The sequence below is a fragment of the Rhizobium sp. 1399 genome (assembly GCF_031455475.1).
Lineage (GTDB): Bacteria > Pseudomonadota > Alphaproteobacteria > Rhizobiales > Rhizobiaceae > Rhizobium.
Map to the genome: position 1 here is coordinate 57,672 of NZ_JAVDSU010000002.1, position 56,740 is coordinate 114,411.

The 56,740-nt window shown below is 60.8% G+C and carries 53 protein-coding genes and 1 pseudogene (2 of these 54 only partly in view); 29 read left to right on the forward strand and 25 right to left on the reverse strand.

Annotated elements, in window-relative coordinates:
* The 9 genes from nadA to J2X71_RS06300 form a co-directional block, all read left to right on the forward strand.
* Positions 1–6, forward strand: partial view of a quinolinate synthase NadA gene (gene nadA / locus J2X71_RS06260; protein ID WP_310380193.1) — the end only. The gene continues 966 nt to the left of window position 1, outside the view; the window shows 6 of its 972 coding nt (coding positions 967–972); the start codon falls outside the window, past its left edge; it ends in the stop codon at positions 4–6.
* The gene (locus tag J2X71_RS06265) at positions 3–1,547 is read left to right on the forward strand and encodes an L-aspartate oxidase (RefSeq protein WP_310380195.1); all 1,545 of its coding nucleotides are present in this window, start codon (positions 3–5) and stop codon (positions 1,545–1,547) included. Before nadA ends, J2X71_RS06265 begins: the two co-directional genes overlap by 4 nt.
* Before the next feature lies 1 nt (position 1,548).
* Entirely contained in the window at positions 1,549–2,448 is a 900-nt protein-coding gene (gene nadC / locus J2X71_RS06270; RefSeq protein WP_310380197.1) for a carboxylating nicotinate-nucleotide diphosphorylase, read from the forward strand.
* A gap of 194 nt (positions 2,449–2,642) precedes the next feature.
* Complete coding sequence (locus tag J2X71_RS06275) at positions 2,643–3,455, forward strand: aldo/keto reductase (protein WP_310380198.1); 813 nt, start codon at positions 2,643–2,645, stop codon at positions 3,453–3,455.
* Between the two features lie 684 nt (positions 3,456–4,139).
* Positions 4,140–6,095: a BTAD domain-containing putative transcriptional regulator gene (locus J2X71_RS06280; protein WP_310380199.1), complete on the forward strand. Its 1,956-nt coding sequence runs from the start codon at positions 4,140–4,142 to the stop codon at positions 6,093–6,095.
* A 102-nt stretch (positions 6,096–6,197) separates the two neighbouring features.
* A complete protein-coding gene (locus J2X71_RS06285; protein ID WP_310380204.1) occupies positions 6,198–6,341 on the forward strand; it encodes a hypothetical protein in 144 nt (47 codons plus the stop codon).
* A gap of 13 nt (positions 6,342–6,354) precedes the next feature.
* Complete coding sequence (locus tag J2X71_RS06290; RefSeq protein WP_310380205.1) at positions 6,355–7,617, forward strand: YcaO-like family protein; 1,263 nt, start codon at positions 6,355–6,357, stop codon at positions 7,615–7,617.
* Positions 7,614–8,360: a TfuA-like protein gene (locus tag J2X71_RS06295; protein WP_310380207.1), complete on the forward strand. Its 747-nt coding sequence runs from the start codon at positions 7,614–7,616 to the stop codon at positions 8,358–8,360. The genes J2X71_RS06290 and J2X71_RS06295 overlap by 4 nt, the downstream gene beginning before the upstream one ends.
* A 59-nt stretch (positions 8,361–8,419) precedes the next feature.
* Positions 8,420–8,686, forward strand: a complete 267-nt coding sequence (locus J2X71_RS06300; RefSeq protein WP_007812121.1) for a hypothetical protein — start codon at positions 8,420–8,422, stop codon at positions 8,684–8,686.
* Between the two features lie 46 nt (positions 8,687–8,732).
* On the opposite strand, the gene J2X71_RS06305 is transcribed toward J2X71_RS06300, so the two are convergent.
* The 3 genes from J2X71_RS06305 to J2X71_RS06315 form a co-directional block, all read right to left on the reverse strand.
* A complete protein-coding gene (locus J2X71_RS06305) occupies positions 8,733–9,140 on the reverse strand; it encodes a helix-turn-helix transcriptional regulator (protein WP_310380212.1) in 408 nt (135 codons plus the stop codon).
* Positions 9,141–9,358: 218 nt separating this feature from the next.
* The gene (locus tag J2X71_RS06310) at positions 9,359–10,183 is read right to left on the reverse strand and encodes an amidohydrolase (RefSeq protein WP_310380214.1); all 825 of its coding nucleotides are present in this window, start codon (positions 10,181–10,183) and stop codon (positions 9,359–9,361) included.
* Between the two features lie 76 nt (positions 10,184–10,259).
* On the reverse strand, positions 10,260–11,045 hold the full coding sequence (locus tag J2X71_RS06315) for an IclR family transcriptional regulator (RefSeq protein ID WP_310380215.1): 786 nt from the start codon (positions 11,043–11,045) through the stop codon (positions 10,260–10,262).
* A gap of 365 nt (positions 11,046–11,410) precedes the next feature.
* Between J2X71_RS06315 and J2X71_RS06320 the strand changes: the two genes are divergently transcribed.
* The 9 genes from J2X71_RS06320 to J2X71_RS06360 all read left to right on the forward strand — a co-directional run bounded on the left by J2X71_RS06320 (position 11,411) and on the right by J2X71_RS06360 (position 21,096).
* Positions 11,411–12,145, forward strand: coding sequence for an SDR family oxidoreductase (locus tag J2X71_RS06320; RefSeq protein WP_310380217.1), 735 nt, complete (start codon positions 11,411–11,413; stop codon positions 12,143–12,145).
* A 60-nt stretch (positions 12,146–12,205) separates the two neighbouring features.
* Positions 12,206–13,483, forward strand: a complete 1,278-nt coding sequence (locus J2X71_RS06325) for an L-fuconate dehydratase (protein ID WP_310380219.1) — start codon at positions 12,206–12,208, stop codon at positions 13,481–13,483.
* Positions 13,484–14,231: 748 nt separating this feature from the next.
* Entirely contained in the window at positions 14,232–15,452 is a 1,221-nt protein-coding gene (gene repA / locus J2X71_RS06330; protein WP_310380222.1) for a plasmid partitioning protein RepA, read from the forward strand.
* The gene (locus J2X71_RS06335; protein ID WP_310380224.1) at positions 15,449–15,646 is read left to right on the forward strand and encodes a hypothetical protein; all 198 of its coding nucleotides are present in this window, start codon (positions 15,449–15,451) and stop codon (positions 15,644–15,646) included. Before repA ends, J2X71_RS06335 begins: the two co-directional genes overlap by 4 nt.
* Positions 15,646–16,638: a plasmid partitioning protein RepB gene (gene repB, locus J2X71_RS06340; protein WP_310380226.1), complete on the forward strand. Its 993-nt coding sequence runs from the start codon at positions 15,646–15,648 to the stop codon at positions 16,636–16,638. Before J2X71_RS06335 ends, repB begins: the two co-directional genes overlap by 1 nt.
* A 206-nt stretch (positions 16,639–16,844) precedes the next feature.
* The gene (gene repC, locus J2X71_RS06345; RefSeq protein ID WP_310380229.1) at positions 16,845–18,056 is read left to right on the forward strand and encodes a plasmid replication protein RepC; all 1,212 of its coding nucleotides are present in this window, start codon (positions 16,845–16,847) and stop codon (positions 18,054–18,056) included.
* A gap of 148 nt (positions 18,057–18,204) precedes the next feature.
* Positions 18,205–18,354 carry a hypothetical protein gene (locus tag J2X71_RS06350; protein WP_310380231.1) on the forward strand — a complete coding sequence of 50 codons (150 nt, stop codon included), beginning with the start codon at positions 18,205–18,207 and terminating at the stop codon, positions 18,352–18,354.
* Between the two features lie 54 nt (positions 18,355–18,408).
* Complete coding sequence (locus J2X71_RS06355; RefSeq protein ID WP_310380234.1) at positions 18,409–18,990, forward strand: sugar transferase; 582 nt, start codon at positions 18,409–18,411, stop codon at positions 18,988–18,990.
* A 165-nt stretch (positions 18,991–19,155) separates the two neighbouring features.
* Entirely contained in the window at positions 19,156–21,096 is a 1,941-nt protein-coding gene (locus J2X71_RS06360) for a nucleoside-diphosphate sugar epimerase/dehydratase (RefSeq protein ID WP_310382152.1), read from the forward strand.
* Positions 21,097–21,421: 325 nt separating this feature from the next.
* Here the strand turns inward: J2X71_RS06360 and J2X71_RS06365 are convergent, their stop codons facing one another.
* The 9 genes from J2X71_RS06365 to J2X71_RS06405 form a co-directional block, all read right to left on the reverse strand.
* Positions 21,422–22,399: a L,D-transpeptidase gene (locus J2X71_RS06365; RefSeq protein ID WP_310380236.1), complete on the reverse strand. Its 978-nt coding sequence runs from the start codon at positions 22,397–22,399 to the stop codon at positions 21,422–21,424.
* A gap of 151 nt (positions 22,400–22,550) precedes the next feature.
* Positions 22,551–23,042, reverse strand: coding sequence for a nuclear transport factor 2 family protein (locus J2X71_RS06370; RefSeq protein ID WP_310380238.1), 492 nt, complete (start codon positions 23,040–23,042; stop codon positions 22,551–22,553).
* 29 nt (positions 23,043–23,071) lie between these two features.
* Positions 23,072–23,599, reverse strand: a complete 528-nt coding sequence (locus tag J2X71_RS06375; RefSeq protein ID WP_310380239.1) for a nuclear transport factor 2 family protein — start codon at positions 23,597–23,599, stop codon at positions 23,072–23,074.
* Between the two features lie 38 nt (positions 23,600–23,637).
* Positions 23,638–24,432 (reverse strand): alpha/beta fold hydrolase, encoded by a 795-nt coding sequence (locus tag J2X71_RS06380; protein ID WP_310380241.1) that lies wholly within the window; start codon positions 24,430–24,432, stop codon positions 23,638–23,640.
* Between the two features lie 261 nt (positions 24,433–24,693).
* Positions 24,694–25,443: an AraC family transcriptional regulator gene (locus J2X71_RS06385; RefSeq protein ID WP_310380243.1), complete on the reverse strand. Its 750-nt coding sequence runs from the start codon at positions 25,441–25,443 to the stop codon at positions 24,694–24,696.
* A 263-nt stretch (positions 25,444–25,706) separates the two neighbouring features.
* Positions 25,707–26,063: a hypothetical protein gene (locus J2X71_RS06390; protein ID WP_405049685.1), complete on the reverse strand. Its 357-nt coding sequence runs from the start codon at positions 26,061–26,063 to the stop codon at positions 25,707–25,709.
* Positions 26,064–26,322: 259 nt separating this feature from the next.
* A complete protein-coding gene (locus J2X71_RS06395) occupies positions 26,323–27,060 on the reverse strand; it encodes a dienelactone hydrolase family protein (RefSeq protein WP_310380247.1) in 738 nt (245 codons plus the stop codon).
* Between the two features lie 308 nt (positions 27,061–27,368).
* On the reverse strand, positions 27,369–27,626 hold the full coding sequence (locus J2X71_RS06400; protein ID WP_310380249.1) for a CrpP-related protein: 258 nt from the start codon (positions 27,624–27,626) through the stop codon (positions 27,369–27,371).
* A 174-nt stretch (positions 27,627–27,800) separates the two neighbouring features.
* Positions 27,801–28,073: a hypothetical protein gene (locus J2X71_RS06405; RefSeq protein ID WP_310380251.1), complete on the reverse strand. Its 273-nt coding sequence runs from the start codon at positions 28,071–28,073 to the stop codon at positions 27,801–27,803.
* Between the two features lie 413 nt (positions 28,074–28,486).
* Between J2X71_RS06405 and J2X71_RS06410 the strand changes: the two genes are divergently transcribed.
* Complete coding sequence (locus tag J2X71_RS06410) at positions 28,487–29,413, forward strand: sterol desaturase family protein (protein ID WP_310380253.1); 927 nt, start codon at positions 28,487–28,489, stop codon at positions 29,411–29,413.
* 89 nt (positions 29,414–29,502) lie between these two features.
* Positions 29,503–30,543, forward strand: coding sequence for a substrate-binding domain-containing protein (locus tag J2X71_RS06415; protein ID WP_310380255.1), 1,041 nt, complete (start codon positions 29,503–29,505; stop codon positions 30,541–30,543).
* A 20-nt stretch (positions 30,544–30,563) separates the two neighbouring features.
* Here J2X71_RS06415 and J2X71_RS06420 read toward each other — a convergent pair whose 3' ends face one another.
* From J2X71_RS06420 to J2X71_RS06440, 5 genes are read right to left on the reverse strand one after another with little or no spacing between them, the layout of a single operon-like run.
* Positions 30,564–31,829: an ABC transporter substrate-binding protein gene (locus J2X71_RS06420; RefSeq protein WP_310380257.1), complete on the reverse strand. Its 1,266-nt coding sequence runs from the start codon at positions 31,827–31,829 to the stop codon at positions 30,564–30,566.
* Positions 31,830–31,854: 25 nt separating this feature from the next.
* Positions 31,855–32,694: a carbohydrate ABC transporter permease gene (locus J2X71_RS06425; RefSeq protein ID WP_310380259.1), complete on the reverse strand. Its 840-nt coding sequence runs from the start codon at positions 32,692–32,694 to the stop codon at positions 31,855–31,857.
* Complete coding sequence (locus J2X71_RS06430; RefSeq protein WP_310380261.1) at positions 32,691–33,617, reverse strand: sugar ABC transporter permease; 927 nt, start codon at positions 33,615–33,617, stop codon at positions 32,691–32,693. Before J2X71_RS06430 ends, J2X71_RS06425 begins: the two co-directional genes overlap by 4 nt.
* Entirely contained in the window at positions 33,610–34,773 is a 1,164-nt protein-coding gene (locus J2X71_RS06435) for an ABC transporter ATP-binding protein (protein ID WP_310380263.1), read from the reverse strand. Before J2X71_RS06435 ends, J2X71_RS06430 begins: the two co-directional genes overlap by 8 nt.
* Positions 34,773–35,606 carry a metallophosphoesterase gene (locus tag J2X71_RS06440; RefSeq protein WP_310380265.1) on the reverse strand — a complete coding sequence of 278 codons (834 nt, stop codon included), beginning with the start codon at positions 35,604–35,606 and terminating at the stop codon, positions 34,773–34,775. The genes J2X71_RS06435 and J2X71_RS06440 overlap by 1 nt, the downstream gene beginning before the upstream one ends.
* Before the next feature lie 246 nt (positions 35,607–35,852).
* Here J2X71_RS06440 and J2X71_RS06445 point away from each other — a divergent pair.
* Positions 35,853–36,041: pseudogene (locus J2X71_RS06445) on the forward strand (hypothetical protein); the annotation flags it as partial.
* Positions 36,042–36,373: 332 nt separating this feature from the next.
* Here J2X71_RS06445 and J2X71_RS06450 read toward each other — a convergent pair.
* The 4 genes from J2X71_RS06450 to J2X71_RS06465 all read right to left on the reverse strand — a co-directional run bounded on the left by J2X71_RS06450 (position 36,374) and on the right by J2X71_RS06465 (position 40,177).
* Entirely contained in the window at positions 36,374–36,892 is a 519-nt protein-coding gene (locus tag J2X71_RS06450) for an N-acetyltransferase family protein (protein ID WP_310380267.1), read from the reverse strand.
* 77 nt (positions 36,893–36,969) lie between these two features.
* Positions 36,970–37,518 (reverse strand): XRE family transcriptional regulator, encoded by a 549-nt coding sequence (locus J2X71_RS06455; RefSeq protein ID WP_310380269.1) that lies wholly within the window; start codon positions 37,516–37,518, stop codon positions 36,970–36,972.
* 86 nt (positions 37,519–37,604) lie between these two features.
* Positions 37,605–38,393 (reverse strand): cysteine hydrolase, encoded by a 789-nt coding sequence (locus J2X71_RS06460; protein ID WP_310380271.1) that lies wholly within the window; start codon positions 38,391–38,393, stop codon positions 37,605–37,607.
* Positions 38,394–39,193: 800 nt separating this feature from the next.
* Positions 39,194–40,177: a LysR substrate-binding domain-containing protein gene (locus J2X71_RS06465; protein ID WP_310380273.1), complete on the reverse strand. Its 984-nt coding sequence runs from the start codon at positions 40,175–40,177 to the stop codon at positions 39,194–39,196.
* Between the two features lie 146 nt (positions 40,178–40,323).
* Here J2X71_RS06465 and J2X71_RS06470 point away from each other — a divergent pair, with 146 nt between their 5' ends.
* The 3 genes from J2X71_RS06470 to fhuB are packed head-to-tail and all read left to right on the forward strand — an operon-like array spanning position 40,324 to position 45,343.
* A complete protein-coding gene (locus J2X71_RS06470) occupies positions 40,324–42,468 on the forward strand; it encodes a TonB-dependent siderophore receptor (RefSeq protein WP_310380274.1) in 2,145 nt (714 codons plus the stop codon).
* Positions 42,462–43,379, forward strand: a complete 918-nt coding sequence (locus tag J2X71_RS06475) for an iron-siderophore ABC transporter substrate-binding protein (RefSeq protein WP_310380275.1) — start codon at positions 42,462–42,464, stop codon at positions 43,377–43,379. The genes J2X71_RS06470 and J2X71_RS06475 overlap by 7 nt, the downstream gene beginning before the upstream one ends.
* On the forward strand, positions 43,379–45,343 hold the full coding sequence (gene fhuB, locus J2X71_RS06480) for a Fe(3+)-hydroxamate ABC transporter permease FhuB (RefSeq protein ID WP_310380277.1): 1,965 nt from the start codon (positions 43,379–43,381) through the stop codon (positions 45,341–45,343). The genes J2X71_RS06475 and fhuB overlap by 1 nt, the downstream gene beginning before the upstream one ends.
* Positions 45,344–45,366: 23 nt before the next feature.
* Here the strand turns inward: fhuB and J2X71_RS06485 are convergent, their stop codons facing one another.
* Complete coding sequence (locus J2X71_RS06485) at positions 45,367–47,625, reverse strand: EAL domain-containing protein (protein ID WP_310380279.1); 2,259 nt, start codon at positions 47,623–47,625, stop codon at positions 45,367–45,369.
* Positions 47,626–47,873: 248 nt separating this feature from the next.
* Here J2X71_RS06485 and J2X71_RS06490 point away from each other — a divergent pair, with 248 nt between their 5' ends.
* Positions 47,874–48,680: a transporter substrate-binding domain-containing protein gene (locus J2X71_RS06490; RefSeq protein WP_310380282.1), complete on the forward strand. Its 807-nt coding sequence runs from the start codon at positions 47,874–47,876 to the stop codon at positions 48,678–48,680.
* Between the two features lie 39 nt (positions 48,681–48,719).
* On the opposite strand, the gene J2X71_RS06495 is transcribed toward J2X71_RS06490, so the two are convergent.
* Complete coding sequence (locus J2X71_RS06495) at positions 48,720–49,763, reverse strand: AraC family transcriptional regulator (protein WP_310380284.1); 1,044 nt, start codon at positions 49,761–49,763, stop codon at positions 48,720–48,722.
* Between the two features lie 118 nt (positions 49,764–49,881).
* Between J2X71_RS06495 and J2X71_RS06500 the strand changes: the two genes are divergently transcribed.
* From J2X71_RS06500 to J2X71_RS06510, 3 genes are all read left to right on the forward strand, one after another.
* Positions 49,882–51,321, forward strand: coding sequence for an APC family permease (locus tag J2X71_RS06500; RefSeq protein ID WP_310380285.1), 1,440 nt, complete (start codon positions 49,882–49,884; stop codon positions 51,319–51,321).
* Entirely contained in the window at positions 51,318–51,485 is a 168-nt protein-coding gene (locus J2X71_RS06505; RefSeq protein WP_310380287.1) for a hypothetical protein, read from the forward strand. Before J2X71_RS06500 ends, J2X71_RS06505 begins: the two co-directional genes overlap by 4 nt.
* 67 nt (positions 51,486–51,552) lie before the next feature.
* On the forward strand, positions 51,553–53,550 hold the full coding sequence (locus J2X71_RS06510) for a primary-amine oxidase (RefSeq protein WP_310380289.1): 1,998 nt from the start codon (positions 51,553–51,555) through the stop codon (positions 53,548–53,550).
* Positions 53,551–53,610: 60 nt separating this feature from the next.
* Here J2X71_RS06510 and J2X71_RS06515 read toward each other — a convergent pair whose 3' ends face one another.
* Positions 53,611–55,152 (reverse strand): cation:proton antiporter, encoded by a 1,542-nt coding sequence (locus tag J2X71_RS06515; protein WP_310382153.1) that lies wholly within the window; start codon positions 55,150–55,152, stop codon positions 53,611–53,613.
* Between the two features lie 104 nt (positions 55,153–55,256).
* Between J2X71_RS06515 and J2X71_RS06520 the strand changes: the two genes are divergently transcribed.
* Entirely contained in the window at positions 55,257–56,480 is a 1,224-nt protein-coding gene (locus J2X71_RS06520; protein WP_310382154.1) for an NAD(P)/FAD-dependent oxidoreductase, read from the forward strand.
* A gap of 92 nt (positions 56,481–56,572) precedes the next feature.
* Here the strand turns inward: J2X71_RS06520 and ftsZ are convergent, their stop codons facing one another.
* Positions 56,573–56,740, reverse strand: the 3' portion of a protein-coding gene (ftsZ, locus tag J2X71_RS06525) for a cell division protein FtsZ (protein ID WP_310380292.1). The gene runs 855 nt beyond the window's last position; the window shows 168 of its 1,023 coding nt (coding positions 856–1,023); its start codon lies off the right edge, out of view; it ends in the stop codon at positions 56,573–56,575.

A 56,740-nucleotide genomic window follows, 5' to 3' on the forward strand; every position in this document is an offset into this window, starting at 1 on the left:
ATATGAGCGAGATTGCTGACCAAGTCACCGGCCGCACCGTCATCGTCGGCAGCGGCCTTGCAGGCCTGATGACGGCGCTGACGCTTGCGCCTGAGCCAGTTGTCATCGTTACTCGGGCTGGCCTCGGCGCTGAAACGTCAAGCGCCTGGGCGCAGGGCGGCATTGCCGCCAGTCTCGGCGCCGATGACAGCGCCGACCTGCATCTGGCCGATACACTCGCCGCTGGCGACGGGCTTTGCGATCCCGTCATCGCTGCCGGCATCGTCGCCGAGGCGCCGGCCGCGATCGCCGCGCTGGAGCGAGCAGGGGTCGGCTTCGACAAGACGCCGGATGGCAGCTTTTCGCTGGGGCTTGAGGCCGCCCATAGCCGCCGCCGCATCGTGCATGCGGACGGCGACGGCTCGGGTGCGGCGATCGTCCGTGCACTGGTCGCAGCCGTTACCGCGACACCCTCCATCACGGTGCTCGAAGGGCTGGAGGCCCGCCGCATCCTGACGGACGAGAGCGGTGTCAGCGGCCTCGTCTGCGCGAGCGAGAATGGCGCCGTCATCCTTCCGACACGGCGGATCGTGCTGGCGACCGGCGGCATCGGCGGCCTCTATGAGGCGACGACCAATCCGACCGGCAATTTCGGGCAGGGTATCATGCTTGCCGCGCGCGCCGGCGCCGAACTTGCCGACATGGAATTCGTGCAGTTCCACCCGACTGCGCTTGATTCCCGTCGCCGGCCACTGGCGCTGGTGAGCGAAGCCGTGCGCGGGGAGGGTGCCGTGCTCGTCAATGAGAGCTGCGACCGTTTCATGGCCGGCGTGCCGGGCGCTGAATTGGCGCCGCGCGATGTGGTGGCCCGCGCCATCAGCGCCGAACTGGCGCGTGGCGGCAGGGTGTTCCTCGACGCGCGCGCAGCACTTGGCGATCGTTTCGCCACGCGTTTTCCGGTCATCGACGCTCTGTGCCGGGAAGCCGGTCTCGATGCGTCGCGTCAGCTGATCCCGGTGCGCCCTGCCGTCCATTATCACATGGGCGGGGTAGCGACCGATGCTGCCGGCCGCAGCTCCATTGCAGGCCTGTGGGTTGCCGGCGAGGCGGCCTCAACCGGCCTGCACGGCGCAAATCGGCTCGCCAGCAATTCACTGCTGGAGGCCGCCGTCATGAGCATACGTGCGGCACGTGACATTCTTGCGACCCCAGCCGCAAAACCCTCGACAGCTGAATCCATAGTAACGCTGCCCGCGGCGGCCGATCCTTCCCCCGTCCGACCGATCGTCTCGCGCCATCTCGGCGTATTGCGCAATGCAGGCGCCATCCATGGCGCCGTCGCAAGCCTGCTGCCGCTTGTCGAAGCCGGGGGGCCGGCTTCCGATCCGGCGATTGTTGCGCTGTTGATTGCCGTCTTCGCCAGCCTTCGGGCGGAATCACGCAGAGCCCATGCCCGCACCGATTTTCCGCTGAGGCGGGCCGAAGCCGCACGGCGGAAAATGACGCTGACTGACGCCCTGGAGATTGCCCGGGCGACCGCTTCCCATCCCCTTGCAAGGAGTGCCTGAGATGAACCTCGCTTCCCTTCCGCGCGTCATTGTCGAGCCGCTGGTGCGTGCCGCCCTTACCGAGGATCTCGGCCTTGCCGGTGACATCACCTCGGCAGCTGTCATCCCGGAAGAACATCGCTCGACGGTCGTCATGGCCGCCCGCCAGCCGGGTGTGGTTGCTGGTCTCGACGCCGCAGACCTTTCCTTCCAGCTCGTCGATCCCGCCATCACGATGAAGCGGCATCTGCCTGATGGTGCCGCCGTAGAGCCAGGCAGCCTGATCGCCACCATCGAAGGCCCGTCGCGCGGGCTGCTGACGTCCGAGCGCACAGCGCTGAATTTCCTCGGTCATCTCTCGGGCATTGCCACAGTGACATCAGGCATAGTCGAGGCGATCCGCAACACCAAAGCCTCCGTCGTCTGCACCCGCAAGACGACGCCCGGCCTGAGGGCGCTGGAAAAATATGCCGTGCGGGCCGGTGGCGGTATGAACCACCGATTTGCGCTCAATGATGCGGTGCTGATCAAGGACAATCACGTTGCCATTGCCGGCGGCGTGGCAGAAGCAATCCGCCGCGCCAAGGCAGGCGTTGGCCACATGGTTAAGATCGAGGTCGAGGTCGACACGCTTGACCAGTTGCACGAGGCCATGGGCGAAGGGGTCGATGCCGTCCTCCTCGACAACATGACGCCCGATCAGCTGCGCGAGGCCGTCAGCATCGTCGCCGGTCGCGCCATCACCGAGGCCTCCGGCCGCGTCACGCCGGCAACCGCACCGGCCATTGCCGCCTCCGGCGTCGACCTGATCTCGGTCGGCTGGCTGACGCACAGCGCCCCGGTTCTCGATATCGGTCTTGATTTCGTCGAAGCCGCTGCCGAAAGTGCGTCGCCGTTCCGCCGTCTTGCCCAGGCATTCTAGAGCAATTCCTCCCATACGGTAGCCGACCTCTGCCGGCTGCCGTATCAGGGCCCCAATTCACGCCCGTATTTTCTTTAAACCCCCATCAGGATTTGCCCGAAATTCTGTCGGCGTTTTTCGCTGGACAGAGCCCCAAGCTATTGCAAAGCTCCATGAGCCCGCTGGAGGAGTGAGGCGAATTGGAGGAAATAGATTTGCAAAAACATGATGTTATTCCGTTGATGGGATTTGGCACCTTTGGGCGCAACGGCAAGGATGGTATCGATGCGATCCTGTGTGCGCTCGAAACCGGCTACAGGCACCTCGACACTGCGCAGACTTATGATACCGAATTCGAAGTCGGCGAAGCGCTGCGCCGCTCGGGCCTGAACCGAGACGAGGTCTTCCTGACGACGAAGATCTCGACCGATAATTTCGGTGCCGGCGCACTCGTTCCTTCGCTGGAAAAGAGCCTCGAAGCGCTCAAGGTCGACCAGGTGGACCTGACGCTGATCCACTGGCCCTCGCCCAATGGCCGCATTCCGCTCGACGTCTACATCACCCAGATCGCAGAAGCGCAGGCCCGCGGCCTGACGAAGCTGATCGGCGTTTCGAATTTCACGATCGCCCTTCTGGAGGAGACGGAAGCACTACTCGGCAAGGGCAGGATCGCCAACAACCAGTTCGAGCTCAATCCGATCCTGCAGAACAAGAAGCTCGCAAACTATTGCCGGGAAAAAGACATTCTCGTCACCTGCTACCTGCCGATCGCCCGTGGCATTCTGTCCGACGAGCCGGTGCTGCGCGCAATCGGTGAAAAACACGATGCGACGCCGGAACAGGTGGCGATCGCCTTCGAACTCGCCAAGGGCTACTGCACCATCCCCACATCGGGCCGGCCGGAGCGCATCCGCTCGAACTTCCAGGCAAGCTCGATCAGGCTTTCCCCTGAGGAAGTCGCCCGCATCGAAACCATCGACCGCAATCACCGCGTCGTCGATCCGGACTGGGGCCCGAAGTGGGACTAGGTTTTTCCGACGATCGACGGTCGCGTGCGACTGGATCGAGCGCGGTCGCGATGATCGCTAAACCGAGCCGCGTGTCGGCGTGAAGGGCAAGCGTTGCACATGCAGGCAGTCCTTCGTTTTCGTTAGCCGGACTGGACCAAGCGTTCGTCCGACAGGCTGCAGTTGCGGCGCTTGGCCGCTGATTTCAGCCTTTACATCATTGTCTCAATCACGTCGTAACGTGCACGATAGTCGGTCTGACAGAGTAATGAACCGCTGCTGCCGCAGTAGCGGAATGGCGCTTGCTTGAGTCTTCGGAGGCGATACAGAACGCCGGTGCCTCCCCGGTATCCGAACGCGCAGTGCCCTGATTTGGGCGACAGTTTGGAGATTGGGTGTGGGCGATCGTATCAACGATATTTTTGTCATTGGCGGCGGGATCGAGGAAGCCGCGGCATTGGACGAATACATGGCGGCAGCGCCGGTTCGCATGGCGGGATGATGCTCCGAAATAGAGCGGCGTCTCACGTCATATGCAGTATTCGTAAAGTGTGTTGGCAGCAAGCATCGGCCGGAGCGTAAATATTCGATGAAAATATTGCTCCAGCAAAGCAAAAGCGCTTCCCGTTGCCCGCTATTCACTCTAACATCATGTAATCGGTCGGTCCGTTCCAAGCGTTCCGGCTTTTAAAGGTGAGAACCCTGATGGACGGGTCAACCGGGGAAGTGAAAGCGAACAGATTATGTCTGCTCGGCAGGCCGCGATTGTTGGCCGCCGGGACTGAGCTTCCTTTGCCCGAAAAGTCCTATTTCCTGCTGGCAATGTTAGCGCTGTCGTCAGAACCGCTGGTGGACCGCGAAACCATCCGATGCCAGCTATGGCAATCCGAACTTCCCGAAAAACGGGCCGGCAGCCTTCGCCAGCTTCTGTCGCGCATCGAACAGAGCATTCCCGAGGGCCTGCCGCCCTTGCTCACTGCCACGCGCACCCATCTCGGCCTTGCGCCCGGCTGGGAGATCGACCTCAATATCCTCAAACAAAAGGATGTGTTGGGGCCGGACGAAAGCGGCATCCTGCTCGGAGAATTGCTCGAAAGCGTCAAATCTCCAACGCAGGGTGCCGAGGACTGGCTAACTTTCGAGCGCCAGCGGATTAACGAAGCGCGCATGGCGCATCTTGTCCGCCTGTTGGAAAGCAAGGACGAGCGTCCGGACGAGGAACAGGTCGCCTTTGCCAAGCGGCTGATCGAGCTCGACCCTGCCAACGAGATCGCCTGCCGTGCGCTGATGCGCGCCCACGCCCGCATGAATGACCTGCCGGCGGCGCGTCAGGCCTATCTGAAATGCCGCAGCCAGCTCAAGGACGATTTCGATATCGAACCGGACGAGGCCACGACGGCCCTTGCCCGCGAACTCGGCATCCTGTCCGCGGCACAGCCGGCGGCGACGGAACGTCCGCATCCGGTGTCGGAACTGCTGATCGATCCGGTCGGCCAGCCGCGTATCGTCATCCTGCCGCCCGAGAGCATCTTTACCGATCCGCTGATGGAGCGCGTCGGCCGCGCGCTGCTCGAAGATGTCACAATCGGGCTCAGCCAGCAGCGCGGCTTCAAGGTGATTGCCGCTCATACCAGCCTGGAAATGCTGAGCCGCGCGCTCGACCCGACGCGCCCGACCATCGGTCCGCTCGACCTCTCCTTCGACTATGCCGTCTATGTGACGATCCAGAGCCGCGACGAGGATGTCTATGCCACCTGCCGGCTGACGCGCACGGCAACCTCCGAAGTGCTCTGGGGGGTCGAAATTCCTTTTGCGATGCAGAAAATCAGCGAAGCCTTCAGCCAGCTGACCCGGCGTATCGTGATGACGCTTGCCGATACGATCGAGCGCTACGAACTGGCGATGCCGCTCGGCGACGTGCCGGCTTCCGCCTATCGCCTCTATCTCGAAGGCAAGCGGCTGATTTCACAGACAGACCTGCAGCACCTGCGCCAGGCGCGCAAATGGTTCAAGTCGTCGCTCAGCCGCTACGAACATTTCTCGCCGGCTCATGCCGGAATGTCGCGCGCCCTCGGCATGGAATGGCTGATCCGCGGGATGCGCGATCGGGAGCTGCTGGACGAAGCCTACAGTGCCGCAAGGATGGCGCGGCAGACCGACCCGAACAGCGGCCGGGCCTATCGCGAACTCGGCTTCGTGGCGCTCTATCGCCGCCGGTTTGAAGAAAGCCTCGATTCCTTCCAGCAAGCTCAGGATCTCAATCCCAACGACGCCGACATTTTGGCCGATTTTGCCGACGCACTTTCCCATGACGGGGATTTCGATCGGGCCCTCGAGCTCAGTCGCGCTGCCTTCAAGCTCAATCCGCTGCCGCCGGACTATTATTACTGGAACCTAGGCGGCATCCATTTCATGCGCGAAGAGTACGAAAAGGCGATCGATGCGCTGGAGCCGGTGAAGGCAAAACAGGCGACGGCGCGCCTGCTTGCGGCCGCCCATGCCATGGCGGGCGATGCCGCAAAAGCCAGGAACTACGCTCAGGTCGTGCTGGATAATTTCCCCGATTTCCGCAGCGAAGAGATCCGTCATTTCGTCCCCGATCGCGATCCGGCCTTCACTGATCCGTTGATAAAAGGCCTGCAACTCGCCGGTCTTCCCTAATGCAAGGCCTTTTAACGAAGCCTGTAACGCTTAAATGACGCAGGCAATGTTCTTTTTGAATGGTTAACGGCGGTCAGCCGCCCAACCATTTGGAGAGAGATCATGAAAACCGTTGAAACCAACGCTGCAATCCAGGCACCCGCACTCCGTTTCTCTGCTGCTGCCAAGGCAGCCGTCAAGCAGGACGAACTCCACGTTTCGGCAAACGGCCTTGAAAGCCTGACGCATGCACTGAGGTTCCGCTAAGGAATCGATGAGCATGTCTGCTTTGGCCGACCTTGAAACGCTTGCCGCTGACCTCAACAGATCATCGGCAGGCATCAACAGCTACCACGACCGGTCGATGACCCCGGCGCAGACCTTTGCGGCGATCAAGCCGCATCTGCGCGAATTCGGCATCACCCGCGTCGGACTGCTGACCGGCCTCGACGTGCTGAACATTCCGGTTGCCTTCGCCACAAGGCCGAACAGCCACACGCTGTCGGTCTTCCAGGGCAAGGGTATCGACAAGGAAGCGGCAATGACCTCTGCCGCCATGGAGGCAATAGAGACCCGCGCCGCTGAAATTGCGCCAGCCAACCTGACGCTCGCCAGTCTCGAGACCATGAAGGCCGAACGGGCCGCGATGATCGACCTCGACAGCGTGGCGCGCTGTGCGCCCGACGAGATCGGCGATAGTCAAATCCCCTGGTGCTCCGGCTTCGACCTCCTCTCAGGCAGCACCACTTTCGTGCCCTGGTGGCTGGTCGGCCTCGACCATCGCGGCGAACGCCCGCCGGGCTTCGAACAATCGAGCGACGGTCTGGCCTCGGGCAATACGCCAGCCGAAGCCGTGTTGCACGGGCTCTGCGAACTCGTCGAACGCGATGCCTGGGCGCTGACCCAGCTGAAATCCCCTCAACAGCTCAAGCAGAACCGCATCGATCCGCTCGCCTTCGGCGATGCCGTGATCGACGTCTTGGTCGATCGCATCCGCCAGGCTGGCATGCGCCTGCTGCTAATCGACATGACCACCGATATCGGTGTCCCGGCTTTTCTGGCCGTCATCATTCCCGGCAATCTCTCGGACCGCGTCGATGCCCGCTGGGCTCAGGTGTGCGGTGGTTGCGGCTGCCATCCTGATCCGGTGCGCGCAGCTCTTCGCGCCATCACCGAGGCTGCCCAGAGCCGGTTGACGGCGATTGCCGGCAGCCGCGATGATTTCTCGCCGAAGATCTACCAGCGGATCGACCGCAGCGCCGGCATGCGCCAGGTCGTCGATCTCTGCAACAATGATGCGGCGCTGAAACCCTTCCCCATGCGCCCGATGCGTCCGATGACGATCCAGGATACGATCCGCCACATTGCCGGCCGGCTGAGGGCTGTCGGCATCGGCCAGATCATCGCCGTGCCGCTGTCACACCCCACCCTTCCGGTTTCCGTCGTGCGCGTCATCGTGCCAGGCCTCGAGGTCGATATCAGCGGCCAGTACATCCAGCTCGGCCTGCGCGCCGTCAACGTCATCAGGGAGGCTGCGGCATGAAGATCCTCTTCGTCGGTCCGAGCCTTGCAAGCGAGATTGCGAATGCTCGTAAAAAGCATCCCGATATCGATTTCCGCCCGCCTGCCGCCTGCGGCGACATTCTAAAGGCTGTGCAGGAGGGGGCGACCGCAATCGGCCTGATCGACGGCTATTTCGGCGACCTGCCCTCCGTCTGGCACAAGGAAATCCTCTTCGCCTTGGGAAATGGCGTTGCCGTTGCCGGCGGCTCCAGCATGGGCGCGCTGCGCGCTGCCGAATGCTCCACCTTCGGCATGATCGGCATCGGCTCGATCTTCGACGACTACGAATCCGGCGATCTCGTCGACGACGAGGCAGTGGCGCTCGTCCATGCACCGCAGGAGCTTGGCTGGCTGCCGCTTTCCGTTCCCTGGGTCGATTTCGAGCCGACGATCGAAGGTCTCCATGCGAAGGGTGAGATTACCGTCAGCGAACGCAAGAAGCTGCTCCTCGCCGGACGCTTCCTGCATTTCTCCGAACGGACCTATGCCAAGGTGGTCGAAGAGTCCCACTTTGCCCGCAAACTGCGGCGCGACCAGATCCTGGCGGCGATCCGCGCCAATCGCGTCGAACGCAAGCGTAGCGACGCAAGGCTGGTGCTGGAATGGCTGCAAAAGGGAGCGTTTGCGTCAACGAAGCGTGATTGGACCTTTGCTGCGACCTCGCATTTCGAGCTGCTCCAGGCCGAAGTCACGCAGCAGATGCAGCCTGTAACGCTCGAATAACGGTTCCGAGCCCAAGGTAACTGGGCGTGGGGATATGACTGTTGTCGAGGGCGGAAACAATGTTCGAAAAAAGGGACCAAGGTGCAGGCAGGGAATACGCAAGACTCTTCCGGCTGCTGTCGGCAGCCAAGGACGAGGCTGAAAAACTTCAGCTGCGCAATCTTATGCACCTGACAAACATGGCGCTGCTGCAGGTCGTCATCGATTGGGACGGCATCGACCCGGACAGGGAACTCGATGCGAACCTCGAAAAACTCGTCGGTAGCAAAGCCAAGATCGCAATGAAGGACGCTGGCGAAAATCTGATCGTGATCGATCGCCATTAGCCCTGATGCAGGGTGCGACTGAGCGCTAGAAAATCAGGCCGACGCGTTATTCAGCAGCGTCGATTTCAGTCTGCTCCGTGCTGGCAATCGCCTGGACGAGCTTTAGGATTTTCTTGCGAAGCTGCTCGTTCTTGATCGAGAAAAAGGCAGCGTTGAGCTGGACGCCTTCACGCGAAATGATGAATTCTTCGCTCGGAGCGGGATTATCGTTTGCGTTGGCGGCGGGCGCCGTCAGGTCGTCGAAGAAGGTTCTGACATCGACGCTGAGAGCGCCGGCGATTTCGACGAGCATGCTGGCAGAGACGCGGTTGGAGCCCTTTTCGTATTTCTGGATCTGCTGGAAGGTCACGCCGACACGATCACCCAGTTCCGTCTGAGAAACCTTTCTCAGCAGTCGCTGTATACGGATCGTCTTGCCCACGTGAACATCCACGGAATGCGGTTCTTCTTTCATCTGATATTCCCTCCTGCGAAAACCGGGCCGACAACTTACACGGCCGGTAACAACAACTTTTAGCCGAGTTGGTTCAACCTAGCAATTGCTTGGATGTAGTTTAGGTTGGTCAAAACATCGCGCCATCCGAGAGCCCCTGCGGATTGCACCCAGCGACAGATCACTAAAAGCGAGAATCCGGCAGAATTAAACCCTAAAAGGGCGGAGCTGAGTGAAACTCAGAGCATCCACAGACGCTGTGCATTGCCATAAAGGAGCTTCGAACGCTCCGTTTCCGCAGTGCCTGACAGCACCGCCTGGGTGGCAGCAACCCAGGTGGAAAGGCCGTTCGCCAGCGTGCAGACAGGCCAGTCGCTGCCCCAGACCACGCGATCCCAGCCGAAGCTCGATATGACGTGCTCGATATAGGGCCGCAGGTTTTCCGCCGTCCAGCTTGCCGGATCGGCATTGGTGACGATGCCGGAAATCTTGGCGACGACATTCGGCCGGCGGGCGATTTCGGCAATGCCGCGGCTCCAGGGTTCGAAGGCGTTCGACTTGATATCGGGATTGCCGCAATGATCGAGGATGAACTGCACATCGGAGGCGGCATCGGCGAGCGCCACAACCTTGCCGACCTGATGCGGCAGCGTGCAGAGGTCGAAAGTCAGGCCGGTGCCGGAAAGCCTTCTGATATTCTCGCGGAAGAGCACACTTTCCGAGACGTCGTCAGGTACCACATGCAGCACGCGGCGAAAGCCCTTCACGAAGGGATCGGCCTTCTGGCGCTCCAGATAGTCGGCAAAACCATCTCCTTCCGGCCGGCAGGAGACGATCGCGCCAGCGATCAGATCGCCAAGGCGGCTGATATAGTCGGTCTCGGCCTGCATGATGATCGGATCGACATCCACCTCCATGTGCAGCACCTTGGTGATGCCGCAGCGTTTGGCCTCGGTCGCATAGGTCTCGTAGAGAAAATCGCGGTCGAGGGCCGGCACATCGGCAAGCCAGGGATAATTCAGCACTGACCGGTCGATGACGTGCAGATGGGTGTCGATAAACACGCTCTTCTCCTCCAAAGAGTGGTGGCAGAACCTATCTTTGGTGAATGGATTATTCAAATAGAAAATCTGCTGGATCTTAACCCGGCAGGGAAATCGTTGCGCCTGCGAGCGCCGAGAGCTCGGCCGCCGTCTTCTGCACCATGCCGATCGCCTGGCTGATATCGGGTGCTGCCGGTGCATTCACCAGCGCGATATAGGGGCAAGTCAGCGCGGCAATACCGCGCCCATCAGGCCCCAGGACCGGTGCAGAGAGATTATAGACGCCGGCCGTCTGGGCGCTTGCCATCATTTCATAGCCGCGCTCGCGAATCTGGTTCAGCCGCTCGTAAAATTCCGGGCCGAGATCGGCGTCTTTGCGGCTGCGCGCATGTTCCGAGATCATCATCTCGCGCTCTTCGTCGCTGCGGAAGGCAAGCAGCACATGGCCGGAGCCGGTGTCGAAAAGGCTGATATGGGAACCGACGCGGATCGACAGGCCCCAATAGTCCGGCGCCTCCTGCTGGGCGATGACGACGGCAGCACCCCGGTCGAATACGGCAAGATGGTTTGCCTGGCGCGAGCGCTGGGCGAGATCGCGCATCAGCGGCGTCGCATAGGAGGCAAGGCGGCGCACCGGCGCATGCAACTGCGCCAGGCCAAACAGTTTCAAGGTCAGAGAATAACGGTCGCCATCGAGCCGCGTCACGTAACCGCGCCTCACGAGACGGTCGAGCATTCGATAGAATTCGTTCGGGCTGCGCTCCAGCCGCTTGGCGATTTCCGCCTGCGTCAGGCCGCTGTCGACGCTGGCCAGAAGTTCGAGAATATCAAGACCCTTGTCGAGCGCCGGAGCGCGATAGCGATCTGACTCGTCGGTCTCCATTCTTCCCTCCTGTGAATATCATTCTGCATATACGCAGGCGGGCACAGGGAAAAGAGAAAGTTCGCGCTTGACCATGGGGCTATCGTCTGTTTGTCTATAAACAGACAAATTAAATGTGAGGACGTTGTTCGGCATAGTCTCACGTCGGACGATCGCAATCCCGGAAAGGCTCGCCAAGGCGAGACAAAAATAAGATAACGGGACGGGAGGAAGGCCATGCAACGCATGGACATCGTGATCGCCTGCACAAAGGTGGCATCGCCTTGCAAGGCACGTGGCCGAGCGCGGCCTTTATCCCGACCGATCCTTTTGAGATAGATTCAGCACCACGCCAGCGCGCGAAAAATCCCCAAAGAGGCCATGACATGACAAGCAATCTTTCCGGCAAAACCGTTCTCATCACCGCAGCCGGTCAAGGCATCGGCCGCGCCACCGCGCTTGCCTTCGCCGCTGCCGGCGCCAGGGTGCATGCCACCGACATCAATACCGACGCGCTGGCGACCCTCGCGGCGGAGAGCAAGATTTCCACCCACAAGCTCAACGTGCTCGAAGACGAGGCGGTCAAGGCGCTGGTGGCCGAAATCGGCGCCGTCGACGTGCTCTTCAACTGCGCCGGCACCGTCCATAACGGCTCCGTGCTCGACATGAAGGATACCGATCTGGAATTTGCCTTCGATCTCAACGTCAAGGCGATGATCCGCACCATCCGCGCCGTGCTGCCGGGTATGCTGGAGCGCAAGGATGGCGCGATCATCAACATGTCCTCGGTCGCCTCGAGCATCAAAGGCGTGCCGAACCGTTTTGCCTATGGTGTGACCAAGGCAGCCGTGATCGGGCTCACCAAGTCCGTCGCTGCCGATTACGTGACGCAAGGCGTGCGCTGCAACTGCATCTGCCCCGGCACTGTCGAAAGCCCCTCGCTGCAGGATCGCATGCGCGCACAGGGCGATTATGACACGGCGCGTGCCGCCTTCATCGCCCGCCAGCCGATGGGCCGCCTCGGCACGCCGGAGGAGATCGCCGATCTCGCCGTCTACCTCGCCGGTGCGACCTACACTTCCGGCCAGGCCTACGCCATCGACGGCGGCTGGACGATTTGAGCTTTTGCATGGCCGGCTTCTTCCAAGGAAGGATACCGGCCCCTCAACGGGAAGAACATCATGACCCGCATCACCGACCTCCGTGTTTTCGACCTTCGCTTTCCGACTTCGCAAAGCCTCGATGGTTCCGATGCGATGAACCCGGATCCGGATTATTCCGCCGCCTATGTGATCCTAGAAACCGACAAGCACGGTCTGGCCGGCCACGGCCTCACCTTTACCATCGGCCGCGGCAACGACATCTGCTGCGCGGCGATCGAGGCTATGCGGCATCTCGTCGTCGGCACCAAACTTTCAGACGTGCTGGCCCATCCCGGCAAATATTGGCGGCATCTGACCAGCGACAGCCAGCTGCGATGGATCGGTCCTGAAAAGGGCGCGATCCATCTGGCGACCGGTGCAATCGTCAACGCCGTCTGGGATCTGCTTGCCAAGGAGGCCGGCAAGCCGGTCTGGCGCCTCGTTGCAGACATGCCTGCCGAAGAAATCGCCGATATCGTCGATTACCGCTACCTCACCGACGTGCTGACGCGCGATGAGGCGATCGCCATCCTGAGACAGGCCGAAGCCGGCAAGGCCGAGCGCATCGCCACGCTCGAGAAGGAAGGCTATGCCTGCTACACGACCTCGGCCGGCTGGCTCGGCTACGAGGACGAGAAACTGCGCCGGCTCTGCCAGGAAGCGATCGATGCCGGCTTCAACCACATCAAGATGAAGGTCGGCCGCGACCTTGAGGACGATATCCGCCGCCTCAGGATCGCCCGCGAGGTGATCGGCCCGGACCGTTACCTGATGATCGACGCCAACCAGGTCTGGGAGGTCGGCCAGGCGATCGACTGGATCAACCAACTCTCTTTCGCCAAACCCTTCTTCATCGAAGAGCCGACGAGCCCCGACGATGTTGCTGGCCACCGCAAGATCCGCCAGGGCATAACACCGGTAAAGGTCGCGACCGGCGAGATGTGCCAGAACCGCATCATGTTCAAACAGTTCATCGCCGAAGGCGCGATCGATATCGTCCAGATCGACTCCTGCCGCATGGGCGGGCTGAACGAGGTGCTGGCCGTGCTGCTGGTCGCGGCGAAATTCGGCCTGCCGGTCTGGCCCCATGCGGGCGGTGTCGGGCTCTGCGAATATGTCCAGCACCTGTCGATGATCGATTATGTGGCGGTGTCAGGCACCAAGGATGGCCGTGTCATCGAATATGTCGACCACCTGCATGAACATTTCCTCGATCCCTGCATCATCAAGGACGCGGCCTATATGCCGCCAACCCAGCCAGGCTTCTCGATTGAGATGAAACCGGCTTCGATTGCCCGCTACACATTCCGTGGCTAGGGCAGGCGGCATCATGCGAGCATGGCTTCCCCGGCTGTCTGCTGGGGATAGAAGCATGCCAATCATTGCAGAAACGTCCCGGATGCTTTATAAGAAAGGTATATGGAGATGGGCTCGAAAGAGCCATCTTCGCGAGCTTCGGACAGCCTGTTTGGTGCGTTTTCAACTCGCTGTTTTTTCTCACATTTTTCATCGATACGGAATCTATTTCGTGGATTGATTCCGTCACACCCCTGTTCGATTTTGGGACATCCGGCGGCCGAAAATGATCTCAGGCATTCTTTCGCGCATATCTGCGTTCCAGGCGGGCATGGCTTGTCCAAGCTCGTCTTCGGATTTCGACAGACGAGGGCGCCCTCTGTCTTCGTCAACGCACAGGGAACGCGGCAACAGGGCCGCCTCGCCCTTTCGTCATCGGATCCTTTGCCGGCAAAGATTAGGAATCGGTAATAGCTGATTCTTCTCAATGGGATGCGCCAGGGGCTGTCCACGGCATCAAAACATCAGCTGTGCCGTATCGATCGCAAAAATGATGTGAGGATGGCACAGCTTTGCAAGGCGAATCGGATTTCTGTTAACTGGCGGAGATATCAGGGGAAATTGTAATCCTTCTGTCGTAAACTCATGATCGAGACCGCTGCCGCTAAAGCCTTGCTCTGCTGGAGTAGCTTGCCAGAATCGCTGCGATCGGTAATCGTCACGGATAAACAGCCGTTTCTGGTGTTTTTCCGTGATGAAAGATTAGAGCGTGAGCAAGCCACAAAGGACTTCTCGGACCCTTCAGCGTAGCGTCGATGAGACGATCGGCGCCCACGCGTCGACGATCAGTTCGCAGTTGCAGGCGATCAGCGAAGCCCTGTTTCCGCCGACCGCCAGCAAGACGCTGCGCCGCTTCACATCCGGCGAGGCGGCCAAGCTGATCGGCGTCTCGGATTCAACCTTGCGAAAGATGACGCTTGCCGGCGAAGGCCCGCAGCCCGATGTCAGCAGCAACGGCCGGCGCCTCTATTCTCTGCGCCAGCTCAATGAGCTGCGTGCTCTGCTTGCCGCCTCCGCCCGTGGTCGCGAGGCGCATGACTTCCTGCCGCGCCGCAGGGAGAACGAACATCTCCAGGTCATCGCCGTCACCAATTTCAAGGGCGGATCGGGCAAGACCACGACATCGGTGCATCTTGCGCAATATCTTGCGCTGCAGGGCTACCGCGTGCTCGCCCTCGATCTCGACCCGCAGGCCAGCATGTCCGCCATGCTCGGCGTCATGCCGGAGACCGATGTCCGTTCCAACGAGACCCTCTATGCGGCAATCCGTTACGATGAGGAACGACGCCCTCTCTCCGAGGTCGTGCGCAATACCTATTTCGACGGCCTGGATCTCATCCCCGGCAATCTCGAACTCATGGAGTTCGAGCATACGACGCCGCGCGCGCTGATGCGCGGCTCCCGGGACGGCGAAGGCGTGTTCTTCATGCGCGTCGCCAAGGCGCTCGACGATGTCGCCGAGAACTATGATGTCGTCGTCCTCGATTGCCCCCCACAGCTCGGTTACCTGACGCTGAGCGGCCTTTGCGCCGCGACCTCGATGATCGTCACCGTGCACCCGCAGATGCTGGACGTGGCCTCCATGAGCCAGTTTCTACTGATGACGCATGACCTTCTCTCCGTCGTGCGCGAAGCCGGGGGCGAGCTCAATTACGATTTCATTCGATATCTACTCACCCGCTACGAGCCGCAGGATGCGCCGCAGACGAAGGTCGCGGCCCTCTTGCGCAATCTGTTCGACGATCACGTCATGATCAACGCGATGGTGAAATCCGCAGCGGTCTCCGATGCCGGCCTCACCAAGCAGACACTTTATGAGATCGGCCGCGAGAACCTGACACGCTCGACCTATGACCGCGCGATGGAAGCCCTCGATGCCGTCAACAGAGAAGTCGAGACGCTGATCCGGCAAGCATGGGGGCGCACATGACGTTCTTGCTGATCGACAGCGATTTATCAGGTTTCAGCGGGACGCCCGACCTGTTGGGAGCTCCCAAAAGAGGCTGGCGCGGTGTGAGCGCCTGGCAAAAAACCCTCCATCTATCGGCAGCCCATAAGCGTGTTGGGAGCTCCCAACTGCGCTCTTTCGGCTTGCCCGCCTTTAACTGGAAAGGAGAGAATTGATGAGCCGACGCGATACCGTCAATTCGATCTTCATGCGCAAGGCTGATACGCCGGCGCCTTCCGCTGGCGTCGAGAAGAACCCGGACCGCGTGCGCACCGGCGCCGTCTCGGCCATGGGTGCATCGCTGCAGGAAATGACGGAAGCGGCGCGTGCCGCCGGCCGGCTGCAGGCGCAGATTTCCTCCGGGTTCTCCGTTCTGGAAATCGACCCGTCGGATATTTCCAATTCCTCGATCAGCGATCGTATCCCTGTCGAGCGCGATGCCGATTTCGATGCACTGGTGACGAGTATTTCCGAACACGGCCAGAAAGTGCCGATCCTGGTACGTCCCGACCCTGAAAAGGAAGGACACTACCAAATCGCTTATGGCCGTCGCCGTCTACGTGCCGCTGCAAAACTTGGGCTCAAGGTCAAGGCGATCGTCCAGAGCTTGAGCGACAATGAACTGGTGATTGCCCAGGGCAAGGAAAATCTCGACCGGCAGGATCTCTCCTTCATCGAAAAGGCGCTGTTTGCCCATCGTCTGGAAGAGGCGGGTTACCCCCGTGATGTCATCATAGCAGCACTCTCGACCGACAAGGCCGATCTCAGCCGTTACATCTCGGTCGCCCGTGGCGTACCGCAGAACGTAATTCTGGCGATCGGTCCGGCACCGAAGGCAGGCCGCGCGCGATGGCTCGCCCTCGTCGACGCTGTCTCTTCCTTACCGAAGAAAGTCGAGTCGATCATTGAGGACGATACCTTTGCCGATCTCGACAGCGATCAGCGTCTGCAGCGTGTGCTGTCGAAAATCGCAGCGCGCGATGCGAAGAAGGTGGCGGGCGATATCTGGAAAACACGGCAAGGACAGAAGGCGGCGCAAATCGAGCGCTCCGGCAACAAGACGCGCATCACTTTCGATGAGCGCATGGTGCCTGAATTTGCCGATTATCTCACGACCCGGCTGGATGAGCTCTTCGAAGAGTTCGGCGCCGTCAGGTCACAACGATAACTGTTGGCGGACTAAGCCGCTGACGAGGATTTGACTGTTAGGAAAAGGAGCCAATAGGCAAAGAAAAAGGCCCCCGAACAAACATCCGGAAGCCCTCTTCTCTCGTTTAGCACCTAGAGAATCGCACTTCCCGGAATCGCTGTCAAGGTTTTTGAACGCCGTTTTGGCGGGCGCTGATGATTTGCCTTTGTATAAGGTGAACCAGGATGGATACGGGATTTGTGACGACGCCTTTCGGGCGGCGGCCGATGTCGCTTGCTTTGATGAGAGGTCAGCTTCAGGCCGAATCAGTTAAACCAGATAAGTCCGTCGACAAGTGGAAAGTGTTTCGCGACGTCTGCGAAGCACGCCCGCTGCTCGACATTTCCGACCGCACACTCGCTGTGCTGAACGCCCTTCTCTCCTTCTATCCCGAGAACCGTCTCTCCGGGGAGGCGAGCATGGTTGTCTTTCCTTCCAACCGGCAGCTGATAGTACGGGCGCACGGCATTGCAGTCACCACGCTGCGCCGGCATCTGGCGGCTCTTGTCGACACCGGGCTGATCATCCGCAAGGACAGTGCCAACGGAAAACGTTTTGCCCGCCGCAAGACCACCGGTGAGCTGGAGGATGCCTACGGCTTCAGCCTGGCGCCGCTTCTTGCCCGCAGCGAGGAACTGGCTGCCATGGCTCAAAAGATCGAAGCCGACCGGATAGCACTCCGGCGAGCGCGCGAGCGACTGACGATTTGCCGCCGCGATGTCCGCAAACTGATCGATGCCGCAATCGGGGACGCCGTTCCCGGCAATTGGGACGAGATCGAGGCTGCCTATGCCCGTCACCTCGCATGCCTGCCCCGCAATCCCAAAGCTTCCGATCTGGACAGCGTGCGGCTGAAGTTCGAAGAACTACGCACCGACATCGTCAATCTGTTGACGAACTTCGATAATTTCAAAAAAACGACCGCCAGTGTGGTCCAAAATGAACCGCACATACAGAATTCAGATATAGACTCCCTTGAATTAGAATCTGTACCGGTGGTGCAAGTGGAAACGCTGCCGATTGCATCCGGGACGGTTCAGCCGAACGGATTTCAGAAGGTATTCCCTCTCGCCCTCATCCTGCAGGCCTGCCCGCAAATCAGCGATTATGCTCAGGGAGGAGCGATCAGGAGCTGGCGAGATCTCGTGATCGCTGCCGTTACCGTACGGTCCATGCTGGGAATCACCCCGGAGACTTATCACGCGGCTTGCGAAAGCCTTGGCCGGGAAAGTGCTGCTGTCGTCATTGCCTGCATGCTGGAGCGGGCGACCCATATCAACTCACCGGGCGGCTATCTGCGGGATTTGACCCGTAAGGGAGCGCGCGCAGAATTTTCGCTTGGACCTATGCTGATGGCGCTGGTACGGCAGAACAGCCCGGTCGCGCGCAGGGCTTGAACGGCTTGAGCAAGGTCGATAACTGGCTGCCGTGACCGTTCATTTCGAAGGAGAAAGCTACTGAATGGCCGTAAGACGCGTTTTCGTTAGGGTCATCAGGACTATCCGAAAGGCACGTTCTTCTTCTTGTGCACGACAGGTGTCGGAAATGAAGGCTTGGTTCACTTCCGCAACCGAAGAAGAGCCACGTCTTATCAATGGCTTAACTGAAGCAGCGTTTCGCAAGGCGGTGGCGGAATTACCGCAAATGCTTGAGAAACAACGCATAAAGCGTCCCAAGGCCGGAAAGGGTCGTTGACGTGAATTGGCCGGAGACGTTAGGGCAAATCAGGCCATTGAAGGCCAGAAGAGTATGAGAAAGGCGAGGACGGACTTGAAGCGGGCAGTGGATCTTTTCCTGGCTCTGGTGGCAACCCTGATCCTAATCATTCCGATTATGGTCGTGGCGCTTTGCGTGCGCCTGACCTCTCCGGGGCCTGCGCTCTACTGGTCGAACCGGGTGGGGCGCCGCAACGAGATCTTCCGGATGCCGAAATTCCGTAGCATGCGGATCGACACACCGACGGTCGCCACGCATCTGCTCGACGATCCCTCCCGATATTTGACGCCAATCGGCGGCTTCCTGCGCAAGTCGAGCCTTGATGAACTGCCGCAGCTCTGGTGCATCCTGAAGGGCGAGATGAGCTTCGTCGGCCCGCGTCCGGCGCTCTATAACCAGGATGACCTGATCGCGCTGCGTACGGCCGAAGGTGTCGACGCCCTGCTTCCGGGGCTGACTGGCTGGGCGCAGGTCAACGGGCGCGACGAGCTGCCGATCCCCGAAAAGGTGAAGTTCGACGTTGATTATCTGCAACGCCGCTCCTTCTTCCTGGATATGCGTATCTTGGCGATGACTGTCGGTAAGGTATTGGGCAGCAAAGGTATAACCCATTGAGGCTACTACCCAAGGTTATGAACAGATTGCATACGCGACTACCGATTATTCGGTTGCACTTGAGATCGAAAAGGACAAGAAGAAGTCAGGCTGGAATGATGGGTGGGCAGTATAAACATGCATGATGATCCTTCAAATGACGGATCAAAGACCAGCCAGTCCTGGATGTCGATGCAGGCACTGGTCGGACCGCTCTTGGCAATGCCGCGTCCGGCCAAGCGCATTCTTGCACTGATCGTCGATTCCAGCCTCTGTGTGCTCACCATCTGGCTTGCATATTGTTTCCGTCTAAATGAATGGACGGTGCTGACGGGCGTGCAATGGCTCGCAGTTCTCGTGTCGCTGTGTCTTGCGCTGCCGATCTTCGTCGTCATGGGCATGTACCGGGCGATCTTCCGTTATGCCGGCATTGCCGCCTTCCTGGCGGTGCTGAAGGCGATCGCGATCTATGGCGTTGCCTTCGCGACGATCTTCACCGCGCTCAGCGTTCCCGGCATCCCGCGTACCGTCGGCATCCTGCAACCCTTCCTTCTGTTAATCGCGATCGGCCTTTCGCGCCTCGGCATCCGCTATTGGCTTGGCGATACCTATCAGCGCATCCTCCACAAGGGCGCGATGGCAAAGGTGCTGATCTATGGCGCGGGCAGTTCCGGCCGGCAGCTTGCCGCCGCATTGACGAACAGCGCCGAACTCAACGTCGTCGGTTATCTCGATGACGATCCGAAGCTCAAGGGCGGCATCATGGGCGGCCTGCCGATCTATGATCCCGCCGACCTGCCGGAGATCGTCCAGACGCTGAATGTCCACAATGTGCTTCTCGCTCTGCCGTCCGCATCGCGCCAGCGCCGCAACGAGATCCTCGAGCAGATCCGCAAGGCGCGGGTGAATGTGCGCACGCTGCCGGATCTGACCGCCCTTGCACAGGGCCGCATTGCCGTTTCCGATATTCGCGAACTCGAAATCGAGGACCTGCTTGGACGCGAGGCCGTGGCGCCGCGCCAAGAGCTGCTTGACAAGGCGACACTTGGCAAGGTGGTGATGGTGACAGGCGCCGGCGGCTCGATCGGCAGTGAACTCTGCCGCCAGATCCTGCGCTGCGGGCCGACGCATCTCGTCCTCGTCGAGCAGAACGAATACGCACTTTATGCGATCCATGGCGAGTTGCTGAAGCTTTCGGAGCTTTATGAACAGAAGGTACAGATCGTGCCGATCCTCTGTTCGGTGCGCGATCGCGACCGCATGGAACACATCATCATGAGCTGGAGGCCGCAGACGCTCTATCATGCCGCCGCCTACAAGCATGTGCCGCTCGTCGAGCAAAATGCCGTCGAAGGAATCAAGAACAATGTCATGGGCACGCTGATCACCGCACAGGCGGCGGAAAAATATGGCGTGTCGAACTTCGTGCTGATCAGCACCGACAAGGCGGTTCGCCCGACCAATGTGATGGGCGCCAGCAAGCGGCTTGCCGAAATGGTGCTGCAGGCGCTATCGGCCGAAAAGCTGGCCGGCACGCACACCAATTTCTCCATGGTCCGCTTCGGTAATGTGCTGGGTTCCTCCGGTTCCGTCGTACCGCTGTTTCGCCAGCAGATCAGGGATGGCGGCCCGGTGACGCTGACCCATCCCGACATCACCCGCTACTTCATGACGATCTCGGAGGCCTCCCAGCTCGTCATTCAGGCCGGCGCCATGGCCGATGGGGGCGATGTCTTCCTGCTCGACATGGGCGAGCCGGTGCGCATTGCTGATCTCGCTCGCCGGATGATCGATCTTTCGGGCCTGACGGTTCGTAGCGACGACAATCCCGAAGGCGATATCGAGCTGTCGGTCACGGGCCTGCGCCCCGGCGAAAAGCTCTATGAGGAATTGTTGATCGGCGACAATCCCGAGACGACGCAGCATCCGCGCATCATGAAGGCGCGCGAGGATTTTCTCTTCTGGCCGGAGCTTTCCAAGCGCTTGAAGGTTCTCAATGCAGCCCTCGACCGCAACGACATACCCGCCGCCCGCCTAATGCTCGCTGAACTCGTCTCCGGCTATGCCTCGACCGGCGAGGTGACTGATCTGGCGCTGAGCGCGGCCGAGGCCACCTCGGCCGCGTGATCAAAGCACGGCTTTGCGCGAGCGGGCCGTCAACGGGTGAACCGACCGACACCTTCGACTGCGGGGCCGCTGCCGTCTTCTTCGCCAAGCTGCAACTGGCATGTCGCTCCTTGCCCTTGACGACGGCGGAGAGGCGGCGCTGATGGCTGTTCGCAAGCCGCGGAAGTCCTGCCCTCGAGGGCAGGACCCGCGATCGTCGCAGCGGGTGAGCTGCTGTATCCGAGCCTTATATCAACGCAGGGGATACAGCCGGACGGACATACGCAGATCAAGGATCCTGTCGACGTGTTCGTCTATGTGCGCCTCCGTTTGGTCACAAGATCGCTCAGTCGACGAAGTCGACGACGACGCCGGGCTTCACCATGCTGGCAAGTTCCTCGACATCCCAGTTGGTCAGCCGCACGCAGCCGTGCGAACCAGCCTTGTCGATCAGCGAAGGCTCCGGCGATCCATGAATGCCATAGGTCGGCTCGGAAAGATCTATCCAGACCGTGCCGACCGGGTTATTGGGTCCACTCGGCAATTTCAGCAGCTTCTTGTTGTGGCCCTGCTGAAAATTTACTTTGGGATTATAGATGTATTTGGGATTGCGAGCGACACCGTTTATCTTGTGCCGGCCTGCAGGCGAGGGGTTGTCGTCGCTGCCGATTGTCGCGGGGTAGACCGCGAGAGCAGATCCGTCGTCAGCAAAGGCCAGCACCTCGCCGCTTTTCCTGCGGACCTCGATACGCTTGGCCTTCCCCATTCTTGGCGTACCGATGACCGCAACGGAAATCGTTTCGCCGGGGGCGAATTGGGCGCCAGGGTTCAGTGCTTTCAGCAGGTCGATGTCCATATGAAAGCGCTCGGACAGCCGCTCGGCGACGCTTGTGTAGCCGAGATGCGTCATCCTTGCCTGCTTTGCGTAATCCTTCGGAATGTCCTCGACGAGATCTGCGGCATCATTCTGCGCAATCACATAGGGACCGATAACCTTCCGATCGTCCTGGAGCCGGGAGAGCATCTGCGGGTCGGGTTTTCCATCAACCGGAAGGCGTTGCATGATCTCGAAGCCAGCGATCGCCTTTACGACGTTTTCACCGTAGAAGCCGTCTATCACTCCGGGCGACGCGCCGGCGCGATCGAGCAGAACCTGCAGATGAATGATGGCTGGATCCGGCGTCGTTGATCTTTCACTCGGAGGGCCCGAGGAGATGGCATCAATCGACGCGTCATTGATGGTTTGAGCCGCAAGGGACTGGGCGTTCCCGACACCGTGGATTGAAAGCGAAATGAAGCCGCAAATGAGCATGGATTTGATCATGCTGTTTAAATCACGGAGGATAAAATGGTTCCTTCTGGACTTTTGCCGGACAGGGTCTTTTTGATCCGGCAAGGGCGGGCCGGGTGTGGCGGCGGATCGTCTGCAGCCCCCTCGACGGCATGACCGCGGGTAGGCCTGCCCTTCGCCCGTCCTACTCTGCCAGCCTCTCCGGCAGCGGTTTCAGCGGATAGGCCTGCCAGAAGAAACTGTCGGCGGCGGCCTGGTCGAAGGCGAAGTTGCGGGCTTCCCGGATCTTGCCGTCCTCAATGCGGAAGGCGAGCACCCAGATTGTATCGACATTGGTCCCGCCTTCGCGGTTGGACCAGCCGCGATGCATGTCGACCACCCAGTTCTCGTCGGCCATTAGCGCAATGAGTTCCGCGCGGAAGCCGGACTTTCCGAGTTCCCTGAAGAAGGCGGCGACTTCGTTCCTGCCGCGTTTGGTACCGGCAAGTGGATGATGGCCGGGAATGTGCCATTCGATATCATCGGCAAAGAAGCCGGCGACACGGTTCATGTCGCCGCTCGCATAGGCGGCGTAATAATCGGCAACCACCTGCTTGTTCTCATCGGGACTGGCGGCCATGGACGCGCCCGCGGAAAACAGCGCGAGCGAGATGGTGAGAGCCTGTGAAATGCGCATGTCGATCTCCATGGGTCGAGAGGGATTGCTCAGCGGGAAGGCTTGGCACGCTCCGCGGCACGGTTCACCAGGCTGCGGTCGCCGGTTTCATGCGTCGGCGTCATCACCAGCCGCGTGACCTTCCAGGCGCCGTCGTATTTGGCGAGTTCGTAGCAATAGTGGCCCATCAGCGTCCAGGTTTCGGCATCGATGCGATGAACCGCCTGGAAATCGGCCTCGGCTGTTGCCGCCCTATCGCCGGCCGCGACGATCGCGTGATTGGTGACGAGATGCAGCGTCCGGTCGAAGCCCGGCAGGAAGCCCGACCATTGGGCAACGATCTCGTCGGCGCTCTGGCTTGTCGCTTGCCCGCCCCAGAGGCTGGTATAATCGAGCATCACCTGATCGGCGAAAGCGCCGCGCACACGGCTCCACTGGTGCCGGTCAGCGCCGGCGGCGATATTGGTGATCGTATCGATGATGGCCATGCGGTCGTCGATGTCGATCGGCTCGGCGCCTGCTATAACGGGGCAGGCAAAGGGGGCGCAGATCGCCGTCATCAGGGTCAGGCGTTTCATTGGTCTCTCCTTGAAGGGCAGGCTTGAGGACGGTCCGGTCAGGGCTTGTTGAAGCGCCGGAAATGCTGAGCCGCGGCATCGGCAGCACGCGAGACATCCTCGGGATTGTCGTAGAAATCGAACTGGCTGACATTGTCGAGCCACAACTCGGAGGCGTCACCCGTCAAAAGCGAAAGGAATGCATGGGCGCCCTGCGGCACGGCGGCCGCCTCCGAATGAACGATCAGCAGCGGCTTGTCGAGGCGGTTGCCGATCGCGACGGAATTATAGGTCAGCCATGGCTCCCAGGAGGCGAGGTTGAACCGGTTGTCATATTCGCGGATCAGCCCGCGGCCGGTCTCGGTGTAATAGGGGATCTGGTACATGAGCGCAGTCTTGTCCGTCATGCTGGCGGCCGTGATGAGCTGCGGCTCACCGTTCCGTTCGGCCTCTTCGGCCCGGCGTGACAGCGCGATCAGCCTGTCGACGCCATCCTTGCCGCCATAAACCTGCTCGACGATGCCGCCATTGTGCAGCCAGGGAGCGACCAGCGACACGCTCCGGAAATGGGCATTCCCGGTCGCGGCCGCCGCCATATAGCCAGCCGACGCACAAATGCCGAGACCGGCGATCCTGGACGCATCGATCTCCGGCAGGCTGGCCAGATAGCCGGTGGCGGCCGAAATATCCTCGGTCTTGGCGGCTGGGTCTTCCTTGAAGCGGATATTCCCGCCCGATTGTCCCCAGCCGCGGAAATCGAAGGCGAGCGCCACGAAGCCTCGTTCGGCCATCTCGCGGGCATAGAGGCCCGACATCTGCTCTTTGATCGACGTCCAGGCACCGGTGACGAGCACGCCGGGGCGCTTTTCTCCGGGCCGGAAATCGGCCGGCGAGTGTCGTTCCCTCGTTCTCGAAGGAGACCTGCCGCGTCTTAATATCGGCCGCAAAGGCGTTCGCGCTCATCAATGCCGCACCGATCGTCAAAAGAGCAAGGCGTCTCATCGCAAATCCTCCATCCGCTCCTCATTGCGGTCGAAGGGAATTTGGCAGGGATGAGTGCCGGCAGCTGGAGCCATTCTTGGCGATGGGTGGGTATTTCTTGCGCTTTGTGGCTGTCAGTCCATGCGGAAGGCGGCAGGTGTGGTGCCGACATGGCGCCGGAAATGCCGGCCGAAGCGGGAGACGTCGTCGTATCCAACGCGGGCTGCGACCTCCGCGACTGGTAGCCGCGTCGTCTTCAGGAGGATCTTTGCACGCTCCATCCGTTCGTGGATGACATATTGGTAAGGCGATATGCCGAAAGCCTTCCGAAAAGCGCGCACGAAATGGAATCGGCTGATCGCGGCCTCAGAAGCGATCTCGTCCAGCGACAGCTCTTCGGCGATATTATCATGGATATAGGCGACGGCGCGCTGCAGGCGCCGGTCATCGACCGCTGCCGCCCCGTCCGTGCGCGACGACAGCAGATGCGCAAGATGGGCGGCAAGCGCGAGCTCCATCGTCTCGCGATAGAGCGATGCCGGCTCCCCGGCCGTCGAGACGGCCTGGCGCGCCAACTCTGCGAGCAACGGATCGATGCGGCCGACAACCGGGCCCACATCCTGTGCCCGGTCGAAGCCGACATCGACAAGCAATGCATCGGTCAGTTCGAGCTTCAGATAGGAGAGGGCCGCATCATATTCGCAGATGCCGGATGTGCCTGCCGGCAGGATCCAACCGTCGCCCGCGGCAAGCGGAATGGGCTTTCGCCTGTCTGATCCGACGGCGATGCGGTGGCCCGGCTGATCGGTGAGGAAGAGGCCGACAGCCATGCGTGGCAAGACGAATGCACCACCGCCGGGCGGCACATCAAAGCTTTCGGCCATCAGTCGCTTTTGCGCTGTGCGCGCCCGCAATCCGCTCATCGAGCTGATGTTAGGCCGGACAGCGTGAAATTCAATCGGATGACGGTCCGTTCACGGCTTCGTCAGAAGCCTGAGCGTGAAAAATCGCGGCGCCTCGTGCTGGATATAAACGGGGGGACAAAGTCATGGCCGTGATAAATGAGCTCTAATTCCAGGCACAGAATTCGTCCGTAAGCCCTCGGTCGAGAAACCGGACCGAGGGCTTTCATATTGGCCGGAAGCCGCTATCGGAGCGCCGGGCAGCCGCGGACATTGGCAAAGCTGATCTCGCCGGGACCTCGCCGTGTCCAGCCCTGAACGATCACACGCCGCGGCGTGACGTCGACGACGCGAGCGCGGCGGAAGCCGAAATCACGCGCCTTGTCCTCTGCCCATCGGGGATCGCAGCCACCGCGCGGTGGACGACCCCAACCGGGCGGCGGCGGGGGAGGCCTGCCCCAATCCCTGTCAGGTTCAAAACGGGGCGGCGGGCCTCTGTCGTAACCCTCGTAATATTGCGCAGACGCGATGCTCGACGTGGAGGCTAAAGTGCCAAGGGCAAGCAGAATGCCGATGGCAGATTTCGTGAAGTTGATCATCAATCCAATTCTCGTTTGGGGCACACGCCTGCGGAGGGTAGGGCACATCGTGGCAAACTGATGGCCAAGCGTATTGTCGCCACGCGGCGAGATAATTCGCTGTGCAAGCCCAATGGGTTAATGTCGCCTTGAGTGCAACGGCGTGACGTTCTGTAGGGCACCGCAGATGGCCGGCATGATCGCGCTATCACGTCAGCAAAGTTATAGCAGGTCGCAGTGTTCGCAGACCCGCCGAGGCCGGGCGAGGTCGCATCCGCTGATCTCAGCTCAGCGTTTCTGCAAAAAGTTCGAGCAGGCGCTTCCAGTGCCGCTCAGAACCTTTTTCGCTGTAGGTCTCGCCGCGATCGGGAACGGTCCAGCCATGCGACATGCCGATATAGTTCTCGATGATGTGGTCGACGCCGCCCGTTCGGAGCGCCTCGGCAAGCCGCGCGGACTGTTCGGGCGGGAAGCTGCCATCGACGCCTGCAACGCCGACATAGACGCGCGCCTTGATATCGCCGGCGAGGCGATGCGGGCTGTCGGGCGCCTCGCTTGCCAGATTGCCGCCGTGGAAACTTGCAGCTGCCGCGATCCTGTCGGCATAAGTGGCCGCTGCCGTCAGCGCCCGGCCGCCGCCCATGCAATAACCGACGGCGCCGACCGGACCGGAAACGCCTTCGGCTTCGAGCATGTCAAGGAAGGCTTCGCTGTCCCTCTTCGTCATCTCCTGCGTCGTCTCGCGGATCATCTTCATGATCTCGGCGCGCGAGGTCTCGTTGCCGAAGGAGGTGCCGTCGAAGGGGCCGTAGGAGCCGAACCGGTAGAAGAGATCGGGCAGCAGCACGATATAGCCGGCATTGGCCAGACGCTCGCCCATGATGTCGGTTGCGTCGCGCGGTCCGAGTGCATCCATATAGTAGAGAATGCCGGGCAGAACCTTGTCCTCGCTGCCGTCAGGGCGGAAAAGTGACGCCTTGGCAACGCCGTCAGCCGTGGTGATTTCAATATCGCGTTTCATCGACCAATCCCTTTGATTTTATTGCTGGCAGCCGCAAAGCCGCCGCCGCCAATCTGGCAAAGGCGGGCGACAGTCTCAAGACACGAATGCGTGGCGGAATCCTCGTTCCCTTATATCTGAGGGGCGTATCCGGCCCTCAAGCTCACAGGGATTTTCTGGTCAAGCGGATCGCCCAGCCTATCAGGCTTCCGTCAAGCCAACCTACGCTCAGTCCGATGATTTTGAACACTTGAGTGAAGTTCGATGCTGCGCGGCTGTGATGCTGAGAAGAGAGCGAACTCGTCGTTGGCGCACGACCCGCAACACTATTACGCGCCGAGCGCAGGCCGTTTGGAAAACGAAATCAGTTCCTTGACGTGAGTGGCAATCCGCCCTTCACGGCTGGCGTGTTCTGCTTCCCAACCGAATTTCCACGCGTCATGTCGCGCAAGCCAATCGCCGAGGGCGCTGGTGTCACCAATGGGTATCCTGTGAGCTTCGAGATACGGGTTCTCGTGCGCCTTCGATCCGAGCACTCGAGCTCGTGAACCCGCTTCCTGCAAATCGATCAGCTCTTCAATCGTCATACTCAGCCCTCAACGATGCGATGAGGCTAACATCATCGGCCGCTAACGCAAGTGATTGCTAATTAATGGGTTAATCCGCGAAAATTTGGCTTAGGGACGACGATCTGATCGAATGAGCAAGCCAGCGCTGATAGGCTTGCAGGCCATCAGGGTTCTTTGCGCCCCGGGCGGTTATCAAAGCCGGTTTTGCGGGGGCAGCGGATCGATGTCCGATGAGGTAATCCAGACCCGTCCATCATATGCCAGTTCGCCGTCCACGAACTTGCGGTCAGCGATACCCTCGTACAGGTCGAGCCTCTCGATGAGACCCTGGATCATATCACCAGTAGAGGAAGGAAGAGCATCGCCCGCGATGCATACGGCCTGATGCAGGTTCCCTTCCGCCATGACCAGAACAGCATGAGTGCCACAAAGGCGGATCTTACCGGGCACGGTTACGAGCGACATTTTGGCCTCCTACAAAGTTACGGGAGAGTGTTGCTGCGTCTCCTGAAGGCTAGGGAGCCATGGTTAATCAAAGGTTAACATCAATCAATTTGGCAATCGGTTCGTCCCCCACCTCAAATTGACGTAGCGCAAGCCTTGGAAGTTTATGTTCGCACTCGGAGTGACAAGGGTGCAAAAAAACTGCCAATCTGGTGACGACTGATGCGATTGCCGATCATCCAGATTTGCTGAGCTCTGCCGGATGTTCCACGCAGCCATGCAGAACTCGGGCGTGCATTCCGCCGCGATCAATGGCATGAGTGGCGGGAACACCGGGCCGGGGCGTTATCGGATCGATCCGTGCAGCGAGGGCGGCGCGCGATCAAGGGAGGAATTGGGTAACGCGCTTGAGGCCGGCGAGCTCCTGAGGGGACATGACATTGACGTTGAAAGCTGCCGCAGCCGCGAGGTACATTCTTGCCTATCTGTCTTGGCCACTGGTGTTTTTCTCCGGTCTGACGGGCGCCTATTTTGGCTTTGCAAGCGGGCATCCGATGGTCGCATTTGCAGCAATCTATGCGGGCGCGGTGCTGCTCCTCTTCCTGCTCGAGCGTATCATTCCCTATGAAGAACGCTGGCTCCAGGCAGATGGTGAAACGGCCAACGATATTGCCCACACCGTCCTGACAAAGGGGCTCGTCGAACTGGCAGCTCTCGCCGGGGTCATCTTTCCGATGCTTGCGGCAGCCCTGCTGCAGCCGCTTGCCGCCATGCAATTCAGCCTCTGGCCGGCATCCTGGCCGATGATCTTCCAGGCGGCCCTCGCCGTCGTCATCGCAGAATTCGGCCTCTACTGGGCGCATCGCATCGCCCACGAGCGGCTGTTCTTCTGGCGTTTCCATGCCCTGCACCACAGCGTCACCCGCCTCTGGGTCATCAATACCGGCCGTTTCCACGTCATCGATTCCCTGTTCAAGATTGCACTGAGCCAGATCCCGCTCTACCTGCTCGGCGCCCCGCTGGGGGTCTTCTGGTGGCTTGGTGCCGTCACGGCCTTCATCGGCATCCTGACCCATTGCAACGTCGATATGCGCACGGGCCTTTTCGACTTCGTCTTCTCGACGCCCCGGCTTCACCGCTGGCACCATTCGAAGGATCTGCGCGAAGGCAATACCAATTACGGCGAGAATGTCGTGCTGTTCGACCAGCTGTTCGGCACCTATTTCAATCCCGACCGCCCATCCTCGACCGATATTGGCATCAAGGGCCAGATCGCCCCCGGCTTCGTCAGCCAACTGACGCAGCCCTTCACCAAGGACGGCGTACGCCAGATCCTCGGCCGTCAGCCCAAACGCGGCTGAGACCGAAAACGGTCTTTGCCGTCATCATTTCATGACAATCCGCCCGTAAGAGCCTGCCAAACCTCGACGGAGACGGACAGGGGGCGGCGATGACGACGTTGAAACAGGTTGCGCTAAGGGCAGGATGTTCCATGGCGACGGCAAGCCGCGTGCTGAACCTCAGCGGACCCGTCAGCCAGGCCGCCGCACTTCGCGTGCGCCGTGCTGCAGCCGAAGTCGGCTATCGGGCTGCCGCATCCTCTTCCCGCAGCGGCCGCCGACCCGTTATCGGCGTGCTGGTGCCGAGCGTGACCAATCCGGTTTTCGCTTCGTCCCTCTCGGGCATCCAGAACCGCATGCTGGTTGCCGGCCACAGCGTTCTCATCGCCCAGTCGAATTACGATCCCGACCAGGAGGCCAATGCCGTGGCGGGGCTGCTCGGCGAGCGGCCGACCGGGCTGATCCTGACGGTCTGTAATGGTGAGACAAGCCCGGCATTGGCGCAGGACTTGCCGCCGACAGTACTGCTTGGCAGTTCTCCAACGGCCCGATATCCAGCTGCCGTCACCGTTAACAATTACGCTGCTGGCTGCCGGCTGACCGAACATCTCTTATCCATGGGCCACCGGCGCATCCTTTATGTCTCGGGCAGCTTCAAGGCCTCGGACCGTGCGCTTTTGCGCTACCGCGGCTATCTGCAGACGATGGAGGCAGCGGGCGTGGCTCCGCTCGAGGCCGTAGAAGTGCCCTTCGTCAGCGGCTATGACGAGATGGATCTCGGCCAGGCCTTGCGGACATTTTCCCCGACCGCCATCATCGGCTCGAACGATCTGATCGCGCTTGGCGTCATCGGCGCCATCCATCGCGAGGGCTTGCGTGTTCCCGACGATATCTCGGTGGCCGGCTTCGACGGCATCGCCATCGGCAAGCTCATCAATCCGACGCTGACTTCGATCGAAATGCCCGATCTCAGCATGGGGGCGACGGCGGCATCGTTGCTGCTCGATATCGTCGAGAATGATGCACCGCTGAGGCATCTGGAATTGTCGCATGCCTTGCGGACAGGCGGCACGGTGCGAAACCTCCAAAACGAAGAAACCGCCACAACCCGTGGATGCGGCGGTTCCGGATCGAGACCGCGGGTGGCTTAACCCGCGACCAATTGCAAAAATTAGCTACGCGGCAGCATGCCTTCGACGTCGGAGGCGGCGTCGTCGAGGGCTTCCTTCGGCTGAGCAGAACCATCGACGATGCGTGACAGATTGTCGACGATCGTCTGGGTGACTTTGACGCCATTGGTGCCGGGGAAGGCATACCACGGGATCATCCGCGGCATCTGGCTGAGGCCAGCCTGGAAGAGCGGGTTCTTCTTGTAGAAGTCGGCGAGATATTCGGCGGACTTGGCGGCAAGCTCGTTGTTCGGCACATAACCGGTGCCGGGAACGACGACGGAGGCGCCATAGGGGCCGGCCGCGAACTTGGCGAACTTCCAGGCGGCATCCTGCTTGGCGCCATCCTTGGCGAGGATGACGACGGCATTGCCGCCTGTCGGCAGATGGCCCTTGTCGGGATCGATCAGCGGGATCTGGGCGGTGCGCAGATCGAACTTGGTGCCGACATTCTTGATCGTGTTGACGAGCGCGCCGGTCGTCTGGAATTCGAAGCCGACCTTGCCGGCTGCGAAGGCCTGTTCACCTGCTGCCTTGGTGAAGACCGGCATGCCGCCTTCCTTGACGAAGCGGCTGATCAGCTCGACGGCTTTCTGGCCCTCCGGACCGTTGAAGGCCACCTTCTGCTCGTCGTCGCTCAGCATCTTGCCGCCGGCACCGAAGAGCAGGGCGGAGAACATCCAGTCGTCGCCCTGCCAGCGGAAATCCATGCCGTCGACGCCGTTGCCGAGCGCCTTGATCTTGCCGGCGAGCGCGATGACTTCGTCCCAGGTCTTCGGCGGGGTGTCGGGATTGCCGCCGGCTGCCTTCACGAGATCGGCATTGTAATACATGATTGGGTTGGAGGTGGCGAAAGCAAGGCCCACCTGCTTGCCGTCGACCTGGGCGAGCTTCAGGATCGTGTCCGAAAAGCCCTGCTCGGCCATGTTACCTTCCTTCTGGACGAGCGGCGTCATGTCGATGGCGACATTGCGTTCGTTCAGCATGCGCAGGCGGTTGAGGCCGATGAAGGTGATGTCGGGCATTTCAGACGTGCCGGCCTGGCGCAGGATCAGCTGGATACCGTCTTCATAGGTCGCCGAGGGAGCGGCGAACTGGATCTTGATATCAGGGTTTTCTTCCATGAACTTCTTCGAGATCGTGTCCATCACGTCCTTGAAGAAGCCCGGCATCGGGTAGTGGATCGTCAGCGTCGTTTCGGCATGGGCCGGCAGTGCGGCCGCCACGGACAGAGCCGCTGCTGCGAGGAACTGGGTGAAATGCTTCATCGCTCGTTCTCCTGGGTTCAGCCGGTCAGCCTTTGAGACCGGTCATGGTGATGCCCTCGACGAAGCGTTTCTGCGCCAGCAGGAAAGCCGCAACGAGGGGAATGGTGATGATGATGGTGGCCGCCATCAGCGCGCCGTAATCGTCGCCGGCTTCCGCGGCGCGGAAGTTCATCAGGCCGAGCGGCGGGGTGGCGTAACCCGGCTTGCTGATGACGATCAGCGGCCAGTAGAGGTCGTTCCAATGGGCGACGACCGAAAAGATTGCGAAGGCCGTGACCGCCGGCCAGGCATTCGGCACGATGACGCGCGAGACGATGCCGAGTTCGGACATGCCGTCGAGACGGGCAGCATGGATCAGGTCGTCCGGCATGGCGCGGAAGAACTGCAGGAACAGGAAGATCGCAAAGACCGAGATGGTGAAGGGTGCGACCAGCGCCGTATAGCCGTTGAGCAGCGAGAGGCTATCGAAGGCGACATAGAGCGGAAGGGCCGTCGCATGGATCGGCACCAAGAGGCCGAGCAGCACGAGCACCATCATCATGCGGGCAGCACGGAATTTCAGCTTCGCCATGGCGTAGGCGCAGGGGATCGCGACGAGCACCTGGAAGAAAAAGATCAGCGCGCAGACCACCACGCCGTTCCAGAGAAGCGTGCCCATCGCCACCTTGTCGAGCGCCTTGGTAAAATTCTGCACGTAGTAGAAATGCGTCGGGATCAGCGACAGTGCTGCGGTGAAGATATCGTCCTGCGACTTGCCGGCCGCCGATATCATGAAGATGTAGGGCGCGAGGAAGACGACCGCGCCGAGGATCAAAAGCGCCAGGCGGACGAGCCGGCCGAGGGTGAAACGGGAGCGCGTCTTCATGAATAATGCACCCGCCGGTCGAGGAAGCGGTATTGCAGGAACATCATCACTACGAGAATGGCGAGGAAGACCACAGTCATGGCCGAGGCGTAGCCAACCTTCATGTAGACGAAGCCCTCCTGATAGATGGTGAAGAGAAGCACTTCGGAGGCGTGATTGGGGCCGCCATCCGTCAGCGTCTTGACGGTCTCGAAGGTCTTTACCGCATTGATGACGCTGATCGTGGTGACGAAGAGCGCCGTCGGCCCGAGCATCGGCCAGGTGACGAGAAAGAAGCGGTCGAGCGAGGATTTGGCGCCATCGATCTCGGCGGCGGCATAGAGCTCGCGCGGGATCGCCGTCAGCCCGGCGAGGAACAGCACCATGTTGAAGCCGACCGTCTGCCACACACCGATGATCGAGAGGCTATAGAGGGCGGTCGACGAGGAACCGAGCCAGTTCGGCTTCGGCAGGCCGACGAGACCGATAAGCGCATTAAGCGGACCGATCGTCGGATGGAAGAGATACTGCCAGACGGTTGCCATGGCGACGATCAGCGAGACGACGGGGAGGAAATAGGCGGTGCGGAAGACGCTCTTTCCCCAGCCCTCGCTCTCGATCAGCATGGCCACACCAAGGCCGAGCAGGATCGAGACGGGTGCGACGATCGCCGTATAGACCGTGGTGTTCCATAGCGACTTGCGGAAGGTGCGGTCGCTAAAGAGCTCGGCATAGTTCTCGAAGCCGACGAAGCGGAACTTGCCGGCGCCGAGTTCGAAATCGGTAAAGCCGAGGAAGACGACGGCGACGATCGGCAGGAGCACGAAGAGGACGATCAGGATAATCGCTGGCAGCGTCAGCAGCCAGGCCGTCTGTGCCTCGCGTCGCTCATGCCTGACGGATGGTGCGACCGACCGGATCTCGCCTGCGGCAATGCTAGCCATGGGCCCTCTCCCTGCTGGTATCGGCGGGAAGTGCGGCAGTGCGCAGCCGGCGGCCGTCGGGTGCAAAGACCATGGCCTTGTCGGGCTGAAAGGAGAGGGTGACGGGCATGCCGGCAGAAAGGCCCGCGGCATCGGCCGGTGTAAGCTTGGCAAGTACGGTCTCGCCGATCGCATTCAGTCGGCAGAACAGGATCACCTCGGAGCCGAGGAATTCCATACGCTCGATGCGGCCGGGAAGAGAGGTCTGGCCCTCTGCCGCAAGCCGCACGAATTCCGGACGGATGCCGATCGTCACGTCGGAACCGGCAGGATTGGCTTCTTCCAGCGTGAGCCTGATATCGCCGAAGGCGATCGTTCCGCCATTGGCGCGCGCCGGTAAGAGATTGATGCGCGGCTGGCCGACGAAGCGGGCGACCTCGATATGGGTGGGATCGTCATAGATGACCTGCGGCGGCGCCAGCTGCAAAAGCTGGCCGCCGATCATCACGGCGACGCGGTCGGCCATGGAGAGCGCCTCGGCCTGATCATGGGTGACATAGACGGTCGGCACGCCGGCGCGGCGATGTAATTCGACGATTTCGCCGCGCGCATGGACGCGCAGGTTGGCGTCAAGGTTCGACAGCGGTTCGTCCATCAGGAAGACGCTCGGATGGCGCACCATGGCGCGGGCGAGCGCCACGCGCTGCCGCTGGCCGCCCGACATCTGGCCGGGCTTGCGCTCAAGGAGATGGTCGATCTTCAGGGCTTTGGCCGTTTCCTGCACATCGCGGGAAATGCCGGAACGAATGGCGCGGTAGCCGGGCATGACAGGGCCGAGGAAGGGAAGACGCTGAATGCGGCTCAGCCGACGCATGGCAAGCGGAACGGCGATATTCTGGCCGGCAGTCAGATGCGGATAGAGCGCGTAGGACTGGAAGACCATGGCGATGTTTCGGTCTGCGGCCGCCACATTGGACATTTCCCGCCCGCCGATGACGATCTCGCCGGTGTCGGCATGGTCGAGGCCGGCAAGTATGCGCAAGAGCGTGCTCTTGCCGCAGCCCGAGGGGCCAACGAGGGCGATGAATTCGCCCGGCTGCACATCAAGGCTGATGTTTTTGAGAATGGCGTTGTCGCCATAGGATTTGGAAATGGCCGAAAGGGTCAGCGCGCTCATTACGCCGGCTCCTTCTGCACCTTGTGGGCCTCGTGCGGATAGACCTCGGCCACCACATCGTCGAGCACATGCGCCACCATGCCTGATATAGGGACGATCTCGCTCGTGACGTCGTCGCCGAGATCGTGAAGCACGGCTCCAACAAGCTTCTCGCCCGGCATCTCTCGCTCCATCGTGCCTATGATGAAGGCGGCGGACGGTCCCCAGGTGAGCGAGGTATCGTTGAAACGGCCCTGCCAGGCCCAGTGCAGGTGGCCGCTGGCGTAGAGCGCGACATCATGGGCGGCGATCAGATCATAGAGCCTCTGACGCTGGGCCGGCCGGATGCTCCAGTAGCCGGTGTCGCCTTCATCGGGTGCATCGACGAAAAGCGGCTTATGGGCAAACATCGCGATCCGTCGGCCGGCGCGCTCGGCAAGCGCCTTTTCCAACCATGCGAATTGCGTTTCCTGCTCGTCATTCTCCATGCCCATCAGCAGGCTGTCGAGGCCGATGAGGCGCCAGTTGCCGGCATCCTCCAGCCAGTAGTCCGGGCCGACGAGGTTGCGCCAGCGGCTGAGCCTTGTTGCATCGACCGGCTGGAGCGAACCCGGCAGATGGCCGACATCGTGATTGCCGGGAACGATCAGCATCGGGATCTTCACCTGCTGCATCAGCTCCATGCAGAAGGTCAGATCCTCGTCCTTGTCGGCGCCATCGACGGCAAGATCGCCGGTATGGATGACGAGATCCGCGCCGCTGCCGTTGATCCAGTCCGCAAGCGGCTGCCAGTTGCCGTTGAAATGCGGTATCGACGGGCTGAAATGCGTGTCGGTGATCTGGACGATTTTCATGCCGGCGCTCTCCAATAGGGCCCGCGGCAGGTTTCCGGCGGCAGGCAATGCTGATGCCGCCTCTTTAGAGCGCCCCAATGTCAGGCGGGTTACAAGCGTTTCCACTCTTGTTCCAATTGTGTCGCGCAATTGTCATGGAGCCGATCGCAGCCAAAGCCAAACCCGCGATGTATCGGCAATCCATCGGTCCTATCCGCCTTGGTGGGGATAAATCCACGCGCAAAGGACCGATCGATGAAGGCATTGATGGAGAACAGGAAACGGAGTTGGCCGCGGCCAATTCTTCTCGGCTGCGCCATGCTTGCGGCCACATGCATGCTGGCAGCCTGTGCCTCGCAGATCATGAAGAGCTATGTCGGCGTGCCGATCGGCAGTGTCATGCTGGATTACGGCCCGCCCGACAATGTCTATGAGCTGCGCCCTGGTGAGCGGGCCATCGCCGCCCTTTGCACTATATAGGAATGAGGCATTTCTATAGGAGTTTGCGATGTCCTCGACAGTTTCGGCGAACGTTGATGGCAGAACAGCCACGAAATTGAAGATGGTGGCTTCGATGGAAAACAGATCCGTATCAAACGCGGTCTCCAGCGCAATCACCGTATTTGTTGGACTTCCCAAGGAGGGCCACCAGGCCAACGGCAGAATTCAAGACCAAGGGAATCAGAATGGTCGAGACGCTCGCGGAAATGCGTGCCATGATTAAGTTCTGCGCGACCAAGACCGCGCCTGCGGCCGCCAGAAGCGTGATTGCGGCGGCCGGCATTTCGTCAACGGCCGTTTGGTGAAGTGCCGGGGTCGAGCGTCAACTGCATGAACGCAAGGTCGAGCCATTTACCGAACTTGGTGCCGACTTGTCTTAGATGACCGACATGCTCGAAACCGAGCTTTTCATGGAGGCGCAACGAGCCCAAGTTCTCGGCTTCGATCCCCGCGACCATGACGTGCTTGCCAATGGCCCGCGCTCGCTCGACAAGGGCGCTCATGAGCTTCTCACCTGTACCCTTGCCGCGCTGGTCCACTTGCACGTAGACGGAGTGCTCGACGGTGTGTTTGTAGCCATCGAAGGCTCGCCAGTCGCCGAAAGACGCGTAGCCGACTACCCCGCCGTGCGCGTCGACTGCCACCAGAACCGGATAGCCAAGCCTTGTGCGGTCAGCCAGCCAACTGTCCCTGTTTGCGATATCGACTTCGGTGTCGTTCCAGATTGCGGTCGTGTTGACGACGGCATGATTATAGATGTCGGTGATGCTCGGAATGTCAGTTCCGACTGCGTCGCGGATAAGCATGGTCGTCACCAGTTTGGTTAATATGATGACATTTTGTCTACTATATTACACAGGCCAGCACAAGCGAATTCGTTTGGTCAGGAAACCGTCAATGCCGCCACGGCGTAGACACATTCGCGCCTGCTTTCATTCTTGAATACGCAGTCGGTCGGCGGCCCGAGTTCCAGGCAGTCGCCCTCCTTCATCTCGTGCCGCGTCGGCCCTTCGACGAATACAAGCTCCCCAGACAGCACCCATACAAGCTGGCGAAGGAACGCATAAGCGGAGGCAGGCATAGGCACTTCCTTGCCAGCGGGAAGAGTCACGTTGACGAGATCGAGCGGCATATCCGAGCGCGGGGAAACATGGCGTCGCAGATATCCCGTCTCTGGATCAGTCCAGACCGGTTGGTCCGCCTTCCTGAGGAGGCGACCATGCTGTATCTCGGCTCGCGCCATCAGCGTGGACATGCTCAGACCGAACGCGCCGGACAGCTTGCCGAGCATATTGGCGGTGGGGCTGCTCTCGCCCCGCTCGACCTTGTAGACCATGGCGCGGGAGACCGACGCCTTTTCAGCCAGGTCGCTCAGCGACCAGCCCCGGCTCTCGCGCTCAGTCCGAATACGCGCGCCGATGCGCTGATCCATATTATCTTCTTGGCTCATCGTACTACGATAGTAGACGATGACCTTGTCTTCAAGGGGCGTCGCCTCCAGACGACGCCCCCCGAGAATCAAGACGACTGCTTGAGCAGCTTGACGAACGTCTCCGACGAGATGACGGGGGCGAAGAAGTTGTTAATGCGTTCCATCGCCGCCTTCTCCTGTTCCGGCCTCTGGCAACCGCAGGCGTCGCCGACCACGATCGGAAGGTAGCCGTTGTCGCGCGCCAGCCGCGCATTGCCCTCGATGCACCAGTCGAGATGGATGCCCGTCAGGACGATGACTTCGACCTTCTTTCGCGAAAGCTCGAGCGGGAGCTGGGTTCCGATGAAAGCCGTTTGGAGCGCTCGCTCGTTGAACTCGTTGTCGCCTGGACGGACCAGCGCCTTCAGTTCGCCTACGAGTTCGTTGTCGCGCGCCTGCTCCTCCTTCGTCCAGTTCAGACCCTTGGTCCAAGAGCCGAATTGTACTCGGTCGAAGTCGTTCATCGGATAATCCTGCCGGAAGACCTCGTAGCCGATCCAGTTGAAGGACACGAAATTCTTTGCCTTGCGGGCGGCTTCGACCACCTTGACCGTCGCCGGAAGGCTGCCCCGTTCGCGATGGCCCTCAGCGGCCTGCACACCGCCCGGATCGTAGCAGGATTTGTTCTGGCTGATTGAGCAATAGGCGGCCGGACGCGAAAGGATTTCTGCGAGATCGAGTTCTTTCCATTGCGGGGCCAGTTCGGGAATTGCGTGGATGCCGCCTATATTTACGGCAGTCTGATTTGCCTTTGCACTTGCAGCGCCCGCGACTGCTGCGGCGAGACCAATTGAACCGAGCATTGCAGCCCGACGTGTTGCGACAAGATTTTCCATAGTTTTCTCACGTTACCAAGGGTTACGCCCGCGGACCCGCTCCGAGGGACGCGAGGATAGATGCAATGAATGTGCCAATTTAATGTAACGTCGTACTACTATATTATAACGAAAATAATCTATCTGACTCTTCGATATAGGTCTGATGTCCGCTAAGAGCCCGACAGCGGACGATGAGCTTGCCTCATCCCGCCCAAGAAAAAGCTTGACCTCTCCCCGCCGGTTAGAGAAGCGGCGGAAATGAATGAACGGGTTTCGAATAGCCGTTTGGCAGGCCGCCATAGACTAGTACCAGTGCGTCGATATCGCTTCGCCCGACCGAAGCGGGCGAGGCGATTTGCGCGCCAAGGGAAATCCCCAGAGTGCCGATTTTGTCGTCCGAACGGGGTTCCCTTGAGGTAGGCGGCGAGCCCTGAACGGCTAGGATCCAGCCAGACAGATGCTGCTTGATTGACACTTTGCATTGATTATCGCTCCTGTGTCCGGAATTTTGGAATGGCGGCACGGCTCGCATCTGGCGGCGGTCGGACCAATAAGGCCTCGCCCACAAACCCGACATTTGAGTCAGCCAACAGCGCCACGCGCTTGCTGCCATAGGGACGTTATTTTTCTACTCACAATTGTCCAGTTTGGCACAATGTGCCTTCTGAAACTTATGTATGAACCTTCACGCTAGAAAATAACCGCGACGACATGATGACTAGCGGCATCTCAGCGTGAACTTTAAAGTCATCCGATGACGAGAGAGCGTGGCGTGCGCTTTGCAGCCGACCGGTCTTACGGCGGTTCGCACCTTATCGTCACTTTTCGCTCCCATCCGTGTCCGATGGTTCGCCAGACACCGGCGCTTTGACTACCATCTCGCCGGATGCCGGAGGGCTGATCTTCTGCCGGTACCGGCCAATGAAAGCCTTGGTGGCAGGCGAACTTTCGCCCTTGCGGTAGGCGATCGCCACGTCCGACGTCACCGTCACGCTCTGAAGCGGCCGGTAGTGGATATCCGGCAGTTCCACGCGGCTCATCGATTGCGGCACGAGAGCGATGCCGGTGCCGATGCCGACAAGGGCGGCGATTTCGGTAAAGTCGTGTGCGATGGCCTTGACGGAGGGTTCGAAGCCCGCCTCCCGGCAGGCCTGCAGCGTGTTGCGGTGAAAGCCGACTTCCGGCGGTTGGCGTGGCGTGATGAAGGTATTGTCGGCCAGTCGGGCGAGCGTATCGATGGCGCGCTCTGAGAATTCATGATCCGCCGAGACCATCGCAACCAGCGGCTCGCGCAGCACGACCTGCACGGAAACGCCAGGCGGTATCGGCGCCGGCGCGCGGATATAGCCGAAATCGAGCAGACCGTCGGCAATGCGCTGCAGCTGCTGGCGCAGCTCCATTTCCTGCAGTTCAACCTCGACATGGGGATAGTGGCGCTTGAAGTCCCTGATCGAGCCGACGACCGCGCCGGAATAAGCGGCGGACGCGACATAGCCGATCGAGATGCGTCCGCTTTCGCCGCGCCCGGCGCGGTTAATGGCGGCGACCGTCGCCTCAGTCTGGGCCAGGACTTTCCGGGCCTCCTGGAACAGGGTCTCGCCCGAATGCGTGAGCTGCACGCCGCGCCGGCTCCGATCGAGCAGCGGCGTGCCGACAATTTTTTCTAGGCTCCTGATCTGCTGGCTGAGGCCCGGCTGGGCGATGCCGAGCCTGGCAGCCGCACGTTCGAAATTCCGCTCTTCGACCAGGGTCACGAAATACCTCAAGTGCCGGAGTTCGAAGCCGGGGTCGGTCAGCGCCACTCATGTTCTCCTAGAAGAATTCAAATCTATGACATCAGGCAGGTTTCATAACCCGCGCTTATAAAAAATTCGAGCCGCATTTATTGGACCTTCGAAAAATAACATGATTAGAAAAATCCAGTTTTACGGCATATAACGAGCCCCCAATGACTGGTTCTCTTCACCTCCTCAAATTTGCTTCGACCACAGTGCTGGCAAGCGTGCTTCTGGCGCCGCTGTTTCCGGCGACCGCGCAAGAGGCCAGTCCGACGACGCTCGCCCCGATCGTCATCAGCGGCTCCAAGGACGAGGACCCGACGGCGCCGGTAAAGGGCTTCGTTGCCAGGACGAGTGCTACGGCGACCAAGACCGGCACGCCGCTCATCGAAACCCAGCAATCGATCTCGGTGCTGACGGCTGACCAGCTGAAGTCGCAGGACGCCGAAACCGTCGGCCAGGCGCTCGATTACGTGCCCGGGGTCGTCGGCGAGCCCTACGGCGCCGACCCACGTTTCGACTCGCCGCGTATCCGCGGTTTCGACAGCCGCCAGGCGCAGTTCCTGAACGGGTTGCGCATGATGCGCACGGCAGGCGCGCCCGCGGTCGACCCCTATCAGCTCGAGCGTATCGAAGTGCTGCGCGGCCCGGCTTCTGTCATGTATGGCCAGGGCAATCCCGGCGGCATGATCAATCTCATCAGCAAGCGGCCGGTCTTCGAACGCTTCGGCGAAGTCGGCATTCAGGCCGGCAGTTACGACACCTACGGCTCCTATTTCGATTTCGGCGACATCATTCCCGGCAATTCCGATTTCGCCTATCGTCTGACGGGGCTTGCAAGGACGGCCTCGGCGCAGGTCGATGAACTGGACAATGACCGCTACTTCATCGCTCTGGCGCTCACCTGGCAGCCGGACGACGATACCAAGCTGACGATCCTGACCAGCATCCAGCACGACAATCCGAGCACGCCATCCGGCCTGCCGCCTTCACTCACTCTCAATGCGACAGGCGCCAACCGCCTGTCGCGGGATTTCTTCGTCGGCGACAAGAGTTTCGATACGTCCGACCGGACGTTGACCAATCTCGGCTATGAGCTGGAACATCGCCTGAACGATACCTGGACCTTCCGCCAGAACCTGCGCTATCAGAATTTCGACTGGAATTATAGGGCGCTCGGCATGTCGACGGCAGGCCTTACCGGCGGCCGGACGATTAACCGCAACGCCACCATCCAGGACGAGCTGCTTAATACGTTCAACGTCGACAATAACCTGGTTGCGGAATTCGACACCGGCGAGATCCAGCACAAGATGCTGTTTGGTCTCGACTATCGCTATTACAGCAACAATGTCGGCACGCAGTTCTGGCGCGCCACGCCGCTTGATGCCTTCAATCCGGTCTATGGCTCAGTCAGGCTGATCGCCCCGACGCTCAGCACCTATGTCGATTCCCAGATGACGCAGGTCGGCCTCTACGTGCAAGACGAGCTTGCCTATGAGAACTGGCGTGCAACGGCAGCCCTTCGGCAGGACTGGGCCAGTACCGATGGGACATCGACGAACCGGCTGACGGGCATTTCGCGTCCTGTCGATCAGGACGATCACAAGCTCACCGGCCGGGCCGGCCTCAGCTATGTCTTCGACAACGGCATCGCCCCCTATGTCAGCTACGCCACCTCCTTCGAGCCGGTGCCGGTTTCCACGACGAGCGGTATTCTCCAGCCGACGACGGGCGAGCAGGTGGAGGTGGGCGTCAAATATCAGCCGGAGGGCTGGAACGGCTTCTTCACCGTCGCCGCCTACGACCTGAAGCAGGAGAACGTACTGGCGACCTACGCACTGCCGGATGGCACGACGAGAACCGGTCAGATCGGCGAGGTTGCGGTCAAGGGCATCGAACTGGAAGGCGTTACCAGCCTTACCGACGGGCTCGATCTGCGCGCCGCCTACACTTACATGCAGGCAGAAATCGTCGGCGGTGTCGACGATGGCAAGCGCCCTGACAATGTGCCGGAGCATGCCGCCAGCCTCTGGATCGACTACACCTTCCCTGAGGATACGGTGCTCGAAGGCTTCGGTCTCGGCGGCGGCGTGCGCTATGTCGGCAAGCGCTATGGCGATACCAAGAACACGCTCGATCTTGACGCCGTGACCCTCTTCGATGCAGCAGTGCACTACAAGAAGGACAATGTGACCGCCTCGCTGAACTTCAAGAACCTTGCCGACAAGGATTATGTTGCAAGCTGCAGCTCCTTCGGCTGCACCTATGGCGATGGCAGAACGGTGATGGGTAAGCTGGCCTTTCAATGGTGAGTGAATTTCGAGACGCATATGGACGGGGCATCAGCCGTCGGCAGGCGCTTGCCCTGCTGGCGGCTTTCGCAATTCCCGGCAAGGCCTTTGCGGAAACGCCCCAATCCCCGCCAAGGCGCATCGCAGCAATCGACTGGGCCATGCTGGAAACGCTGGTCGCACTCGGCGTTATGCCAGTTGCCGCAACCGAGCTCGTGCAGTTCCGCAAGGATGCGGTCGAGCCAATGCTGGCCGAGAGCGTTGCCGATCTCGGCCTGCGCGGATCGCCGAACCTCGAACTCCTGCGCCTGCTGCGCCCGGACCTCATTCTGATTTCGCCCTTCTATGTCAGGTTCGAGGCGAGCTTTCGGGCGATTGCGCCGGTCCTGTCGCTGCCCTTCTATCACAGGGGCGAGCCGCCGTATCAGAGGGCGATCGATGCCGTTTCGGCACTTGCAAAGGAGCTTGGCCTCGAAGAGCGTGGCCGCGAAGTCGTGGCTGAACAGTCAGCCCTTGTCGAGGAGGCGCGCCTCAGCCTGCAGGCTTTTGCCGCGCGCCCGACCTATCTCGTCAATATCGGTGATAGCAGGCACGTCCGCGTTTTCGGCGCCGACAGCATGTTCGGCGATATCCTGTCACGGCTCGGCCTGCCGAATGCCTGGACGGACCGTTCCCGCTATACGTTCGCCGCGCCGGTGCCGATCGAAAACCTCGCCGCAGAGCCTCAGGCGCGCATCCTCATCATCTCCGATATCCCGGTCGAAGCCCGCAACGGCCTGAAGAACAGCATGATCTGGCAATCGCTGCAGCCGGTGCGCTCCGGCCGCGTGCTGATGCTTTCCAATATCAATCCCTATGGCGGCATCTCGGCGGCCGCCCGCTTCACGCGGCTTTTCAAGGCGGCGATGCTGTCGTCTGGGGAAAGGCCGTGATGAGACCCGCCGCACTCGCCACCGCGCTTCTCGCCCTTGTCGCCTCCGCCGGCCTCTTCCTGTCGGCGGCACTCAGCCATCTGCCTTTTGCCGACTGGCCGTCCTTGCCCTTCGATGCCGGGCAGATGACGACGCAGCAGATCATTTTCGCCTACGCCGCCCTGCCGCGCGGGGCGGTTGCGATTCTGGCCGGTGCGGCCCTCGGGCTTGCCGGCGCCCTCTTGCAGCGCCTCCTGCGCAACCCGATTGCCGATCCCTCGACGCTCGGCGTCTCCTCCGGCGCGCAGCTTGCGATCGTCGTTGCGACACTGTTCTTCCCCGAGGTGCTCGATGGCTACCGCGGGCTTGTTGCGCTTGCCGGTGCGGCCGCGGCAACCGCCATCGTCTTCCTGCTCGGCTGGCGGCGCAGCTTCGAGCCCATCACCATGGTGGTCTCCGGCCTGCTCGTAGGCATTACCTGCAATGCGCTATCGGCGGCGATGACGCTCTCGCAGGGCGAATATCTGATGTCATTGGTGACCTGGAACGGCGGTTCGCTCAGCCAGCAGGACTGGTCGGCGACGGTAAGCCTCGGCCTCGAATTGCTGCTCGGCCTCGCCATCACCCTCCTGTTGCTGCGTCCGCTGACCGTGCTCGGCCTCGGCGACAGTAGTGCCCGCTCGCTCGGTGTGGCACTTGCCGGCACACGCATTGCTATTGCAAGCCTTGCCGTGGCGCTGAGCGCCGGCGTTGCCGCTGCCGTCGGGCTTGTCAGCTTCGTCGGCCTTGCCGCCCCGGCGCTGGTGCGCCTGCTTGGTATCCGCACGACGCGCAGCATCCTGCTTTTGTCGCCTGTTGCCGGCGGCCTCTTGCTCTGGTTCTGCGATGGCATCGTCCAGCTCGTCGCCTCCTCGGCGGGCGAAACCTTTCCGACGGGATCGGTGACGGCCTTGATCGGCGGGCCGCTATTGCTCTGGCTGCTGCCGCAGGTGCGGGCCGTCGAGCCGCCGCAGCCGCCCGATAGCGTCGTCGTCTCCCGCGCGCCGCTGTCGCGCCTCGTCCTCATCTCCTGCCTGCTGCCGCCGCTTGCCTGGGCGGCCCTCTGCGTTGCGCGCCTGCCGGAAGGTTGGACGCTGCTGAGCGGCGATCTCTTCTGGGAACTCTTTCCCGCCCGCTGGCCCCGGCTGGTGGCATCGACCGCGGCCGGCGGGCTGCTCGCCATGGCGGGCGCCATGCTGCAGCGCCTCACCGGCAATCCGATGGCAAGCCCCGAGGTGCTGGGTGTCAGCGGCGGGGCCGGCGTCGGTTATGCCGTTGCCTTGAGCTTCTCCGCCAATGCCGGCGCGCCTGCCCTCTTTCTTGGCGCTGGCGGCGGCGCGATCGTCGTACTTGTCATCGTGGCACTCTTTGCCGCCCGCCGGCATCTGCCGCCTGAACGCCTGCTGCTCGCAGGCATTTCCGTCAGCGCCTTTTCGTCGGCGATCCTGAGTGCGCTTCTTGCCGTCGGCGATCAGCGCGCCTGGCAGATCCTTTCCTGGCTCGGCGGCTCGGCTGCAGCCGCCACGCCGCAAACGGCTGTGTTCCTCGCCGGGCTCACCATTGTCATCCTGATAATCGCCCTGATCTTCACGCGATGGCTGACAATCCTGCCACTTGGCGCGCCGACCGCGCTTGCGCTTGGCTTACCGCTTGTCAGTGCTCGCATGCTGATGGTGCTGACGGCAGGCATTGCGACCGCTGCCGCTTCGCTGCTCGTCGGCCCCTTGAGCTTTGTCGGCCTGATGGCCCCGCACATCGCCCACCGTGCCGGCTTCGAAAAGGCCGGCAGCAACCTGCTCGCCTCCGCCGTCATCGGCGCTGTGCTGATGATGATCGCCGATCTCGGCGCCCGCACTGTCACTTTTCCCTATGAACTGCCGCTGGGACTCTTTGCGGCCTTCGCCGGCGCGCCATACCTTGTCTGGATGATAGGCAAAAGGCAGTAGGAGCGGCCCGTCGAAATGGACGATCAGCCGCGCGGGGACGATGCGACAACTGACTGCGGCCGCGCGGCTTCGGCAGATGGCAATGACGACAGGAAATCAGCCGGAGGCAAGGGGCGGGAGAACAGGAAGCCCTGCAAGTCGTTGCAGCCGGCAGCAACGAGAAAATCTCTCTGCCCCCTCGTCTCGACGCCTTCCGCCGTTGTCGCTTTTCCAAGCGTGCGGCTCAAGCCCAGGATCGCCGAAACGATGGCGGCGCCCTCGGCCTGTGTTCCGAGCAACCGCACGAAGGACCGGTCGATCTTGATGCGGTCGATATTGAACTGAATGAGGTGACTGAGCGAAGAAAAGCCGGTGCCGAAATCGTCGAGCGCAATCCGGATCCCGTGGGACCGAAGCCTGCCGAGTGTCCCTTGCGCGGTCTCGTCGATGTTGAAGAGGGCGGCTTCCGTCAGTTCCAGCTCGAGGCGCGATGGCGGCAGGCCGGTTTCCGCCAGGATCGACAGCACGTGGCCGTCGAAGTCCCGGTGACGGATTTGCGAGGGCGAGACGTTGACGGCGACCGACATGTCGGCTGGCCAGCCTGCGGCTGCCTTGGCTGCATTCCTCAACACCCACTCGCCCAACTGGTCGATCATGCCGGCTTCCTCGGCGATCGGGATGAATTTGTCCGGCGACAGCAGCCCAAGGGTGGGGTGGCGCCACCGCACGAGGGCCTCTGCACCCGAAAGTTCTTCATGCGCGTCAGCACGATGCACGCCCTGAAAGAAGACCTCCAGATGGCCCGGATCACCTGAATGCGCATTCTCGACGCTATCGGGGATATACGTACGACCGTCCAGCACGAGGCGAAGATCGTTCTTGAGGTTTTCCCGTGCCTCGACCCGGTGATCCAGCGAAGGATCATATTCGATCAGGCGGCCGCGCCCGTTGGTCTTGGCTTCATAAAGGGCGACGTCCGCACGCCGCAAAATCTCGCTGGTTGCCTCAGCCGCGTCATGAAAGGCCGCGATGCCGATCGAGCATCCGATGCGGACGACGACGTCACCGCCACGAAGCTGGAACGGCTTGCTCAGGGCCTCGATAATGGCGTTGAAGAGGAGGATGTAACTATCGTCGCCCTCCCTGACAGCAGGAAGAAGCAGGGCGAATTCATCGCCGCCGAGCCTTGCAAGCGTATCGCCTGGTTCGATCAGAGCATTCATCCTGTCGACGGCGCCGCGCAGCAGCTCGTCACCGGCGGCATGCCCATGGATGTCGTTCACTTCCTTGAATTTGTCGAGGTCGACAAGGGCAAGGACAGCGAGCTCGCCGGGCGATTTCATGGCCGCAAGGCATTGCTCGAAACGGGCTGCAAACAGCGCCCGGTTCGGCAGGCCCGTCAATACGTCATGCAGTGAAAGATGCCGTGCATGATGTTCGCTCGCGCTGAGTTCTCTGAGGCTGCCGCGCAAACGGCCCATCAGGGCGAAGAAGAGGCCGGCGATGATAAGGCCGGCCACGGAGAGCACGGGAACAAGCCGGCCGATGACGCGTGAGCCCGGCAGATCCGGCCTCCAGATGATGAAGCCGATCGGGTCGCCAGATGCCGTTGCCTCGATTTCGAACGCAACTTCATTCTGTTCCTGGTCCGCGGTGCGGGCATAACGAGCGCCGGCCAAACCCTGTTCGCGGCTTAGCGTATCGAGCGTGACACCGTCGAGGAAGCGGAACGCCACGAGGTAGAGCCTGTTGCCGCCATGTCCTTCTTGCGGATCCACTTTCGAAGAACCCGTGACCGAAACGACGCCGGCGACCGAAGGGCGGCCCTCAAGCCGCATCAGCTCCACCCGGCTGGGTTCCGGATCGGAACTCGGCCCCTGCGGCGCACCGTGGTTCCTTGCTTCCAAATCCTGGATCATCGGCTGAAGCAGCGGTCGCACCCATTTGAAGCGGCGTTTCGTTTCGGGATCGGACTGTAGCGCAAGCTCACCTGCCGGGGTCACGAGGAATGCCGCATTGTAGCCGAATACCGTTGTCGCGATCTTGCCGAATGTCGAGGCCGATGTCGTGCCTGCGCGCTCGCTCTTGCCGCCGGTCGGCGCCGAATCCGCCACCAGCAGCGAAGCATAGCCTGCGCCCATCAGCTGGATGTCCTGCGATACGCGCTTGACCTGATCCAGGAGGCGGCTGTTGACGAGTTGGCGCTGCCGATCGAGGGCGGCTGCGTCGCTTTCCCTACCGGCCCAGATAGCAGCCAGGAACACCAGGCCAAGAATTGCCAGGCCGCTGATGGCAAGCAGCACCAGTATCGACCCGGACGATGTCCAGGTCGCTCTGTGAGCGAATAATCTTAAAGACGGATCAGCAGGCACGCAGTCTTCTCCCGAGCGCCCTGATACTGACCGCGATTGTTTACAAAATGCTTTTCAAGCAGCATCAAAATTGATGGCCCAAAATGATGAGCTTTTTAATCGTTTTGTGATTGGCTGCTCATTGTGCAACGCTTGCCGATGCAAGGTTGGCGATCGAGCTCTACATCAAGGTGATTGATATGTTGCGATTAGGATCTCTCTATCGTTCGAAGTTCTTCGCATTTGCCTGTGCGGCCGTTGTTGCGGTCAGTATTTTTGAGCCCGCTATTGTCCGGGCTGCCGAAAACGACAACATCCGCATAGCCGTCGAGGGTGCATTTCCGCCGTTCAACTATGTCGATTCCAATAATCAGCTTCAGGGATTCGACGTGGATATCGCCAAGGCCCTTTGCGAGACCGCGAAATTGAAGTGCGAATTTGTTATCCAGGAATGGACGGCGATGATCCCGAACCTGCTCGACAACAAATATGACGCGATCATCTCGTCAATGTCGATGAGCGCGGAGCGGCGAGAAAAGGTTGCCTTCACCGAGAAGTATTATGACAGCCCGACGGTCTTCATCGCGCGCAAAAACGACGAGATCGCCGGCACGTCAGCCGATGATCTGAAGAAACTGCGGCTCGGCGTGACGGCAGCAACCTCCCAGGAATCCTACGCCAAGAGATTCTACAGCGGTGTCGAAACGACCGTGTTCCAGGCATCGCCGGATCTTTACAAGGGCCTTGCCGACGGCAAGGTCGATATCATCCTGGAAGACAAGCTCGCCGTCTACGACTGGCTCGCAAACACCAAGGCGGGCAGCTGCTGCGAGTTCAAGGGCGAGGATATCAAGAACACCGAATATTTCGGTGACGGCGCCGGCATCGCCGTGCGCCCGACCGACAAGCCTTTGCTGGACAAGCTCAATGCTGCGCTTGCAGAGATCGAGGCTAACGACATCTACGACACGATCAACGCAAAATATTTCCCGTTCAGCATCCGTTGAGGGCGCCGGGCCGAATTCCCTTGATTGTTGCGGCTGGTCCTATGGATCCGCCGCAGCATTGTTTGCCGCCTGCGGCATGCGTTCCCAATGTTTGCGGGCGCGCCACAGCACCGTTTCGTCCGCGTAACCCAGGACTTGCGCAAGCTCTTTCATTCTGACCGCGCCGTTCTGTCTCTGCAGCGCAAGGATACTTTGGCGGTATTGCCGCATCAGATCCCTCAACGATGTCCCCTGCTCGGAGAGCCGCCGTTGCAAGGTTCGCGGCGAAAGGCTGAGCTCCTGCGAAAGCCCGACGAGCGTGATGGGTTTGTGTCCGAGATAGATCCCGATCAATGATCGCACATGATCGACGGTCGAGTCCGACTGCAACAACTTGCCGCTCAGATCCGCGATATGGCGCTCCAGGACCGCCGCCAGATCGGGCTGCTCCTGCCGGTAGACACGGCGGGCGTCTTCTGCCGAAACCACGATGCGATTGGCAGACTCGCCGAATTTTAAGGGCGCCCGGAAAATCCGCTGCAAGGTCGTCGGATCGCGAGGCGCCCGATGTTCAAAATGGACTTCGACGGGTCTCCATCCGCGTGCGAAGCAGGCACGGACGAGCTGGCAGGACGCGGCCAGCGTGAACTCGCTGTCCTGCCGTCTCGGCCAGAGCCTGGGATCGTCGAGGCGGTAGCTCCAGACCAGATTGCCGTCTTCCTGAAAGACACCGGAATTGGTGCCGCTCTGGACGGTGTTCACATATTTGGCCAATCGTTCGAAACCGGTGCGGATCGTGCTCGATATCGAAAAGAGCACGCCGATCGGGCCGATATCGCTCGGCTTGAACAGGGTTCCAAGCAATGCGCCGATCGTCGGATCTCCGACGATCGATGCCGCATCTTCGAAGATCGCCACATATCGGTTCATGGGGATCATGGCATAGGGATCGTCAAGCTGGCTGCGCAGAAGACCATGAAGGGCAAGCAATACATCTGCCTTGCCGGATTTCCGGTCGATTTGTTCGATGAGCGGCAGCAGTACAGACGCACGAATTGAAGCAAATATCTGCGCGGACGTGCCGGTTTGCTGGGCAGATGACATGTTTTTGTTCCCCGCCGCCAGTGATGGCGCAAATTATCGATTCATTGGCATGAACTGCAATTTTGAGGCCAATCGGTCGTGACTACCGTGTTGATGAAAATCAAAAACAGGGGTTCTCATGACAACGCACACCACTTTGGGAAATCCTCCCGATCGCCTCGCGAAAAATTCCGTCGGCCTTGCCCATATCGTCTTCTTCGTCGTGGCGGCGGCAGCGCCGCTCACCGCCGTTGTTGGCGCCACTCCTGCCGCTTTCGCTTTCGGCAATGGACCCGGTGTCCCGGGTGCCTTCGTCCTGGCAGGGATCCTGTATCTCATCTTCTCGGTCGGCTTCACGGCGATGAGCCGGCATGTCGGCGGGACGGGCGCCTTCTACACCTACATCACCCAGGGCATCGGCAAGCCGGCCGGTGTTGGCGGTGCGCTGATGGCGCTTCTGACCTATTCGTCGGTACAGATCGCCATCTACGGGTTGTTCGGCGTCTTCATGAGCGGCGCCGTGGCATCGATCGTGACGCTTCCGTGGTGGGCTTGGTCCTTTGCCGCACTGGTGGCCGTCCATCTTTGCGGCCAGCGAAACATTGCCTTTTCAGGCACGATCCTTGGCATCTGCATGCTGGCTGAGGTCGCTATCCTTCTGCTTCTCGACATCGGCATTGTGCTGACCGGTGGCGGGCCGGAAGGTTTCAGCCTCTCCTCCTTCAGCCCGGCCACCGTGTTTTCGCCGGGTCTCGGCGTCGCGCTCGTCTTTGTGGTCGGCTCCTTCATCGGTTTCGAGGCCACTGCCATCTTCGGAGAAGAGGCGGAAAACCCGGAAAAAACGATCCCGCGCGCAACCTATGCCGCCGTTTTGCTGATCACTGTCTTCTACGCGCTGTCGACCTGGGCCATCGTGCAGTTCTATGGCCCTTCAAAGGTGCAGGCGACTGCCGGCAGCGGCTTGGAAACCTTCTATTTCGTCGCTTCCGACGCGGTCCTCGGACAATGGTCGTCGCAGGTCATGAATATCCTGCTGATCACCAGCCTCTTTGCCTGCATCCTGTCCTTCCACAACACGCTGAACCGGTATTTCTACGCGCTTGGACGCGAAGGGCTCGTCGTCAGGGCTCTGGGCAAGGTCCATCCGGTCCACGGTTCGCCCTATATCGCGGGTGCCATCCAGAGCGCCATTGCCGCCCTCGCGCTTGTCTGCTTCATCGCAGCTGGCGCCGATCCCTATACGGTCGTCTTTTCCTGGATGTCCGCTCTGGCCGTTCTCGGGATCCTGGCTGTCCAGGCCCTTGTCTGCGTGGCCATCGTTCTCTTCTTCCGGGGATTGCCGCATCGCTACAGTCTATGGACCACGACGGTGGCACCGGTCCTGGCGCTGCTCGGTATCCTCGGCTCGATCGTCCTCGTTATCGTCAACCTGCCGCTCCTGTCGGGATCGGAAAGCGTGATTGTGAAATCCTTCCCGCTGCTGGTGGTGCTGACCGGCCTGATTGGGGCTGCCTTTGCAGTGCGCATCAGGACCGTGAAGCCCGAACTCTATGCTTCGCTTGGGAAGGCCTTCGAATGACGAGACTTCAACCTTTGACCCTCGTCGACCGGATGTCGCTGATGACCTTGATGGCTTTGACCATCGCCACAATCCTGATGGCGGCAGAAGCACACGCATTTTGCTCTGTCTTCTGCATCCATGGTGATCGCATGCCCGAAATGGACATCTGCTCCGGCCGCTGACGGCTGAGCCCTGCAGTGTGCAGCCAGATGCGCACTGCCACCACCCAAAGCACATGAAGGACTGACAATGGACGCCATTGTAGAAACGCTCGCCTATCCGCTCGACCCGTTGAGCCTGACCGAGATCTCGGAAGCCGTCGCAATTCTGAAGGACGAAAAGCAACTGCCGCAATCGATCCGCTTCCCGATCATTCGCCTAGAGGAGCCGACCAAATCCGACATGGCAATGCATCGCGACGGAAGGAAGCTTCCCCGGCTGGCATTTGTCCTGTCGCTGGATTCCAGCTCGGGCGAAGTCCATGAATCGATCGTCGACCTGTCGAAAAAAACTGTCGTCGAGCACAAGAGGCTGCCGCTTGAATCAGCGCCCTACGGACAGCCACCCGTCATGCTTTGCGAGTTCGAGACCGTCGAGGCGACAGTCAAATCGGACCCCCGCTGGATTGCCGCGGTCAAGAAGCGCGGTATCACCGAGGAAGATATTCCGCTCGTCCAGATCGACCCGTTTTCCTCGGGTTTTTTCGGACGCGAATTCGAGAAGGGCGCCCGCATCGTTCGCGCCGTCTCCTATTGGCGCGAAGATATCCGCGACAATGGCTACGCCCATCCGATCGAAGGGGTTGTTGCCGTTGTCGACCTCATCAGCAATCAGGTGGTCGATCTCGTCGACGACGAAACCGTCATTCCGGTGCCGAGGAGGAAGCGCAATTACGGACAGGAGTCCTTTCCCGATGTCCGTCAGGATGTAAAGCCGCTCAATATCGTGCAGCCGCAGGGACCGAGCTTCTCGGTCGATGGCTGGACAGTACAATGGCAGGACTGGTCGTTTCGTGTCGGTTTTACGCCTCGCGAAGGTCTCGTCCTGCATGAGCTCGGTATTAAAAATGGCGGCAAGCTTCGTCCCGTGATCTTCCGTGCCTCGGTGACCGAAATGGTCGTGCCTTATGCCGATCCGACCGCCAACCACTATTGGAAGAGCGCTTTCGACGCCGGAGAATATGGGCTGGGGCGGCTCGCCAACAGCCTTGAGCTCGGCTGCGATTGCCTTGGCCAGATACACTATTTCGATATCCCGTCGGCGGATGATTTCGGCCAGCCGGTGATGATGAAGAACGCCGTTTGCATGCATGAGGAGGATTTTGGGATCCTCTGGAAGCACTACGAGTTCAGAAACGGCATTTTTGAAGTGAGGAGATCGCGCCGTCTCGTCATCTCCTTCTTCGCGACGGTCGGCAATTATGACTATGGCTTCTACTGGTATCTCTACCAGGATGGCACCATCCAGCTCGAAGCAAAGCTGACTGGCATTATCCAGACCGCGGCTGTGGCGAGTGGCCAGAAATATGCCTGGGGTGGAATGGTCGACGACAATCTCGGCGGCCCGACCCACCAGCATTTCTTCAATGCCCGCCTGCACATGGATATCGATGGCGGCGGAAATACCGTCACCGAGCATGAGTTCCAGCCACGCCCATGGGGCGAGGACAATCCCTATGGCAATGTCTTCGATACGAAGACGAAAATATTGAAACGGGAGCTCGATAGTCCCGCCGTCGCCAACGGCGAGACCGGCAGGTATTGGAAGGTCCAGAACTCCAACGAGCAGAATTCCGTGGGCAATGCGCCCGGATATAAAATGGTCGTCATGCCAAGTCCCCTGATGCTCGCCCAGGAGGGGTCGACCGTTGCTCAGCGTGGCGGCTTTGCCAAGAAGCACATCTGGGTGACGGCTTTCGACGCGAAGGAAAAATATGCGTCCGGCGACTATCCGAATGTGCATGCAGGTGGGGACGGCCTGCCGAAATATGTCGAGAACAACCGGAATATCGAAAACGCCGATATCGTGCTCTGGCATTCTTTCGGGCATACGCATGTCTGCAAACCGGAGGATTTTCCGATCATGCCGGTCGAATATGCAGGCTTTACCCTGAAACCGAACGGTTTCTTCGACAGCAACATTGCCATGAACCTCCCCGCTGCCCGCAATGAGCATAGCCGTGACAACCACGGCTCGGCCGCTTCCGATCAGGGGGATGAAGCCAGCGGCAGTTGCTGCGGACATTGACGGGGATCGCATGCAGTATTGGGGCGACAGCAAAAGTCGCCCCTTATCTGCAGCCTACCCTTAGCTCTCGGTAATGCGCCGATCCTCGTCGGAGCCGACCGAGAGCTGCTTCCAGTCGAGATCTTCCTGCAATTCGAGATATTGCGTCGGCCCGATCTTGTTCTTGTCGCGCAGCTCTTCGAGGCGTTGGCGCTGGGCGATCACGGCGGCGATCGTCAGCTTGCGGCGGCGCACGAGCGGCGAGGCATCGCCGGCGTCAGAGGGCACCGTCCAGTGATCCTTGCAGATCGTCCTGATGGCCTCAGCCTCGGCGCCACCTTCCTTCTCGAGCCGCTCAAATGCAGCTTCGGCAAGCGAGCGCCTTGCGGCTTCCAGTTCGTCGTGAACTTGCGCCTGCCGCCCGAGTTTCAGGAAATGGATCATCGGGGCGAGCGTCGCTCCCTGGATGACGAGCGTTGCCAGCACCACGGCAAAGGCTGTCAGCACGACGAGGTCACGTTCCGGAAAGTCGGCGGGCAGGGCAAAGGCGGTGGCGAGCGTGACCAGGCCGCGCATGCCGGACCAGCCGACCAGAAAGGTCTCCCCGTGCCTGAAGGGCGCCAGCAGATTGCCGCGCCGGTGGCGCGAAATGACGATCGCATGCAGCAGGAAGGCCATCGTCAGTCGCGCCAGGATGACGCCGACCACGACGATAGCGGCAAAGCCGAGCGACCGCTCGAGGGCCTCGGCCGACATGGATTCGACAATGCTGCGCGCCTGAAGCCCCATCAGCAGGAAGGCGACGACGTTCAGCAGGAAGACGACGGTCGTCCACACGGCAAAGGAATGCACCCGCATGCGCGGGGAATCGTCGACTGTCGAAAGCGTCGCGATCGTCATGGCGCTCGCAACCGTCGCAAGCACAGCCGAAAGATGCAGATGCTCGGCGATCAGCCAGGTCGAAAAGGCATAGACGAACTGCAACAGCGTGCCGCCGACCGTATTTTCGGTAATCGGTCGGAGCCGCGAAACGAAAAAGCCGAAGGCGATGCCGAGGAGAATGCCGCCGGGTGCCGCAAAGCCAATCTGGAGCGCTGTCGCTCCGTCGAGCCCGCCGCGTGCCTGGACCGTCAGTGCCGCTCCAAACAGCAACAGCGCCGTTGCGTCGTTAAACAGGCTTTCGCCCTTGAGCAGCGCATCCACACGCCGATCCACCGGCAGATTGGAAAGCACGGCGGTCGCTGCCGCAGCATCGGGCGGAGCAACGATGGCGCCGAGCGTCACGGCAACCGCAATCGGCAATCCGACCGTCAGCATGCTGATCGACACCACCACGCCTGTCGTCACCAGAACGGCAATGACGGCATAGAAGATCAGCGGCAGCAGCATGCGCCGCGCAGCCCCCATCGGGAAATCATAGGCGGAATCGACGAGCACCGGTGCGATGAACAGGGCAAGCGCCGTCGGCGGGTCGATCGGGATGACAGGCGCACCGGGCAGCATCGCCACGCCGACGCCAGCAGCGGCCAGAATGCCGGGATAGGGCAGATGCATGCGCCTGGTGATCTGCAGGAGCAGGATGGCGACGGCCAGCAGGGCAACGAGGGTTTCGAAGAAGGTCATGACGGCATAGTAGCAGGCTTTCGGGCGCATTGAAGCGGGTGCGGCTCCCATGTAAAGCTTAAGCCTATCAAGGTGATGACGAAACGCGGGGCGAAGCCGTGACGATGGACTACGATGTGGCTGTTATCGGCGCCGGCGCAGCAGGCATTGCTGCGGCACGAAGGCTGACCGATGCCGGACGCTCGGTCGTCATTCTCGAAGCCAGCAACCGTGTCGGCGGTCGGGCCTGGACGGTCGAACTTTCCGGCATGCCGCTCGATATGGGCTGTGGCTGGCTGCATTCGGCCGAGCGCAATCCCCTTGTCGCGATCGGCCGCGAGGCAGGCTTTACGATCGAGCGCGGGCCGACGGCCTGGCAGAACCAATGGCGTGATCTCGGTTTCTCGCCGGAAGAACGTGCGGCTGCTGCCGCTGCCTGGGAGGCGCTTGAAAAGCGGCTGCGGGGCAATCCCCCAGCAAGCGACAGGGCCTCGGATGCGCTGGAGCCGGATGGTGAGTGGAATGCCTATTGCCAGTCGCTCAGCGGCTATCTGAACGGCGCGCCGCTGGAGCGGCTGTCGGTTGCCGACTTCCTCGCCTATGACAACGCCGCAACCGATGCCAACTGGCGCGTGCACGAAGGCTATGGAAACCTGATCGCTGCTGCCATTCCAGACGTGACCCTGCGCCTCTCGACGCCGGTCCGCCGTGTCGCGCTAACCGGTGAGGGTGTCCGGGTTGAAACCGATCGCGGTCCGGTGACGGCAGGTGCGGCAATCGTCACGGTCTCGACCAATGTTCTCGCCCGCGGCATGATCGCCTTTGACCCTGAGGCCGATGATCACCTGCACGCCGCAGCGCAACTGCCGCTCGGCCTTGCTGACAAGCTTTTCATGGAGCTTCACGGCAATCATGGCCTCGAGCCGGAAACGCATCTGCTCGGCGATGCCAGGAACGACGAGACCGGCAGCTATTATATCCGGCCGCTCGGACGTCCGGTTGTCGAAGGCTTCTTCGGCGGTAAGGGCGCCGTCGTCATCGAACAGGCCGGCCTGCTCGACGCCTTCGCCTTCGCCCTCGACCAGCTGTCATCGCTCTTGGGGAACAACATCCGCCGCCACCTGCGTCCGCTCGCAGCCTCGTCCTGGTGCCACACGGATTGGGTTCGCGGCTCCTACAGCCATGCGCTGCCCGGCCATGCCGGCGCCCGCACCATCCTGGCGCGTCCGGTCGCCGACCGACTGTTCTTCGCCGGTGAGGCGACGCATCAATCGGACTTCTCGACAGCGCATGGCGCCTGGGAAAGCGGGTTGCGGGCCGCCGACGAGGTGATTGGCAGCCTCAGTTAAGAGCTGCGATAAAAAAACCGGGCGGTTTTTCGCCGCCCAGCTTTCGGATGATGATGCTTTCACAGGCAACGCAATAAGGCGATCCTGTCGCCTTATTGCAACGTGCGGCCCTGGAGCTGCCCGGCGGCGAAGTCCGGCACGGCAGCGGTCGCTCCAGCGCCTTCAAGTCCGGTCGCGACGACCGAGACGCGGAACCTGCCGTCGAGGCTGCGGTCGAAGATTGCGCCGACGACGATTTCGGCGTCGTCCTGCACTTCATC

What these genes read in the sequence shown, in the direction of transcription:
- J2X71_RS06435 (WP_310380263.1), bottom strand. Translation starts at nt 34,773, where the DNA reads ATGAGCGCGCTGACCCTTTCGGCCATTTCCAAATCCTATGGCGACAAC.
- repC (WP_310380229.1), top strand. Translation starts at nt 16,845, where the DNA reads ATGGATACGGGATTTGTGACGACGCCTTTCGGGCGGCGGCCGATGTCG.
- J2X71_RS06400 (WP_310380249.1), bottom strand. Translation starts at nt 27,626, where the DNA reads ATGACGATTGAAGAGCTGATCGATTTGCAGGAAGCGGGTTCACGAGCT.
- J2X71_RS06290 (WP_310380205.1), top strand. Translation starts at nt 6,355, where the DNA reads ATGTCTGCTTTGGCCGACCTTGAAACGCTTGCCGCTGACCTCAACAGA.
- J2X71_RS06265 (WP_310380195.1), top strand. Translation starts at nt 3, where the DNA reads ATGAGCGAGATTGCTGACCAAGTCACCGGCCGCACCGTCATCGTCGGC.
- fhuB (WP_310380277.1), top strand. Translation starts at nt 43,379, where the DNA reads ATGAGACCCGCCGCACTCGCCACCGCGCTTCTCGCCCTTGTCGCCTCC.
- J2X71_RS06450 (WP_310380267.1), bottom strand. Translation starts at nt 36,892, where the DNA reads ATGCTTATCCGCGACGCAGTCGGAACTGACATTCCGAGCATCACCGAC.
- J2X71_RS06410 (WP_310380253.1), top strand. Translation starts at nt 28,487, where the DNA reads ATGACATTGACGTTGAAAGCTGCCGCAGCCGCGAGGTACATTCTTGCC.
- J2X71_RS06300 (WP_007812121.1), top strand. Translation starts at nt 8,420, where the DNA reads ATGTTCGAAAAAAGGGACCAAGGTGCAGGCAGGGAATACGCAAGACTC.
- J2X71_RS06510 (WP_310380289.1), top strand. Translation starts at nt 51,553, where the DNA reads ATGGACGCCATTGTAGAAACGCTCGCCTATCCGCTCGACCCGTTGAGC.
- J2X71_RS06320 (WP_310380217.1), top strand. Translation starts at nt 11,411, where the DNA reads ATGACAAGCAATCTTTCCGGCAAAACCGTTCTCATCACCGCAGCCGGT.
- J2X71_RS06335 (WP_310380224.1), top strand. Translation starts at nt 15,449, where the DNA reads ATGACGTTCTTGCTGATCGACAGCGATTTATCAGGTTTCAGCGGGACG.
- J2X71_RS06430 (WP_310380261.1), bottom strand. Translation starts at nt 33,617, where the DNA reads ATGGCTAGCATTGCCGCAGGCGAGATCCGGTCGGTCGCACCATCCGTC.
- J2X71_RS06305 (WP_310380212.1), bottom strand. Translation starts at nt 9,140, where the DNA reads ATGAAAGAAGAACCGCATTCCGTGGATGTTCACGTGGGCAAGACGATC.
- J2X71_RS06470 (WP_310380274.1), top strand. Translation starts at nt 40,324, where the DNA reads ATGACTGGTTCTCTTCACCTCCTCAAATTTGCTTCGACCACAGTGCTG.
- J2X71_RS06455 (WP_310380269.1), bottom strand. Translation starts at nt 37,518, where the DNA reads ATGGATCAGCGCATCGGCGCGCGTATTCGGACTGAGCGCGAGAGCCGG.
- J2X71_RS06395 (WP_310380247.1), bottom strand. Translation starts at nt 27,060, where the DNA reads ATGAAACGCGATATTGAAATCACCACGGCTGACGGCGTTGCCAAGGCG.
- J2X71_RS06385 (WP_310380243.1), bottom strand. Translation starts at nt 25,443, where the DNA reads ATGGCCGAAAGCTTTGATGTGCCGCCCGGCGGTGGTGCATTCGTCTTG.
- J2X71_RS06365 (WP_310380236.1), bottom strand. Translation starts at nt 22,399, where the DNA reads ATGATCAAATCCATGCTCATTTGCGGCTTCATTTCGCTTTCAATCCAC.
- J2X71_RS06460 (WP_310380271.1), bottom strand. Translation starts at nt 38,393, where the DNA reads ATGGAAAATCTTGTCGCAACACGTCGGGCTGCAATGCTCGGTTCAATT.
- J2X71_RS06405 (WP_310380251.1), bottom strand. Translation starts at nt 28,073, where the DNA reads ATGTCGCTCGTAACCGTGCCCGGTAAGATCCGCCTTTGTGGCACTCAT.
- J2X71_RS06285 (WP_310380204.1), top strand. Translation starts at nt 6,198, where the DNA reads ATGAAAACCGTTGAAACCAACGCTGCAATCCAGGCACCCGCACTCCGT.
- J2X71_RS06425 (WP_310380259.1), bottom strand. Translation starts at nt 32,694, where the DNA reads ATGAAGACGCGCTCCCGTTTCACCCTCGGCCGGCTCGTCCGCCTGGCG.
- J2X71_RS06415 (WP_310380255.1), top strand. Translation starts at nt 29,503, where the DNA reads ATGACGACGTTGAAACAGGTTGCGCTAAGGGCAGGATGTTCCATGGCG.
- J2X71_RS06440 (WP_310380265.1), bottom strand. Translation starts at nt 35,606, where the DNA reads ATGAAAATCGTCCAGATCACCGACACGCATTTCAGCCCGTCGATACCG.
- J2X71_RS06515 (WP_310382153.1), bottom strand. Translation starts at nt 55,152, where the DNA reads ATGACCTTCTTCGAAACCCTCGTTGCCCTGCTGGCCGTCGCCATCCTG.
- J2X71_RS06475 (WP_310380275.1), top strand. Translation starts at nt 42,462, where the DNA reads ATGGTGAGTGAATTTCGAGACGCATATGGACGGGGCATCAGCCGTCGG.
- J2X71_RS06280 (WP_310380199.1), top strand. Translation starts at nt 4,140, where the DNA reads ATGGACGGGTCAACCGGGGAAGTGAAAGCGAACAGATTATGTCTGCTC.
- J2X71_RS06500 (WP_310380285.1), top strand. Translation starts at nt 49,882, where the DNA reads ATGACAACGCACACCACTTTGGGAAATCCTCCCGATCGCCTCGCGAAA.
- nadC (WP_310380197.1), top strand. Translation starts at nt 1,549, where the DNA reads ATGAACCTCGCTTCCCTTCCGCGCGTCATTGTCGAGCCGCTGGTGCGT.
- J2X71_RS06295 (WP_310380207.1), top strand. Translation starts at nt 7,614, where the DNA reads ATGAAGATCCTCTTCGTCGGTCCGAGCCTTGCAAGCGAGATTGCGAAT.
- J2X71_RS06505 (WP_310380287.1), top strand. Translation starts at nt 51,318, where the DNA reads ATGACGAGACTTCAACCTTTGACCCTCGTCGACCGGATGTCGCTGATG.
- J2X71_RS06520 (WP_310382154.1), top strand. Translation starts at nt 55,257, where the DNA reads ATGGACTACGATGTGGCTGTTATCGGCGCCGGCGCAGCAGGCATTGCT.
- J2X71_RS06315 (WP_310380215.1), bottom strand. Translation starts at nt 11,045, where the DNA reads ATGGAGACCGACGAGTCAGATCGCTATCGCGCTCCGGCGCTCGACAAG.
- J2X71_RS06360 (WP_310382152.1), top strand. Translation starts at nt 19,156, where the DNA reads ATGTCGATGCAGGCACTGGTCGGACCGCTCTTGGCAATGCCGCGTCCG.
- J2X71_RS06325 (WP_310380219.1), top strand. Translation starts at nt 12,206, where the DNA reads ATGACCCGCATCACCGACCTCCGTGTTTTCGACCTTCGCTTTCCGACT.
- J2X71_RS06375 (WP_310380239.1), bottom strand. Translation starts at nt 23,599, where the DNA reads ATGAAACGCCTGACCCTGATGACGGCGATCTGCGCCCCCTTTGCCTGC.
- repB (WP_310380226.1), top strand. Translation starts at nt 15,646, where the DNA reads ATGAGCCGACGCGATACCGTCAATTCGATCTTCATGCGCAAGGCTGAT.
- J2X71_RS06350 (WP_310380231.1), top strand. Translation starts at nt 18,205, where the DNA reads ATGAAGGCTTGGTTCACTTCCGCAACCGAAGAAGAGCCACGTCTTATC.
- J2X71_RS06490 (WP_310380282.1), top strand. Translation starts at nt 47,874, where the DNA reads ATGTTGCGATTAGGATCTCTCTATCGTTCGAAGTTCTTCGCATTTGCC.
- J2X71_RS06370 (WP_310380238.1), bottom strand. Translation starts at nt 23,042, where the DNA reads ATGCGCATTTCACAGGCTCTCACCATCTCGCTCGCGCTGTTTTCCGCG.
- J2X71_RS06420 (WP_310380257.1), bottom strand. Translation starts at nt 31,829, where the DNA reads ATGAAGCATTTCACCCAGTTCCTCGCAGCAGCGGCTCTGTCCGTGGCG.
- J2X71_RS06355 (WP_310380234.1), top strand. Translation starts at nt 18,409, where the DNA reads ATGAGAAAGGCGAGGACGGACTTGAAGCGGGCAGTGGATCTTTTCCTG.
- J2X71_RS06495 (WP_310380284.1), bottom strand. Translation starts at nt 49,763, where the DNA reads ATGTCATCTGCCCAGCAAACCGGCACGTCCGCGCAGATATTTGCTTCA.